Source organism: Actinoplanes sp. NPDC023801 (assembly GCF_040639655.1).
Taxonomy (GTDB): domain Bacteria; phylum Actinomycetota; class Actinomycetes; order Mycobacteriales; family Micromonosporaceae; genus Actinoplanes.
The window spans coordinates 1-57671 of sequence record NZ_JBFAAI010000019.1 but is presented as its reverse complement, the minus strand read 5'-3'; the positions used below and the strand labels follow the sequence as shown (position 1 = coordinate 57671).

Below are 57671 nucleotides of genomic sequence, written 5' to 3'. Positions count from 1 at the left end.
ACCTCGCCGAGGGTCAGGGTGCCGGACGCGACCCGGAGTCCGCCGATGACGGCCACCAGGACGTAGTTGAAGTTGGAGATGAACATCATCGCGGGCTGGATCAGGCCGGAGATGAACTGGGCCCGGAAGCTCGACGCGTACAACTTGTCGTTGTGCCCGGCGAAGGTGGATGCGGCCTCGTCCTGCCGGCCGAAGACCTTGACCAGCGTGTGGCCGGTGAACATCTCCTCGATGTGCCCGTTGAGGTGGCCGGTCGTCTTCCACTGCGCGACGAACTGCGGCTGGGACCGCTTGCCGATCACGGTCGTCAGCCAGATCGACACCGGCACCGTGATCAGGGCGATCAGGGCGAGCAGGGGCGAGATCCAGAACATCATCCCGAGTACGCCGACGATCGTCAGCAGCGCCGTGACGAGCTGTGCGAACGTCTGCTGAAGCGTCTGCGCGATGTTGTCGGTGTCGTTGGTCGCGCGGCTCAGTACTTCACCGCGCGGCTGCTTGTCGAAGTAGGCCAGTGGCAGCCGGGCCAGTTTGTCCTCCACCTGCTGGCGCAGGTCGTAGACGGCGGCCTGCACCGCTCGGGTGGTGAGCCGGCCCTGCAGTACGCCGAAGACCCACGCGAAGACGTAGATGATCGCCACCCACATCAGGACCTCGGCCAGCCGGTCGAAGTCGATGCCCCGGCCGGGTACGGCGTCGACGCCGGAGAGCAGGTCGGCCTGCGCGTTCTGCCCGGTGGCGCGCAACTGTTCGATGGCCTGCTCCCGGGTGACCCCGGCCGGCAGGTCCCGGCCGAGCATCTTGCCGATCACGCCTTCGAAGATCACGTCGGTGGCGTGCCCGAGCAGATAGGGGCCGAGCACCGACAGGAAGACGCCGACCACGCCGAATGCCAGCGCACCGGCGACGAACAGCCGTTGTGGCTTGAGCAGGCGGAGCAGGCGTTTGGTTGACCCTTTGAAGTCCTCGAGCTTCTCCGGCGGCCCACCGGCCATCATCATCCGGGCGGCCGGCGGCCCGGCGGGAATGGGCCCGCGGCGCTGAGGAGCGGGAGTGGTCATCTGGTGCTCGCCTCCTCCACGGTCAACTGCGAGAGAACGATCTCGCGGTACGTGGGGCTGGTGTCCATGAGTTCCTCGTGTGTGCCGGTGCCGACCACCTTGCCGTCGTCGAGCACGATGATTCGGTCGGCGTCGCGGATCGTGCTGACCCGCTGCGCCACGATGATCACGGTGGCGTCCGTCATGTGTTCGGTGAGCGCCGACCGCAGGGCCGCGTCGGTGGCGTAGTCGAGTGCCGAGAACGAGTCGTCGAACAGGTAGATCTCCGGCCGGTGCACGAGCGTACGGGCGATGGCGAGCCGTTGCCGCTGGCCGCCGGAGACGTTGGTGCCGCCCTGCGCGATCGGGGCGTCCAGCTGTCCTTCCATCGACTCGACGAACGGCCGGGCCTGGGCGATCTCGAGGGCCTGCCAGAGCTGGTCGTCGGTGGCGGCCGGATTGCCGTAGCGCAGGTTGGACGCGATGGTGCCGGTGAACAGGTAGGGCCGCTGCGGGACCAGGCCGATCACCGACGACAGCAGTGCCGGGTCGATCTCGCGTACGTCCACCCCGTCGACCAGGACCTGGCCCTCGGTGGCGTCGAACAGCCGGGGGACCAGGTTGAGCAGGGTGGTCTTGCCACTGCCGGTGCTGCCGATGATCGCGGTGACCTCGCCGGGGCGCGCGGTCAGCCGTACGCCGGAAAGCACTCCTGCCTCGGCTCCCGGATAGCGGAAGCCGACGTCGCGCAGCTCCAGATGGCCGTGCCGGGAAAGCGTGGTGATCGGCGCCGGAGGCGGCACCACGCTGGACTCGGTGTCGAGGATCTCCTCGATCCGCTCAGCGCAGACCTCGGCGCGCGGCACCATCATGAACATGAAGGTCGCCATCATGATGGAGAAGAGGATCTGCATCAGATAGCTGATGAACGCGGTCAGCTGGCCGATCTGCATGCCGCCCGAGTCGATGCGGTGGCCGCCGTACCAGAGGACCGCGACGCTGGAGATGTTCACGACCAGCAGCACGGTCGGGAACATCAGCGCCATGATCCGGCCGACCCGTAGCGACACGTCGGTCAGTTCGTCGTTGGCGACGCTGTACCGCTGCCGCTCGTGATCGTCGCGGACGAACGCGCGGATCACCCGGATGCCGGTGATCTGCTCCCGCATCACCTGGTTGATCCGGTCGAGGCGCTCCTGCATGGTCCGGAACAGCGGCCGCATCCGGGTGATGATCAAGCCGATGACGGTGATCAGCACCGGCACGATGACCAGCAGCAGGCCGGACAGCGGCACGTCCTCGCGCAGGGCCAGCACGACGCCGCCGACCAGCATGATCGGTGCCGACACCATCAGCGTGAAGGTGAGCAGCACCAGCATCTGGATCTGCTGGACGTCGTTGGTGGTCCGGGTGATCAGGGACGGCGCGCCGAACTGGCCGACCTCGCGGGCGGAGAAGCTCTGCACCCGGTCGAAGATGGAGGCGCGCAGGTCACGGCCGACGGCCATGGCGGTGCGGGCACCGAAGTACACGGCCACGACCTGCGCGGCGATCTGCAGCACCGTGATGCCGAGCATGGCGGCGCCGATCCGCATCACGTAACCGGTGTCGCCCTTGATGACGCCGTTGTCGATGATGTCGGCGTTGAGCGCGGGCAGGTAGAGCGTCGCGATGGTCTGCAGGAACTGGAAGAGGACCACCAGGGTGATCTCTCTGCGGTACGGCCGTAGATGGACCTTCAGCAATCTGATCAGCAAGACGGAGTCTCCTTGATGTGGATGCCGTCGAGCAGCAGGGCCGCAAGATCCGCACCACTGAACGAGTCGGGCTGCCCGTAAGGCCCGAAGGTGTTGGCGCCGCAGAACATCAGCAGCAGATGGGCGGCGCGGGCCGGTGTGACCCGGAGACTTGCGGCGTCGGGGGCGAAGACGTCAGCGAGCGCGGCGCCGATCTTCTCCCGGTTGGCGGTCATCCGGGCGACGGTTGCCGGATCCTGTTCGCCGACCATGATGAGCTTGCGGGCCGCGTGCATCAGGTGGGCGCGCTCGACGAATCGCTGGTGCACCAGTTCGGCGGCGGCGATCACCCGCTCGCGCAGCGGTGCGGAGCGGTCGATCGCGGCCAGTGCGTCGAGGTCGGCCTGCGGGTCGAGCGCCTTGATCACGGAGCAGGTCACCAGCTGGCTCTTGCTCTCGAAGACGCCGAAGATCGTGCCCTCGGCGACTCCGGCGGCGCTGGCGATCTGCCGGGTGCTCACCTCCAGACCGTGTTCGTGCAGCAGCGGGATGGTCGCCTCGATGAGGGCCGCCCGCCGTTCCTCCGGCGCCATCGCCGGGACGCGTCTGCGCCGGTTCTCCATGCCGGCCACTCTAATGAGCGAGTGCTCACTCAGACAAATGAAATACCGCGGTCGAACCGGGCACAGCTGACTGGCGTATGAAGGAAGCGTGAGCGAAAAGAAGCCGTACCGCCGGGTCATCCGACACATGACCACGGGATTTGCCGCAGTTCTGGTGTTCCTGGCCCTGATCGTCCCGGACCAGATCTTCCGCCTGCCCCCCGGTAACTCGGTCGTCACCGCGCTCCTGCGGATCCCCGTCGAGGCGCTCGTCGCCGGCGCGCTGCTGCTCCTGCTGCCCCGGCGAGGGCGGTTCGGCCGGGCCCGCCGGCCGATCGCGCTCGGCCTCGGTGTGCTGCTCGGGCTGCTCACCGTGATCAAGATGATCGACATCGGCTTCTTCGCCGTACTGGCCCGCCGATTCGACCCGGTGCTGGACTGGATCCTGGTCGACGACGCGTTCAACTTCATGGCCGACTCGATCGGGAAAGCCGCCACCATCGGTGTCGCCGCCGCCGTGGTGCTCGGTGCGATCGGCCTGGTCGTCCTGATGACCTGGGCGGTCCAGCGGCTCAGTGGCATCATGCTCGAGCACCGGGCCGGCTCGTGGCGGGGACTCGGCGCGGTCGCGGCGGCCTGGATCGCCCTGACGGCGATGAGTTTCCAGCTGATCGGCGGCATCCCGGTGGCCTCGCACACCGCCGCAGACCTGGCCGCGCACACCGCCCTTGCGCTGCCCAACGACCTCGCCGACCGGAAACGGTTCGCCGCCGAGGTGCGGGTCGACGCGTACCGGGACCGGCCGGCCGACCAGATGCTCACCGCTCTGCGGAACTCCGACGTCATCGTGTCGTTCATCGAGAGTTACGGCCGGGACGCGATCGAGGACCCGGCCCTCAACGGCCCGGTGCTGTCGAGCATCGCCGCCAACCAGGAGAAACTGGCCGCCAAGGGTTACTCGGCGCGCAGCGGCTGGCTGACCTCCTCCACAGCCGGTGGCGGCAGCTGGCTGGCCCACTCCACGTTGCTGTCCGGTCTCTGGATCGACAACGAGCAGCGTTACCGCAGTGTCGTCTCCTCCGACCGGCTGACCCTCACCAGGGCATTCAAGAACAGTGGCCATCGTACGGTCGGAGTCGAGCCCGGCATCACCTTCGCGTGGCCCGAGGGCGAGTTCTACGGGTACGACCACATCTACGACTCGCACACACTCGGCTACAACGGACCCCGGTTCAGCTGGTCGCCGATGCCGGACCAGTACGTGATGTCCGCCTTCCAGAAACTGGAGTACGGCGTCGCCGACCGCGGCCGGCTGCTCGCCGAGATCACCCTGACCTCCAGCCACACCCCGTGGGCCCCGGTGCCCAGCATGGTCGACTGGAACACGATCGGCGACGGCAGCCTCTACGGCCCGATGGTCGCCGGAGCCGAGGCGCCGACGACCGTGTGGAAGGACGAGAAGCGGATGCGCACCGAGTACGCCCGCTCGGTCGCCTACTCGATGGACAGCCTGCTCGGGCACATGGCGGAGTACGGCCGCGACGACCTGGTGATGGTGTTCCTCGGCGACCACCAGCCGGCCTCCGCCGTGGTCGGGCACGACGCCACCCGCGACGTGCCGATCACGATCGTCGCCAAGGACCCCAAGGTGCTCGACCGGATCGCCGGCTGGGGCTGGACCGACGGCCTCAAGCCCGACCCGGCCGCGCCGGTCTGGCGGATGGACTCCTTCCGGGACCGTTTCCTCGCGGCATACGGCCCGGAAGGCGACCCGCACTGATCACCCGGGGACGATGTCGATGACCTGCCCGGCCGGGAGCCGTGGGGTCTTCGGCGGTGCCGATTGCGCCGGGTCGAGCGTGCCCAGGCGTACCGCCAGGTAGGGGAAGCCCACGTCGCCGAGCATCCGGCGCAGCGTCTGCCGGGTGAACGGGATCTCCACCGGGCTGCTCAGCGGCAGCACGCTCACCGCCTGCTCGGTGGCGGCCAGCCACAGCCGGCTCAGCGCCTCCCCGGCACGCAGCCAGTCGTCCGCGCCGTCGCCCTCGCCGTAGAGCACCGCGTACACCGCGGCCTCGTCGTGCCCGTCCCCGGCGGCGAGTGTGCCTCTGGCCTGGAAGTCGCGTTCGGCGACCGTGGTGAGCGGCAACTCCTCGGGCAGCGCCGAGGCCGGGATGCCGGTGCCGTCGGGGCGTTCGCCACCCACCCAGGTGGCGGTCTCGGCCTTCATCCGGTCGTCGTGCGCCTCGGCGTTCTGGGCCCGGTCGACCGCCACCGCCAGCGCGATCACCTGGTCACGGCCGAGGACGTGCATCCGGGCGCCGCTCTCCTCGGTGACCTTCACCAGGTACCGCAGGGTGTCCTCGGGCACTCGCTCGTCGGTCACCGTCCGCCGGTCGGTACGCCGTACCTGCAGCATCTGGAAGTGCCGGGTCGCCTCCGGTCGTACCGGCTCCTGCTCGACCGGCCGGATCACGGCGAGCGGCTCACCCGCCGGCCGGTCCACCTCGTGCCGCCACCCCTCGGCCTCGAGGGCCACCTGGGCGTGGTGCAGGGCGGTTCCGCAGCTGAGCAGCAGCATCCGGCCTTCCGGATCCTGCTCGTGCAGCTGCCGCTCGGCCACGCCGAACAGTTCGAGGCGCCCGTCCCGGACCACCCAGCGCCACGGCTGCGTGTTGTGGATCGACGGGGCGAACCGGGCCGCATCCGCCGCCTGGACCAGTGCGCGCTTGACCTCGTCGGTGTCGTTCATGTCCCTATCGTGCGCCTTCCACCCGGCGGCGGGTACGGCCTTTGGGCCCTAGCGCCGTGTCCCGCGTGTCACCGGAACCCGGACCGTCTCGCTAGGCTGCTGCCGTGTTCGCCATCGACCTCACCGAGAATGCCCAGCTCCGCCCGCTCGAACCATGGCAGGCCGAGGAGTTCCTGGCCCACATGGACCGGGCCCGCGTGACCGTCGACCCGTGGATTCCGTGGGCCAGCGTCAGCACCGACCTGGCCAGTGCCACCGCCACGCTGCAGCGTTACGCCGACAACACGGCAAAGGACAAGCAGCGGCTCTACGGCATCTGGCTCGACGGCACACTTGTCGGCGGCACCATGTTCGTGGCCTTCGACGCAAATGCCGGCAACTGTGAGATCGGCGTCTGGCTGGAACCGGCCGCCACCGGCCGCGGCCTGGTCACCCGCGCCGCCCGGGTACTGATCGACTGGGCGTTCAACGTCCGCGGCCTGCACCGCGTCGAGTGGCACTGCAACCCGGACAACGTCAGCAGTTCCAACGTGGCCCGGCGGCTCGGCATGACGTGCGAGGGGCGGCTGCGCGAGTCGTACCCCTGGCGGGGTGTCCGCAACGACACCGAGATCTGGGCGGTCCTCGCCCCGGAATGGAAGTAGATTCACAGGCGATGTTCGCGGAACCGTCGCTGACCCATCGCCGTGAGGACGGGCTCGACGTCCCGTTGCTGCTCTGGCGCTTCCCCGAGCCGCTGCTGGCCGTCTCCAGCGCCGTGCTCGGCGGCGGCGTGGGCCCCCGTGAGTGGCTGATCAACGCGTCGGTCGCGATGTCGTACGCCCGTCCCGATCCCGACGCCCACCTGGCGTCGCTCGCCGCCGGTCTGGGCCTCACCGGCCCGGGCATCGGCCTGCTCACCGGCGTCGACGTCGCCGACGTGGTCGCCACCCGCGACGACGACGTGCAGGTCCACGCCACCGTGGGCCTCGGGGCACCGATCCAGGCCGCCTCCGCCGAGACCGGCTTCGATCATCGGCCGGACGGCACTGCGGCGGCCGCGACCGAATCCGTCGACCGGCCGGGGACGGTGAACATCGTCGTGTGGGTGCCGCAGCGGCTCTCCGGCGGCGCGCTGGTCAACGCGGTCGCCACCGCCACCGAGGCGAAGACGCAGGCCCTGGCCGAGCTGGGCCTGTCCGCCACCGGGACGGCAACCGACGCCGTCTGTGTGGTCTGCCCGCTCGACGGCCCACCGGCCGCCTACGGAGGGCCGCGATCCCGCTGGGGCGCGCCGCTCGCCCGTGCCGTGCACCGGGCCGTCCTCATCGGCGGCGCGGACAACCTGGCCACCGGCCGTTCCTGGTCCGACCGCGCGCTCGGCAGCCGGTCGGCGGGCTGATTCAACGGCTGGCTCGCACCGCTGTCTCAGCGTGCGCGAGACAGCGGTCAGAGCCAGCCGGATCTGGCCTTCAGGGGCGCTCGACGCCGGAATCGATCAGGATCCGCTGGCCCGCGCCCTCCCGCAGGAAGTCGACGAACGCCGCCGCGGCTTTCGGCTCGGCCGCCGCCGGCAGCACGATCACGGTGAGTCGCCCGCCACCGAACTCCTCCGCCGGGTCCGCGCCCTGCACCGCGTCGGTCACCGTCCGCATCGCGAAGAGATCATCGGTGGCGAAGACGTCCGCTGACTCGCCGCCGGTGATGCGCCGGGCCAGATTCCCCCCTTCCGCGTACGTCAGAACGACCTCGATGTTCGGGTGATGCGCCTCGAACCCCTGCTCCACCGTGCCGAGCACCTCGGTCAGCGACTCATCCGCCAGTACCCGGAGCTCGACCAGCCCGGCCCCTGGATCGTTCCCGGCGACAGGCCCCGTCCCGGTTCCCGGCTCCGTCCCGGGTCCGGGCCGGCTCTTCGTACCGCCCCGTGGCTCGTCGCCGGATCCGCTTCCCGCACCGGTGGCAGCCCCGGCGCCGGGCGACGGGGCGAGATCGCCCGGCGTTCCGTTTCCGGCCGGCGCCCGATCCCCGGCACACCCGCCCAGCACCAGAACGGCCGCCACGAGCGCCGCTGTCAGTCCCCTCATCGGTTCCTCCGCTCCGCCGTCTGCTTCCCGTCTCTTCGACTGCAGCCACCGCCCGGAGGTTCCCCTGCCGTGCCGTCCGACCGGGCCGGGCCGTTCCTGGACCGTCCCTGCGGCGCCGCCGGACCGGGGTGCGCCACTCCCTTCAGCTGTGGCGGATTGGTGACAAACAAGGTCCAAATGTGCGACCTTTGCGGTGTTGCGGGCCTCACAGATCCGCGGTCATGCTGGGGGCGTGCCGGAACGCATCGCCGAAGTCACCGCTCTGCTCGCCGAAGTTCTGGCGCCGCGTGCCCCGCTCACCGTGATCGTCGACGGGGGAGACCCCGGCGCCGCCGCGAAGTTCGCCTCCCGGCTGGCCGCCGCGTTCCCGCCCGCCGCACGGGCGTGGAGCGTCGACGCGGTCCTCGGCCTGATCGGTCCGGGCGGCGGCATGTTCGACTCGGCCCTCAACGTCCTCGAACCGGCCACCGACCGCATCCTGGTCTACCTGCGTGGCGGCCCGCGGCACCGGTTCGCCGAGGGCGACGGCGAGCGCCGCGCGCAGGTGGTGATCGACCACCGTGACCCGGACTGGCCGGTGATCCGCCATCTGCACCCGGACCTGGCCGACGTCGACCGGTGGTACCTCTCGGAGAGCCAGGCCTTCTTCGCCGCCCGCGCCGCCGACTGGGACGCCAAGTTCGGTGACGACATGCCGCGCTACGACGAGGCGGTCCGTCTGGCCGGCGTGCGCCCCGGCCACGTGGCGATCGACGTCGGCTGCGGCACCGGCCGGGCCCTGCCGGCCCTCGCCGCCGCTGTCGGCCCGGCCGGCCACGTCCTGGGCCTGGACTTCACGCCCGGCATGCTCGAGGCCGCTCGCCGGGCGGGCCGCGACGACCACGCCACCCTGATCCTCGCCGACGCCCGCAGACTGCCGGTGGCCGACGCCACGGCCGACGTGATCTTCGCGGCCGGCCTGGTCCACCACCTGCCCGACCCGATCGCCGGCCTCACCGAGCTGGCCCGGGTGACCCGCCCCGGCGGCACGCTGGCGATCTTCCACCCGACCGGTCGCGCCCAGCTCGCCGCCCGTCACGGCCGGTCCCTGCGCCCCGGCGAACCTTTGAGCAGGGAACGTCTGGGCCCCCTGCTCGCCGCGGCCGGCTGGCACCTGAACACCTACGAGGACGTCCCCACCCGTTTCCTGGCCCGGGCCACCCGCACCTGACCCGCCACCGGCCGGTGCGACGTGTGTGTCACCACGGTTCCGGCGGTCGCCGATCGCACCCCCGGCATGGAAGGCTGGCTGCCATGGGCATGGTCAAAGTCGTCGGGCTGGTTCTGCATCCCCGGCGGGACTGCGGCGCCGCTATCGAGGCGATCACCGGCTGGGCGACCGAGCGCGGGGTGACCGTTCTCGGACTGCCCGACGAGGTGAGCCGGATCAACGGTTGCACGGCGGAGGCGGTCGAGGCCGACGAGATGGTGGAACGGGCCGGGCTGCTGGTCAGCCTGGGCGGTGACGGCACGATGCTGCGCACGATGCGGCTGGCCGAGGGGCGGGAGACGCCGGTTCTCGGGGTGAACGTCGGCCGGCTCGGTTTCCTCGCCGAGGTCGACCTGCCGGTCCTTGACGAGGCGCTCTCCGCGATCGACGAGCACCGCTACACGGTGGAGGCGCGGACCGCGGTGCGCACGGTTCTGCCGGACGGCCGCGAGGTGTCGGCGTTCAACGACATCGCGCTGGTCCGGGTGCCGGGACACGGCATGGCGGCGGTCGGTATCCGGGTGGAGGGCCGCGGCTTCGTCAACTATTCGGCCGATGCGGTGATCGTCTCGACGCCGACCGGGTCGACGGCGTACAGCTTCTCCGCGGGTGGCCCGATCGTCTCGCCGAACGTGCAGGCCCTGATCGTGTCCTCGGCCGCCGCGCACTCGTCGTTCAACCGGTCGCTGGTGCTCGACACGTCCGAGCAGCTGGCGCTTGACGTGCTGCCGAGCAGCGGACAGCTGGCCATCGAGGTGGACGGCATCATCGAGGGCCACGCCGGACCGGGGGCGTCGCTGGAGATCCGGCCGGTGCCGGCCGCGGCGCAGGTGATCCGATTCGGACGGACGGGTTTCTACGAGCGGGCCCGGCGCAAGCTGCGGGTCGCGGGGAGCGCGCAGGCCGTCGCCCACGACCCGGCCGACGCGGTCGTCGTCGACAACTTCGAGCTGTCGCGCTACGAGGTGCTGCTCGCCGGCGAGGCGGCCGGTTCGCTGAGCTATCGCCGCGGGGACGGCCGGATCGAGCTCGTCAACACTGAGGTGGACCAGGCGTACTCCGGCCGTGGCCTGGCCGGCCGTCTGGCGTCCGCCGCGCTCGCCGATGCCCGGTCCCGGGGCCTCCCCGTCGTCGCCACCTGCCCGTTCGTGGCCGGTTACATCGAACGTCACCCCCAGAATTGAGGACAACGACACCATGGGCCAAGCCGTCATCCTCACTGTCGACGACGACCCGTCCGTCTCCCGCGCCATCGCGCGTGACCTGCGCCGCCGCTATGCCGAGGACTACCGGGTCGTCCGGGCCTCCTCGGGCGTGGAGGCGCTGGAGGTGCTGCGCGAGCTGAAACTCCGCGGCGGCCGGGTCGCGGTGATGCTCGCCGACTACCGGATGCCGCAGATGAACGGCATCGAGTTCCTGGAACAGGCGATGGACCTGTTCCCGCACGCCCGGCGGGCCCTGCTCACGGCGTACGCGGACACCGACGCCGCGATCCAGGCGATCAACGTGGTGGATGTCGACCACTACCTGCTCAAGCCGTGGGACCCGCCGGAGGAGAAGCTCTACCCGGTGCTGGACGCGCTGCTCGACGCCTGGCAGGCGACCGGCGACACGGAGCTGCCGGACATCCGGGTGGTCGGGCACCGGTGGAGCGAGCCGTCCTTCCAGATCCGTGACTTCCTGGCCCGCAACCTGGTGCCGTACCGCTACTTCGGCGCGGACGAGCCGGAGGGCCGCCGTCTGCTGGAGGTGGCCGCGGCCGGTCCGGAGGCGGTGCCACTGGTGGTGACGGCCGACGGGCGGGCGCTGTCACGGCCCAGCGTGCAGGAGGTCGCCGAGGTGGCCGGGCTGTCCACCAACCCGGGCCGCGACTTCTACGACCTGATCATCGTGGGTGGCGGCCCGGCGGGACTGGGCGCGGCCGTCTACGGCGGTTCGGAAGGACTCAAGACGCTGCTGATCGAACGTCAGGCGGTCGGCGGCCAGGCCGGGCAGAGCTCCCGCATCGAGAACTACCTCGGTTTCCCGGACGGCATCTCCGGCGCGCAGCTCACCGATCGGGCCCGCCGGCAGGCCGACAAGTTCGCGGCGGAGACGATCAGCACCCGCGAGGTGGTCGGGCTCCGGGCGGACGGTTCGGCCCGGACGCTGACGTTCGCCGACGGCGGTGAGGTGTCCGCGCACGCGGTGCTGCTCGCGACCGGGGTCTCGTACCGGCCGCTGCTGGCCGACGGGGTGGCCGAGCTCACCGGGTCCGGCGTGTTCTACGGGTCGGCCGCCACCGAAGGGCCGGCCTGCGCCGGCACCGACGTCTACATCGTCGGCGGCGCCAACTCGGCGGGGCAGGCGGCGCTCTTCTTCTCGCGGTACGCCCGGAACGTCACCCTGCTGGTCCGTGGCGATTCACTCGAGGCGTCCATGTCGTACTACCTGATCCAGCAGCTCGCCCAGGTCGACAACATCCAGGTTCGGACCCGCTGCGAGGTGATCGGCGCCCAGGGCGACGGTCACCTGCAGGCGATCACCATCTGTGACAGCAAGGCCGGCAGCAAGACGACGGTCGAGTGCGGTTACCTGTTCGTTTTCATCGGCGCCGAACCGCGCACCGACTGGCTCGGCGACACCCTGCTGCGCGACGGTAAGGGCTTCATCCGTACCGGTACGGATCTGCTGGTGAACGGGGAGCGCCCGCGGGGATGGGATCGGGACCGCGATCCGTTCTATCTGGAGAGCAGTGTCCCCGGTATCTTCGCGGCCGGCGACGTCCGAGCGAGCTCGGTGAAACGGGTGGCCTCGGCGGTCGGTGAGGGTGCGATGGCCGTCGCGCTGGTCCACCGCTACCTGGAGGCCCAATAATGACCGACATCGAGGAGATCCGCCTCGAACCGTGCGCGCCCGGCCAGCTCACCCCCGACGAGCTGCGCACCCTGTTCCTGTTCGAGAAACTCTCCGACGAGCAGCTGACCTGGCTCGCCGGGCACGGCTGCACCATGCGGGTCGCCTCCGGCGGCCTGGTGCTGCGCGAGGGCGACCCGGCCGTGTCTTTCTTCGTGCTGCTCAGCGGCACGATCGCGCTGAGCCGCCGGGTCGGTGAGGACGAGGTCGTCACCACGCGCACCGAGCAGCGCGGCGTCTACATGGGCGCGACCCAGGCGTACCTGCGCGACGACGGCGTACCCCGGAACTACGCCGCGTCGATGCGGGCGCTGTCCGACAGCGAGTTCTTCGTGCTGTCCGCCGACGACTTCGGCTCACTGATGCGCGAGTGGTTCCCGATGGCGATCCACCTGCTCGAAGGTCTGGCCCTGGGCATGGCGAACTCGCAGGCGGCGATCGGCGAGCGGCAGCGGCTGGCCGCGCTCGGCGCCCTGTCCGCCGGACTGATGCACGAACTCAACAACCCCGCCGCGGCCGCCGCCCGGGCCACCAGCGCCTTGCGCCAGCGGGTCGCCGCGATGCGCATGAAACTCGGCAAGCTGGCCGCCGGCAAGGTCGCCCCGGATCGGCTCGTCGCTCTGCTGGAGTTGCAGGAGGAGGTCATCGAGCGGGCCGCGAAGGCTCCGGCGCTGACCGCCATGCAGACCGCCGACCTGGAGGACGAGCTCGGCGACTGGATGGACGAGCGGAACATCACCAGCGGCTGGGACGTCGCGCCGGTCTTCGCGCAGGGCGGCATCGACACCGGCTGCCTGACCGACCTGGAGTCCCGGCTCGGCTCCCCGGAGCTGCTCGACCAGGCGATCCACTGGATCGGGTACGCCCTGGAGACCGAGCAGCTGATGAGCGACATCGAGGACGCCACCGGCCGGGTGTCATCGCTGGTGCACGCCGCCAAGCAGTATTCGCACGTGGACCGGGCCGCGCACCAGTGGGTCGACGTGCACGTCGGACTGGACAGCACCCTCGTGATGCTCGGCCACAAGATCGGCGACGGGGTGCGGGTGGTCAAGGAATTCGACCGGGACCTGCCCGAGATCCCGGCCCATCCGGCCGAACTCAACCAGGTGTGGACCAACCTGATCGACAACGCGGTCCAGGCCATGGAGAGCGCCGGGACACTCACCGTCCGTACGTTCCGCGAGGACGAACACCTCGTGGTGTCGGTCGGCGACACCGGTCCCGGCATCACGCCCGAGGTCCGCAAACGGATCTTCGAGCCGTTCTTCACCACCAAACCGGTCGGTCAGGGCACCGGCCTCGGCCTGGACATCTCGTACCGGATCGTGGTCAACGGCCATGGCGGCGACATCCGGGTCGAGTCGCAGCCGGGTGACACCCGTTTCCTGGTCCGGCTGCCGTTCACCGAACCGGCGTCAGCCTGAGATCAGGCCCCTGAGGTAGGCCGCCTGGCCGGCGTGCTGGATGTCGTCGTCCAGGATGCTGACCAGGCGGACACCGAGGGTCACCGGCGGGTCCCAGTCCCGGTCGACGATCCGGTCCAGGCCGGCGGGGGTCAGGGTCTCGATCAGCTCGATCGTACGATCGTGCACGGCCCCGTAGTAGCCGATCAGTGCCTCGTCGCTCTCCGGCGCCACGGCGGCGACCTGCGCCGCGGTGTGCCCGTAACCGGTGTCCGACGGATCGGTCTTGAGCCCGAACCGCGGTCCCCAGTCACCGGTCACATAGATCTGCTCGCCGCCGACGATGCCGGTGATGTGATGGTCCTGAACCCGGGTCAGGTGCCAGACCAGCCAGCCGATCGAGTTGGCGCCCGGCTTCGGCGTCCAGCGCAACTGCTCCGGGGCGAGGTCGCGGACCGCGTTCTCGATCGTCTCGGGCAGACGGCCGTACCCGTCCGCGAGGATGTCGTGCACGTCCATGCTCACTCTCCCGTCTCGCCGGTGGCCTCTTCCGGTGCGGCGCCGATGTCGCCGCTCGTGCCGGTGGGACCGGTGGTGCCGGTGTCATTCTCGTCCGGAGTGGGCGTCTCCGCCGGGGTCGTGGCCGTCGGCCCCTCGGACGTGGGAGCTGGCTCGGCCGGGGTGGTGGTGCCGGTGGCCGGTTCGGTGGGCGCCGGGGCGTCGGTGGTGGCGTCGGCCGTGGTGTCTGCCGACGGCACGACGGCCGGCTTCTTCTCGTCGCGATCGTCGCCTGCCTGGTCGAACACGATGGTGGGGCTGCCGCTGTCACGCCCGCTCGTCACATCCGCCGCCGATCGGCCGGCGAACAACTCCGCAGCGGTGAGCGTGCCCATCCCGAGCACGAAGAATGCGCCCGCAACCAGGGCCACCCGCTTCCAGTGGATCCTCCTCGCGGGCTGGTCGCCCTTCCGCAGCGCCTCCGGGTCCTCTCTCACCTGCGCCTCGGCCGGCTCGGTCCCGTCGGCCGCGGACGGCTTGGTCCCGGCGGCCTCGGCCGGCTCGGTCCCGTCGGCCGCGGACGGCTTGGTCCCAGCGGCCTCGACCGAAGGGGTGCCGACCGCTGCCGGGGCGATCACGAATGCCGACTGGAGCCGTTTGGCGCCCCGGTCGATCGACCGGTGATAGATCTCCGTCCCGATCGAGCTGATCACACTGGCCAGCGCGGCCCCGATGAGCGTGCCGGCCACCCCGAGGAACGAACCGAGCACGGCCGCGGAGACCGCCGCCAGAGTGCCGGCAATGGTTTTCGGAACGTCGATTCCGGACCAGAAACGGCCCTCAGCCTGTACGGACATGTACTCCTGATCCCCTGCGTCAGATTTGCGCGGATTAGTTGGCCTTTACCTCCACGCCCGTGGCTAAACCCGCCGCCTCGGCAGCGACCCGCCGGCGGGCCAGGCGCCGGGTCCGCAGAATGCCGGCCACACCGATCGCGGCCACCAGGAACTGCACCGACATCGCGACCCGGAAGTCATCGATGTGATAGTCGTTACTGCCGCCGGTGCGGGCGTCGAGGATCAGCCCGATCAACTCGATCGTCACGAGCGACGCCACGAACCCGCCCACGTTCACCACACCGGTAGCGGTGCCGAGACGGCTCGGCGGATTGAAACTGCGAGCGAAGTCGAAACCGATCATCGAACCCGGCCCGCCCAGACCCAGCGCGACCACCAGTGCCACCAGCAGCGGCAGCGGCGCCCGGCCCGGCCAGGCGATCACCACGGCCCAGGCCACCATGTTGATCGCCACGATGCCGAGCACCAGCCAGGACCGGCGCAGCGGGTGCCGCTGGGTCAACATGCCCAGCACCGGACCGGCCAGCATGCCGGTCACCACGAACACGGTCAGCAGCACACCGGCCGTCGACCGGCTCAGACCCTCACCGGCGACCAGGAACGGCACGCCCCACATCAGCGCGAACACCGTACCGGTGAACTGGGTGGTGAAATGCGCCCACAGGCCCAGCCGGGTCCCCGGGTGCCGCCACGAAGTGCCCAGGTCGATGCCGAGCTGCTGCCAGCTGATCGAACCGCCACTGCTGATCCGCCGCTCCGGGGTGTCCCGTAGCGTGGCGAGCACCACGATCGCCACGAACAGCCCGGCGCCGGCGGCCCCGACGAACGCGGTGCTCCAGCCGTACCCGGCCAGCACGGCAGCCAGCGGAACGGCCGACAGCACCTGCCCGAACTGGCCCATGATCCCGGTGAGCTGGGTGATGACCGGCACCCGTCGCGCCGGGAACCACTGCGGCACCAGACGCAGCACGCTGATGAACGTCATCGCGTCGCCGGCACCGACCAGCATCCGCGCCAGGATCGCCCCGCTCATCCCGTCGGTGAACGCCAGCAGCACCTGACCGGAGGCCATCACCACCGCCCCGGCCAGCACCAGCCGCAACGATCCGAACCGGTCCAGCAGCAGCCCCACCGGGATCTGCAACGCCGCGTAGACCAGCAGCTGCAGCACCGCGAAAACGGCCAGCGCGCTCGCACCGACCCCGAACCGCTCCTGCGCGTCGAGCCCGGCCACCCCGATCGAACTGCGATGCAGTACGGCAACCGTGTACGCGGCCAGGCCGGCGGCCCACACCGCCCAGGGACGCAGGGCCATGGGACGCCTCTCACCGATCCGGGTAACGTGCACTTCCACCCTCCGCCGTTACCCACACCCCCGGCAACGTGCGTCTCCTCACTGCCCGGACCCGCCACAATCCCGGCCAGAGCCCAGCGCTGTTTCAGCGGTTCGGATACAGCGCTGACTGCTGGCCGGGTGGAGACGGCCAGAGCCCAGCGCTGTTTCAGCGGTTCGGATACAGCGCTGACTGCTGGCGGGGTGGAGACGGCCAGAACCCAGCGCTGTTTCAGCGGTTCGGATACAGCGCTGGGTTCTGGCCGGGGTGAAGGGACTGGCGCTCCGGCGCGTCCTCAGCGAGTTCGACAAGGACCGGAGCGGGGATGGGCGAGGGGTTACCCGAGGTGGGTCTGGAGCCAGGCGAGGGTTTCGGTCAGGAACTCGGCCCGGGCGGCGCGGTGCAACAGCTCGTGGCCCTCGCCGGGGAAGAGCAGGTAACGGTGCGGGTGGGAGCGGGCCGCGAGCGCCTCGACGACCTGGGTGGCTTCGATCACCGGCACGTTGCTGTCGTTGGCGCCGTGCACGACCAGCAGCGGCGCCCGCAGCCGGTCGATCCGGTGGATCGGGGACAGGTCGCGCAGCAGTTCGGCGTCGTGGACCGGGTGGCCGTACTTGCTGACGGCGGCCGAGGCGATCCACGGCTCGGTGTGCTCGTAGAAGGTCGCGAAGTTGGACATACCGCAGATGTCGACGCCTACGTCGAACAGGTCGGGGAACGAGGTGAGCGCGGCAAGCGTGAGATAGCCGCCGTAGGAACGGCCCATCACCCCGACCCGTCCGGCGATCCCGCTGTCTCGCAGATGCCGCACGCAGGTCCGGACGTCTTCGATCGCGCCGTACCGCAGCCCTAGATTGTCGGCGTCGACGAACGAGCGCCCGAATCCGGAGGACCCGCGCACGTTGGCGGCGAACACGGCGATACCGCGGTCGGCGAGTGCCTGGAAGAGCGGCCCGTGCCCGGGTCGTTCCTGGGCTTCGGGGCCGCCGTGCAGCCAGATCACGGTCGGGTGCGGGCCGGGGGTGCGCGGGCTGAACAGCCAGCCGGTCAGGGTGAGACCGTCGTGCGCGGGGAAGACCCGCAGTTCGGGCCGGATCGCGTCGGGCGCGGCCGGTTCCGCCGACACCGCCTCGACCTTTCCGGACTCGCGGTGCCACACCCAGACGCCGTTGGGCTGTCCCGGTCCTTCGGCGCTGAGCCCGAGCGTCGAGCCGTCGAAGCTCCACGTCAGATCGCCGGCGACGGGGCCGGGCAGCGGGATCCGGCGGGGCACGCGATCTCCGTCGTGGTCCAGGTCGATCAGCGCGATCTCCGACTCTCCGCCCCGGACGTTCCACAACACCGCTGCGGTACGCCCGTCGGCCGTCACGATGAAGTCCTCGACCTCGGCGGCGTCGGTGGCCGAGACCGGTGAGCCGGCCGACGACACCGAGACCGGTGAGCCCGCCGACGAGGCCGAGCCAGGTGAGCCCGCCGACGAGGCGGAGTCGGGTGAGGTCGCCGACGGCGCCGACACGGGGGAGTGGGCCAGGGTTTCGACGGCGTCCCCGGCGATCCGCAGCAGGGCCGGGAACTCACCCTCCTGGCTGAGCGCGTACACGCATCCGCCGCCGGGGCTGAAGACCGCCCGCTCACCGCGGGTGACCGGCTTCTCCACGCCGTCGGCCAGGTCGCGCATCACGATGTCGCGGGCGCCGCGTGGCCCGTACCGCAGAAGCGCGAAGCGCCCGGCCGGGTCGACGTCGAGAAGCGAGACGAGATCGCCTTCGGTGACCACCGTGCGTACGCCGGTGACGACGTCGATCAGGACGGCGGAGGTCAGGTTCTCGGTGAGCGCGAGAACCGGCCGGCCGGGCAGCCATCGCATGTTGTCGGCGGTGTCGGAGCCGAAGCCGGCGACCTGGTGCAGGTCGGAGCCGTCCGGCCGGATCAGCCACACCTCGTTGCGGGGCGCCCCGCCAGGGGCGATCTGGCAGGCCAGCCACCCACCGCCGGACGACCATCGCACCGCCGAGACCGGTTCGGGTCCGGTGTCGACGCGGAAGGCCAGCACGCTCCCGACCGGTTGTACCCAGACGGCGGGCACGCCGCCGCGGTCGGAGACGTAGGCCATGTGCCGCCCGTCCGGCGAGAGCGCCGGAGACCAGTTTCCGGCGATCTCCGACTCGAGGCGCCGCCATCCGGCCGGCAGCACGGTCACGTCTACGCGCTGGAGCTGACCTTCCACCAGGAAATCCCCCTGTCTACAACTGCTGCAACCACATCTCCAGCAGCGCTAGCTGCCACAACTGGTTCGCCCCGAGCGTGGTGCGCGGGGTGTTCGGGTCGGCGAGGAGGGCCTCCACGTACTCCGGCCGGAACAGTGCCCGCTCCCGGGCGGCCGGCGTGTGGAGCACGTCACGGACCAGCTCCAGCATCGGTCCTTCCAGGTGCCGGATGCCGGGGACCGGGAAGTATCCCTTGGGCCGGTCGATGATCTCGTCGGGGACGAGACCGCGGGCCGCGTCTTTGAGGACCCCCTTGCCGTCACGGGCCAGTTTGAGTTCGGGCGGGCAGGCCGCCGCGATCTCCACCAGCTCGTGATCCAGGAACGGTACGCGGCCCTCCAGTCCGAACGCCATAGTCATGTTGTCCACCCGCTTGACCGGGTCGTCGACGAGCATCACCTGCGAGTCGAGACGCAGGGCCGCATCGACCGCGCTGGTGGCGCCGGGCCGGGCGAAGCTCGCCTCGACGAACTCGCGGCTGACGTCGGCGTCGACCAGCCACTGCGGGTTGAGTTGCCGGGTCAGGTCGCTGTGCGGCCGGTCGAAGAACTCCTTCGCGTACGCCTCGGCGGCCTTCTCGCGGGGGACACCGGCGAGCGGCGGGTACCAGCTGTAGCCGGCGAAGATCTCGTCCGCTCCCTGCCCAGATTGCACGACCTTGACATGCTTCGCAACATCTTCGCTGAGCAGGTTGAACGCGATGCAGTCGTGACTCACCATCGGCTCGCTCATCGCCGCGACGGTCCGCTGCACGGCCGGCAGGAACCGGTCCTGACCGATCCTGATCTGGTGGTGCTCGGTGCCGAACTGTTTGGCCACGATGTCGGAGTACGCGAACTCGTCCCCGCTCTCCCCGCCGCCCGACTCGAACCCGATGCTGAACGTGGTGAGACCCTGCTGCCCCTGCTCGGCCAGCAGCGCCACGATGAAACTCGAGTCCAGGCCGCCGGAGAGCAGCACCCCGACCGGGACGTCGGCGACCATCCGCCGTTCCACGGCCTGGCGCAGCTTGTCCCGTACCGCCTCGGTCCATTCCTTCCCGGTCGCCGCGACCGGCCGGGTGAACGTCGCCTCCCAGTACACCCGCTCGGACGACGTGCCGTCGGCGCGGATCACCCGTACCGTCGCCGGCGGCAGTTTCCGCACCCCGGCCAGGATGGTCCGCGGGGCCGGCACCACCGAGTGGAACGTCATGTAGTGGTGCAGCGCGACCTTGTCGATGCCGGTGTCCACACCGCCGGCCGCGAGCAGGGCCGGAAGCGTGGAGGCGAACCGGATCCGCCCCGGCGATTCGGCCAGGTACATCGGTTTGATCCCGAGCCGGTCCCGGGCCAGCGTGACGGTCCCGGTGTCGTGCTCGGCCACCGCGAAGGCGAACATGCCCAGGAACCGGGTGACGCAGTCCGCGCCCCACCGGTGGTAGGCCTTGAGGATCACCTCGGTGTCCGACGTCGAGAAGAACGTGTAGCCGTGCCCGGTGAGCTCCTCGCGCAGCTCCCGGTAGTTGTAGACACAGCCGTTGAACACCACGGTGAGGCCGAGCTGCTCGTCGGTCATCGGCTGCGCGCCGGCCTCCGACAAGTCGATGATCTTCAGTCGGCGGTGACCGAAGGCGATCCGGCCACCGTCCCACAGTCCATCACCGTCCGGACCCCGCGACGCGAGGCACGGCAGCATTCGCCGGATCGCCTCGGTGTCCGCCTTCCGGTCGCCGTAACAGATCTCGCCGGCGATCCCGCACATAACAAATCCTCCCTATTGACCCAGCAACCAGGTGTCCTTCGAGCCGCCGCCCCGTGACGAGTTGACGATCATGCTGCCGGCCGGTGCCACCCGGGTCAGTGCGGCCGGGGCGACCACCGACTCCCGGCCGGTGAAGACGAACGCGCGCAGGTCGACGTGCCGGGGGGCGAGGCGGTGCCCGTCGAAGACCGGATGGGTGGACAGGTTCACCACCTCCTGGGCAACCCATCGGTGCGGCGCGGCCCGGATCTGCCGGCGCAGCGCCGACAGCTCCTCGGCGGTGGCGTGCGGGCCGATCACGATCCGGTCGCCGCCGTAGCCGTCGACCGGCTTGCAGACCAGCTCGTCGAGGCGGCCCAGCACCTCGGTCCGCTGCTCGGCGATGCCGCACAGATAGGTGGGCACGTCCGCGAGCAGTGGCTTCTCGTTCAGGTAGTACTCGATGAGGCGGGGCACGTAGGCGTACACCGCCTTGTCGTCGGCGATGCCGTTGCCGAGCGCGTTCGCAAGCACCACACTGTCCGCGTGCAGCGCCGCCACCAGGCTCGGGCCGAGCGGCATGCCGTCCGCGCCGGGGGAGTGGACCAGGCTGTCCTCACCCATCCGCAGGTAGATGACGTCCACCCGGTGGCGGTGGCCGTTGCTCAGGCGCCACACCCGGCCCTCGTCGACGAACAGTTCGGTGCTGCGGACGACCGGCACGTCCATCGCCTCAGCGAGCATCCGGTGCTCGAACCACGCCGAATCGTCCGGTCCCTGGCTGAGCACCACAAGCGCCGGATCGTCACCGGCCGCCGGACCGGCCGCTTCCAGCAGGGCCCGCTTGAGCAGCTTCGGCGTCTCCTCGACCGAGATCAGCGAGGCCGGCCGGGGCAGTTCGGGCAGCACGCTCCAGGTGAGCCGGCGGTTCTGCATGGCGTAGGCGATCCCGGACGGCACCCGCAGGTTGTCCTCCAGGACACACCACTTCCCGGCGCCGTCACGGACCAGATCGACCCCGGCCACCTGGGTACGCACCGCGGGCCGCTCGATGAGTGCGCCACTCGCCCGCAGCTCCGGGGATCCGTTGATCACCCATTCCGGGACGATCCCGTCGGCCACCACCTGTCGCTCGCCGTAGATGTCACCGAGAAACGCGTTGAGCGCCCGCACCCGCTGGATCAGCCCGCTGCTCAGCCCGGCCCAGTCGTCGGCCGGGACGATCCGGGGTACCAGGTCGAACGGGAACAGCCTGGTCGCGGCCTCCCCGGCGACGCTGAACGTGATGCCGCGGGCCCGCTGCTCGTCGTCACGGTGGTCCTCGCGCTGCCGCAGACCGTTCGCGCCGAGCGAGGTCAGGACCGGCAGGATCCCCGCGTACGCCGGATCGACCCGCCCGCTCGGGAAGGCCTCGTCACCGTCGGCCACGTACGCCTCGATCAGCGCCGGCGCCGGAGCCCCGGCCGCGGTCGCCTCGGTGGCCCCGCCACGGGTGTCCGCCACCAGCATGTCGACCACGTCGGACAGGCGCCCGCGCCGGGCCAGCGCCCGCCGCTGCCGGGCAGCCGAACTGCCCCGGCTCAGCGCCCGCAGGGTCAGGTCGAACACCTGGTCCCAGTCGCCCAGCTCCTCCAGTTGCGGCCGCAGCTCGCCCACCAGGCGCTCGACGGCGACGGCGGCCGGCACCGGAACGGGCGAACGGGGCAGGTCGAGCAGGTCACCCTCCAGCCCCGAGCGGGCGGCCCGCCACATCGCCGCGCGGTGCAGCGGCGGCCGCAGCGAGGGCAGGGGCAGCCCGGCCCGGTATTCACGCTGCGCCCGCAGCACCAGGGCCCGGAAGATCCCGGCCAGCAGGACGACCGTCTCGACATCCGGGCTGGCGTCGGTGACCCGCAGCTCCACGGTCGGTACGTGCGCCGACGGCCGTACATCGAAGTAGACCATCTTCGGGTCGCTGATCGTGCCGGACGCGATCAGATCACTGACCAGGTCCTCGTGCTCCTGGGCCGAGTGCAGCCGGCCGCTGTCGCCGGCGGTCGGCCAGCGCATCCACACCAGAGAACGGACGCTCGCGTACCCGGAGTCCTCACCGAGCCAGTAGGGCGAGCTGGTGGAGAGCGCCAGCAGCACCGGCAGCACCGGGCTCACCCGCTGGGCGACCGAGACGGCCTCGTCGCGGTCGGGCACGCCGACATGCACCTGGGTGCCGCAGATCAGCTGCTCCCGGACGAGCATCTGGTACTCGTGCAGCATCCGCTGGTAGCGGGAGGTCGGGGTGACCGGCAGCGCGTCCAGGTCGACCAGCGGGACGGTGCCCGCCGCGACCAGGCCCAGCCCGAGCGCCTCGCCCACCTGGATCGCCTCCCGGCGCCGCTCCGCGACACCGGTGCGCAGCTCGTCGAGCGTTCCGCTCACCGGAGTGTTGGTCTCCACGACCGATCGGTGCAGCTCGGCGGAGAAATGTGCCGCATCCAGCCGGTCCAGGATCTCCGGAGCCCGCGGTACGAGCTCGCGCGTCCCGAGATCGACGACGTGCAGTTCCTCCTCCACGCCGAGGGTCAGGGCGGCCGGCCCGTGGGTGAGATGGTGTTCAGCCTGTAGTGACTCCGTCATGGACCGCCCCTTGCGTTCGTCATCAACCCGCCGTATCCGTCGGAGCTTTCCCATCGGATGTGGCGAATCCGTGACGTGCCCATTTCGTGCCACCGTCAAGCATGACGATCACGACACCGCGGCCCGGACGGTCAGACTGCTCCAGCTCACCGGTACTCTCGCCCGGTGGCGCCCGACACCCGGAGGTCTGGAATGAGCAGCGTCGTCGTAATCACCGGTTCCGCCGGCCTGATCGGCTCGGAGGCGGTCCGGCACTTCGCCGGCCTGGGCATGGACGTGGTCGGGGTCGACAACGACATGCGCGGCTACTTCTTCGGCGCCGACGGTTCCACCAAGTGGAACCTGCAGCGGCTCGTCAAGGAGGTCGGTGACCGCTACACGCACCACAACATCGACATCCGGGACCGCGAGGGTCTCGACAAGCTCTTCGCCGGGCTGGGCGCGAACATCGGCCTGGTGATTCACGCCGCCGCGCAGCCCAGCCACGACTGGGCGGCCCGCGAGCCGTTCACCGACTTCGACGTGAACGCGGTCGGCACCATCAACATGCTCGAGGCCACCCGCCGGCACGCCAAGGACGCCCCGTTCATCTTCACCTCGACCAACAAGGTGTACGGCGACACGCCGAACTCCCTGCCGCTGGTCGAGCTGGACACCCGGTGGGAACTGCCCGAGGACCACAAGTGGTACGGCGGCATCGACGAGACGATGTCGATCGACAGCAGCATGCACTCGGTCTTCGGCGCCTCCAAGGTGGCCGCCGACATCATGGTGCAGGAGTACGGCCGCTACTTCGACATGCCGACCGCGGTGTTCCGTGGCGGCACGCTGACCGGCCCGGGCCACTCGGCGGCCGAGCTGCACGGCTTCCTGGCGTACGTGATGCGCTGCGTCATGGAACAGCGGACCTACAAGATCTTCGGCTACAAGGGCAAGATGGTCCGCGACGCCATCCACTCGCACGACCTGATCACCGCGTTCGAGGCCTTCCACAAGGCTCCGCGGATCGCCGAGATCTACAACATGGGCGGCGGCCGGTTCTCCAACTGCTCGCACATCGAAGCATTCAAGATCGCGTCGGAGATCACCGGGCTCGAGGCCCGGACCGAGTACATCGACCAGAACCGGATGGGCGACCACCAGTGGTGGATCAGTGGCACCGGCCGGTTCGAGCAGCACTACCCGGAGTGGAAGCTGACCTACGACGTGCCGGCCATCCTGCGCGAGATCTACGAGGCCAACCAGGAAGTCTGGAAGGCCTGACCGCTCGCCGGACGATCAGCTCAGACCCACCAGCAAGCAACCCCCACTCCAGCCGGCCTTGAAGACCCGGCTGGCTCTCACCGCTGTCTCAGCGCTGCTGAGGCAGCGGTGGTGTGCGGCTGGAGGCTTGGGGCGTTGTGGCGGCTGTCGTACGGGGGTGGGAGTCGGTTGCGGGGTTGCTGTGTCTTCTCTGTAAGGGGCGTTTACGTAATCACCCGTTAACCAAAATTGGGTACATTGCCGAAATGTCCGACTTGACGCAGTTCATGCGCCGGGACTTGCCGGCGTCCATCGTCGTGTTCCTGATCGCCATCCCGCTGTCGCTCGGCATCGCCGCGGCCTCGGGTGCACCACTACTCGCAGGACTGGTCGCCGCAGTCGTCGGCGGCATCGTCGCGGGCGCCCTCGGCGGCGCCCCGTTACAGGTCAGCGGCCCCGCCGCAGGCCTCACCGTGATCGTCGCCGGCACCGTCGCCGATTTCGGCTTCGCCGGTACCGCCGCCGTCGTCGCCGTCGCCGGCCTGGTCCAGATCGTGCTCGGCGCCTCCCGCCTGGGCCGCGCCGCCCTGGCGCTGTCCCCGGCCGTCGTGCACGGCATGCTTGCCGGAATCGGGCTGGTCATCGCGCTCAGCCAGGTTCACGTGATGCTCGGCGGAGCCCCGCAGAGCTCGGCTTGGCGTAATCTGATCGACCTGCCCGGCCAGCTCGCCAGCCACCACGGCGCCGCAGCGGTTCTCGGGGTCCTGACCGTGGCGATCCTGCTGCTCTGGCCCCGCCTGGTCCGGATCTCACTCCTGCCGGCGGCCCTGGTGGCGGTGGTGTCGATGACCGCGCTGGCCGCCGGTACGGGCGCCGACGTGGACCGGGTCAGCCTGCCCGACGAACCGCTCACCGGTCTGATCCGCCCGGTCTGGCCGGACGCGCCGGCCCGCGAGATCGTCGTCGCGGTCCTGACCATCGCGATCGTCGCCAGCGTCGAATCGCTCCTGTCGGCTGTCGCGGTGGACCGCCTGCACGACGGGCCGCGGGCCAACCTGAACCGGGAGCTGGTCGCCCAGGGGGCCGCGAACACCGCCTCCGGCCTGCTCGGCGGGTTGCCCGTCACCGGTGTCATCGTGCGCAGTTCCACCAACGTCGCGGCCGGGGCCCGTACCCGCGCATCGGCGATCATGCACGGCCTGTGGATCGCGGCGTTCGTGCTGCTCTTCGCCGACCTGCTGGAGACGATCCCGATGGCGGTGCTGGCTGCCGTACTCATCGTGGTCGGGTTGCGGCTTGTCGACCTGGCTCAGATCCGGACCTACGCACGGCACCGGGAACTGCCGACCTACCTGGTCACCGCGCTCGGGGTGGTCTTCACCGACCTGCTGACGGGCGTGGCCCTCGGCATGATCACCGCGGCGGTGCTCATCCTGTGGCGGCTCACCCGCTCCGAGATCCGCCGCGTCGAACGTTCGCCCGGCGAATGGTCGGTCACCATCAACGGCACCCTGTCGTTCGTCGAGTCGGCCCGGCTCAGCCGGGAGCTCGGCGCCCTTCCGCCCGGAGCCGTCGTCGATGTCGAACTGCACCTCGACTACCTGGACCACGGGGCGTTCGAGACGATCCGGGACTGGCGCTCCGGTTACGAGCGGGCCGGTGGCACGGTCCGGATCCGCGAGGTGCACGACTCCTGGTTCCACCAGGCCACCTCGGGCCGGCTGGGCGGCGGGAAGCGTACGCCGCGGGTGCTCGGGTCCTGGTCGCGGTGGCAGAACATGGACCAGCAGCGGCGCGACGCGATGGCGGCCGGGATCGCCGAGTTCGAGCGCAGCGTCGCCCCGCTGGTCCGGCCGCACCTGGCCGATCTGGCGCGGGACGGGCAGCGCCCGCAGCAGCTCTTCATCACCTGCGCCGACTCCCGGGTGGTTCCCAACCTGATCACCGGCAGCGGTCCGGGCGACCTGTTCTGCGTCCGCAACATCGGCAACATCGTCCCTCGGTACGACTCGGGCGACACCTCGGTCGGCGCGGCGGTCGAGTACGCCGTGGACATCCTCGGCGTCACCACGATCACCGTGTGCGGCCATTCGGGCTGCGGAGCCGTGCGGGCGCTGATGAGCGACGCCGCCAGCTCCGGTTCGGCACTCGGCGACTGGCTGGGGCTTTCCGGCGTACCGTTCACCGACCGCTCCGACGAGGAACGCTGCTGTACCGACAACGTGGTGCAGCAGCTCGCCAACCTGCGCACCTACCCGGCGGTCCGCGCCGCCGAGGCCGCCGGTGGCCTGCGTGTCACCGGCATGTACTTCGACCTGGCCGAGGCCCGGATGTACGAGGTCGACCCGATCGTCGGCCAAGCCCACCCGGTGTCCGCCGTACCGCTGTCTCAGCGCCCTTGAGACGACGGTGTGCGCCAGCCAGTACAGCGTGGCTGTTGCTGCGCGGCGGTGATCAGCGTGGGATGAAGAGGAGGCGGTCGCGGAACAGTTCGAGTTTGGCCGGGGTGAGGCCGTCGCAGTAGACCACGAGTTCTTCGGGGGTGGTGAAACCGTTGTGGCGTTCGCGGGCCTCGACGATCCGGTCGGCAAGCGGGCGTTCGATGGTGAGGTACCGCTGCAGCCATTCGGCGGACACGTGGTTGACGTCGATCAGGCCGCCGTCGTCGTACTGGCGTCCGGGCAGGTCGGGGCGGCCGACCATCAGTTCGGAGGCGAGTGCCGGCTGGGTGGTCTGCAACTGGCGGGCCTCCTGGCGGCGGGCGGCCCGCCACTGTGCCGCGGCCAGCGCCGGGTCGACGCCGGTTCCGTGGTGCCAGGCCGGCGGCGGGTAGTGGGTCAGGCCCGGCGGGGGGCCGGTGTACCCGCTGCGGGCCGCGGCCTGCTGGAACCAGCGTTCCCTGACCCGGTTCTGCAGGACGGCCACGTGGATCGTGCCGACCAGCCACACCAGCAGGAAGATCAGCGTGCTCAGAGAGCTACCGGCGTCGTCGTCCGGGCCGGGGCTGTTGTCGGTCGCCGCGGCGAGCGCGATGGTGGTGACGATTGCGGCGGCGTAGAGGGCGGCGAGGACTTTCTGGAGGCGGGATCGCAATTTGACGCCGGCGATGAGGACCATCACCGGGGTGCCGTAGCCACAGGTGAACATCGGGATCAGGAACCACCACCCGGTCTGGGGCGGAAGCTCGCGCCGCCATCCGGCGGGGTATCGCGGATCGGGCTGCATGCTTCGACGGTATGCCCGGTGTTCAAGCCGGTGCGTCCGCCCATGGGGTGACCAGTCTGGGGCGGGAGATCTGTGGGGTGGCCGGGCCGGTGTGGACGATCTAGGGGGTGGCCGGGCCGGTGCGGAAGAAGGCGACGAGTTCAGCGTCCTGCTCCGGGGTCAGCGGCTCGCGCGGGATGTCGTACACCTTGCCGGTGGACAGGTGGAGGATGTAGGCGTCGTCCTGTACGAGGAACGAACGGAACTCCGACCACGCGGCTTCGACGGTCGTCTCGTCGGTGGAGGAGCGGAACGACTCGTTGGTGAGGCGCCAGGTCCGCGGGCTGAGCCACCCGTCCCGCACGGTGACCTCCCGTTTCCAGCGCCACCAGGCGACGGCGATGAGGAGGGCGGCCGCCACGAGCAGCGGGACGCCGATCAGCAGGCTGGTGGGGGTGGCCTCACCGCCGAGGATGACGATCACGGCGGCGAAGCCGAGAACGGCGGCGATCGTGGTGTACGGGGCGGCCGCGCGCTGGGCACCGGCGGCGAACCGGCGGCGGAAGTATTCCGGGGTCCGGGCGTGGGTGAACTCGATGTGCACCGATGGATCGTACGAGCGTGCCCGCGCCGGTCGTGGCGCGGGCACGCTCATCCCCGTGCGGCTCGGTGTGCCGGGTCCGGGCGTCGTGGCGTCCGGACCCGGCACAGCGGCCTCTAGTTGCGGATGATGGTGAACGTGCTGGTCGGGTTCTCGATGTCCCGATAGTTGTTGCTGAGCTGCAGGTTGTTGAAGGTCACCGAGCCGACCGCGGGGCCCTGGCCGGTTTCCGGCATCGGGTTGGCCCAGACCGCGTAGCCGGACTTGGCGTCGAACTGGTCACCGCTCCGCTGCGCGCCGGTGATCGACACGTTGGTGAAGACGGTGTCCGTGATCGGGTTCTGCGGCTGGCCGCCCACGTAGTTGGTCTGGAACATGATGCCCGAGTACGTGGGGTCGACGATGTCGACATTGTTCACCCGGATGCCCTGGAACACCTTGGACGCCGAGAAGACCCAGATCGCCGGGAACACCTGGCTGCCCCAGAAGTGGCCGCCGGCGCGGACGATCGAGATGTTCTCGAACACGGTCGGCGGTGTCTTGCCGAAACCGTTCATCGGGTACCCGAAGTCGAGCGAGCTGATGGTGATGCCCGAGTAGACCAGGGTGTCCGCGATGTAGATGTTCCTGAACGTGTTGGCGTACCCGCCGTAGACCGCGATGCCCGCGGCGCGCCAGGTCAGGGTGGTGGACAGGTTCGAGTAGACGTTGTTGATCTCGTCGGCCCCGCCGGCGTCGATGGCGGAGAACAGCGCGAAGCTGTCGTCACCGGTGGCCCGGGCGTCGTTGTTGTCGACCAGGTTGTCGGTGCTGCCGTTGGTCATGTTCACGCCGTCGGCGAACATGTTCCGGATCCGCGAGTTGGTGATCTTCATGCGGTCGGTGTTGGCGCCCCAGTACAGGCACACCGTGTGTTCGGCCCAGATGTTGTCGATCGTGATGTCGGCGACGTTGGCGAGGTCGAACACCTTGCCGGGGCCGTCGATGCGGATCGTGTAGTTGCCGAAGAACGCGAAGTTCGCGAACGTCGAGCCGTTGGCGGTGGCGTCGGCCCGGAAGCCGGCGTCCGTCTCGGACTGGGTGGACGGTGTGTGGAAGCGGGTGTACCAGGGGCCCGCGCCGATGACGTTGAGCTTCTTGCCGTACACCTGGAACTTGTTCGACGTCTGGTAGTCGCCGGCCGGCAGGTAGACACCGATCTTGGTGCTGTCCTGGCGGGCGGTGTCGAGCGCGTTCTGCACTGACTGCTGATCAAAACCGGCCGGTACGACGTATCGCGACGGGTCGGGGTTGGCCACCGGCGCGACCTGCTCGGTGTTGATGAAGTCGATCGCGATGTTGCCCGAGTTGGCCGCGTCCTTCTGAAGCTTGATCGTGCTGCCCGCCGGGAACGATCCGGTCAGCATGATGTTGGCTTCGTCGTAGATGTGGCGCGGGCCCGTGCCCGAGTTCTGCGGGTTCGTTTCATTACCGTAGAGCCAGGCAAAACGGGAGGTCAGCGGCAGGGTCTTGTTGAGGCTGCCGTTGACGTACACGTTGATCGAGCTGTTCGTGCCGTCCGGGATGGAGAACCGCGCGACCACCGTGTTGGTGGCGGCCCGGGTGGTCCACTGGACGTAGGAGCCGGTCTGGTTCAGCGTGACCGCCTTACGGCCGGACGCCTCACCGGCCAGGTCGCCGACGATCCGGTTCGGTCCGACGACCTGCGCGCCGCCACCGGTCTGCCCGTCCTCGGCCTCCAGCATGTCGTACGGCATGTTGGCGCCACGACCCACGAAGAACGGCTTCTCGCTGGTGTTGTTGGCCTGCTTGACCGGCAGTTCGTTGGTGTCGTTCGCGACCACCGTGCGGACCGTGTACTTGCCGTTGGCCGCGGTCCAGGTGCCCAGATTGATCGACGGCGACGAGGCACCGGCGGCGAGGGTGCCGGTCCACGACCCGGTGAACGTCCGGACGACGGTCGAGCCGTTCAGGATCGTCACGGTGACACCGTGCGCGCCGCTGCCGCTGGCCGCGGTGCCCTGGTTGCGCAGGGTCGCCGAGAAGGTGACCGTGTTGCCGGCGGCCGGGTTGCCCGGCGACCAGGAGACCGCCGACGCGACCAGGTCGGAGCTGCTCACCGGCGCGACGGCCAGGTTGTTCGGGCTGTTGTAGGAGTTGTTGGCGTCGTTGGTCTCGATGACCGTGTTCGCCTCGTCGACGACTGCGCGGAGCTGGTAGGTGCCCGCGTTCCGCGCGCCGATGTTCGCGCTCACCGAGACGGAGGCGCCGGCCGCGAGGGCGCCGACCGTGGCGGTGCCGACTCTGGTCGTACCCAGGTAGAGGTTGACGTTGGAAGCGGGGGAGGAGGCCGTGCCCGCGTTGCGGACGGTGGCGGACAGCGTGATCGCGTCGGTCTCGACCGGCGAGGCCGGGGAGGCCGTGAGGCCGGTGACCGTGAGGTCCGGGTTCGGCGCCGGGGAGCCGATGACCTGGAACTCGGCGACCTGGCCGCTCGGTGCGCCGGTGTTGGCGGTGAACGACAACCGGACGTCCGCGGCGGTGGCGGAGACCGGGATCGTCACCGTGTTGCCGCTGGCCGGATTGAAGCTGTACGTCGCGGAGCCGGCCAGGGTGGTGAAGGACGACGACGACTGCTCGCGGCCGAGGACCGAGAACGTCTGCTGGCGGGCACCCCACGCGGACGCCGGGTTCAGCTTGACGACCACCGACGAGACGGAGGCGTTGGAACCCAGCTTGACGGTCAGGTTCGCCGGGTACGCGCTGCCCTCCCAGTAGGTGGCGGTGTCGTTGTCGTTCGCGTTCGCGGCCACGAAGGTGTGGATCACCGAGGACGCCTCGATCGGCTTGCCGACCGCGATGTTGCCGCCCGGCTGCTGGGTGCCGGTCCGGGTGACCGTGTTCGAGGCGGCCGACTCGTTGCCGGCCGCGTCACGCGCCTTGACGTAGTACGAGACGGTCGCCGAGTCCGGCTGGCTGTCGGTGTACGCCAGACCGGTCACGGTCGTCTTGAGCGAGCCGTTGGCGTACACGTTGTAGCCGGTCACGCCCACGTTGTCGGTGGACGCGCCCCACGCCAGACGGATCTGCCCGCTCGCCGACGTGTAGGACAGGGTGCCCGGCGTGGTCGGCGCGCTCGTGTCCCCGGTCGCGCCGGTGCGGGTCACCGTGTTGCTGTTCGCCGACACGTTGCCGACCGCGTCCTTGGCCCGCACCCAGTACTGCACGGTCGCCGAGTCGGGCTGGTTGTCGGTGAACGTCAGCACGTTGCCGGCCACCGAGCTGCGCAGCTGGCCGTTGGCGTAGACGTCGTACCCGGTGACGCCCACGTTGTCGGTCGACGCGTTCCAGGTCAGGCGGACCTGCCCGCTTGCCGGCTGGGTGTACGCCAGGTTGCCGGGAGCGCCGGGTGCCTGGCTGTCCCCGCCGACCGGGCCGTAGACCTCGAGCTCGGACAGCTGACCGGCCGGCCAGGCCGTGTTGCCGGTGAGGTTGACCCGGACGAAGCGGGCGCTCGTGGCGGTGAAGTCGATGGTCACCGCGTTGCCCGACGACGGGTTGAAGCTGTATCCGGCGCTCGCCTTGAGAACGCTGAACGACGTGCCGTCGGTGCTGGCCTGGATCGACAGGGTCTGCGTGCGGGTGTTCCAGGCGGTGGCCGGCGGCAGCTTGAGGATCGCCTGGTTGACCTGGGTGGCGGTGCCGAGGTCGACCTGCAGCCACTGCGGGAACGCGTTGTTGTTGCTCTCCCAGTACGTGTTGGCGTTGCCGTCACCGGCGTTGCCGGCCGGGTAGACGTCGGTGAAGCTGCTGGCGCTGAACGTCTTGCCGGCGGCCAGGTTGGGTCCGGCGGCGAGAGCGGGCGGGGCGTGCACGATGGCGGCCACGACGGCGGCGGAGGCCACCGTGGCAAGTATTCTTCGGGACAGTCTGGACATGCGGGAGCGCACCTTTCTTCCATGAGAGGTGGGGGGATCGCCGGGCGGGCCGCTTCGGTGGGTTCGGCCCACCCGGACGTTGAGGTGCTACCGGAGGCGAAGCCACACGGCGGTGTCCGATGGGAGAAGGTCACCGTCGAGCGGGCTGCTGGCGAGCAGGATGTCCCGGTGCTCCGGCAGGGGGACCGGTGCTTCGGAGAGGTTGAGCACGCAGGCGAAGTCCGTCCCGCGGGTCCAGGCGAGCACGCCCTCGCCGCGGTCGAGCCAGGCGAACGCCTGATCCTTGAAGACGCGCAGGCCGATCGCCGAGCGGTACAGCTCGAGCATCGAGGTGGGATCACCGGTCTGCGCCTGGACGGTCCGGTCCTTCCACTCGGCGGGCTGGGGAAGCCACGGGGTGCCCGCGGTGAATCCGTAGGGTGGTTCGTCGCCGGACCACGGCAGCGGTACCCGGCAGCCGTCGCGAGTGTGACCGCGACGGGCGTACATCGGATCCTGAATTTGATTCGGTTCGATGTTCTCGTTCTCCCAGAGACCCAGTTCCTCGCCCTGGTAGATGTAGGCCGAACCGGGCAGCGAGAGGGTGAGCAGCGCGGCCGCCCGGGCCCGCCGGGTGCCGAGCTCCAGGTCGACCGGGGTGCCGTCGAGGTTGTTCTCGAAGCTGAACGTGGTGTCGGTGCGGCCGTACCGGGTGACGTGCCGGGTCACGTCGTGGTTCGAGAGGACCCAGGTGGGCGGTGCGCCGACCCGGGCGTGCGCGTCAAGGGTGCGTTGGATGCAGGAGCGCATCAGGTACGGGTCCCAGGCGCACCCGAGGAAGTCGAAGTTGAACGCCGCGTGCAGCTCGTCCGGACGCAGGTAGTTGGTGAACCGCTCGACGTCCGGCATCCACACCTCGCCGATCAGCGCCCGGTCCTCGTACTCCTCGGCGATCCGCCGCCAGGACCGGTAGACGTCGTGCACCGCGTCCAGGTCGTGGAACGGGTGCGGTTCGCCGTCCACCACCTCGGGCAGTGCGGTGTCCTTGAACAGCAGGGCCGCCGAGTCGATCCGGATGCCGTCCGCGCCGCGATCGAACCAGAACCGCAGAATGCTCTCGAATTCCCGCTGCACCTCGGGGTGTTCCCAGTTGAGGTCGGGTTGTTCCGGCGTGAACAGGTGCAGGTACCAGGTGTCTTCGCCGATCTTGGTCCACGCCGTTCCGCCGAATTCCCCAATCCAATTTGTGGGCATATTTTGGCTTTTACGAAACCAAAAGTAATCGCGTTCCGGCGCCGTTTCGCTTTCCAGGGCCGCCTTGAACCAGGGGTGCTCGCTGGAGATGTGGTTCGGGACGATGTCGATGATGATCCGGATGCCCGCCTCGTGCGCCTCCGCGATCAGCGCCTCCGCCTCACCGAGCGTGCCGAAGACCGGGTCGATGTCGCGGAAGTCGGACACGTCGTAACCGGCGTCGGCCATCGGCGACGGGTACCACGGGCTCATCCAGATCGCGTCGACGCCGAGATCTCTCAGGTGGCCGAGCCGGGCGCGGATGCCGGCGATGTCACCGACCCCGTCACCGTCGCCATCGGCGAAACTGCGCGGATAGACCTGATAGATCACCGCGTCACGCCACCACTGCATTGTCATCCCGCTATCCCTTGAGGCTGCCTGTGGTCAGGCCGGACATGATGTTGCGCTGGAAGATCAGGAAGATGATCACGGTCGGCACCGCGGCGATCACCGAAGCGGCGACCACCACGTTCTGCGGTGTGCCGGCAGCGAAGGCGTAGATGCCGACGCTGACCGTGCGGGTCTCCTGGCTCGGCATGACCAGCAGCGGCCAGAGGAAGTCCTTCCAGACCGCCGTCACCGCGAAGATCGACACCACGCCGAGGATCGGACGGGACATCGGCAGCAGGATCGACCAGAGGGTCCGCAGCGGCGACGCACCGTCCATGAAGGCGGCCGACATGATCTCTTCCGGGATCGAGTCGAAGAACCGCTTGAGCAGGAAGATGTTGAACGCGTTGGCGACCATCGGCAGCCAGATCGCGAACGGCGAGTCGAGCAGGCTGATGTCCAGGACCGGCAGGCTGATCACCGTCTGGTACTGCGGGACGATCAGCACCATGGCCGGGATCATCAGGGTCGCCAGCATCGCGCCCAGGATCACGTTGCCGAAGATCGGGCGGAGTTTGGAGAGGGCGTACGCCGCCGCGGTGTCCAGAACCAGCTGGAACACCACCGCGCCGGCCGCGTAGTAGATGGTGTTGAAGAGCAGCTTCGCCAGGTTCAGGTTGTTCCACGCGTCGATGTAGTTGGTGAACTCCGGATCCCGCGGGAACAGCGTGGGCGGGGTCTGCGCGAGCTCCTGGCCCGATTTGAGAGCGCCGGTGACCATCCAGTACAGCGGTCCGATGAAGATCAGCGTGAAGGCCGTGACGATGATGCCGAGCAGCGCCCAGTAGAGGAACCGGCCGCGCCCGCGCCGCAGCTGAGCGTGCGAGATGAGGGTTCGAGACATGGTTTCTAGTCCTGTTTCGTGCTCAGCCGCAGGTAGACGGCGGAGAAGGCGGCCAGCACCAGCAACATGATCACGCCGAGCGCGGCCGCGCCGTTGAGATCGTTCTGGAAGAACCCGTGCTGGTAGATCAGGTACGCGACCGAGGTGGCCGAGTCCTGCGTACCGGCGCCGTTGGCCAGGATCAGCGGCTCGATGAACAACTGCATGGTCGCGACGATCTGCATCATCGCCAGCAGCGCCAGGATGAGCCGGGTCTGCGGGATCGTCACGTGCCAGATCCGCTTGGCGAGGCCGGCCCCGTCCAGCTCGGCCGCCTCGTACAGGTCGCCGGGGATGTTCTGCAGTGCCGCCAGGTAGATCAGGACCGCGCCGCCCATGTTCATCCAGGTCGAGGCGATCACCATGGCCGGCATGGTCATCGTCGGTGACTGCATCCACTCCGACGTCGGAAGATTGAAGAACGCCAGGATCGCGTTGAACAGGCCCGCTTCACTCGGGTCGTACGCGTAGTACTTGAACAGGTACAGCGCCGACGCCGGCGGCAGCATGACCGGCAGGTAGACCAGGATGCGCAGGTAACCCTTGGCGTGGCGGAACTCGTTGAGCAGGATCGCGACGAAGAACGGCGCCACGAAACCGAGGATCAGCGCTAGCCCGGTGAAGTAGAAGGTGTTCTTCCAGGCGACCCAGAAGCTCGGATCCTCGATGATCCGGACGTAGTTGTCCCAGCCCACCCAGGTGGTCACCCCGCGGCGGGTGCGCTGGAAACTCATCACGATGCCGCGGATCATCGGGAACCACATGAACAGGCCGAAGCAGAGGATCGCCCCGATCAGAAACGCGTGCCCAGTCAGGTTGTCCTGGAGCTTGCGGCGCTTCTTCGTGATCCCCGGCGGGGCGGGGGCCACCGCCCCGGCCTGAGCCGGAGCGGTGGCGGTCGCGGTGGGCATCGTCAGGAACCCGCTGCCAGCAGCTGGTTGACCTTCTCCTCAGCGGTCTTCAGCAGCGTGTCCACGTTCGCGTTCGGGTCGGTCAGGACACCCGACATCGCCGAGTCGAGGATCGCGTAGATCGCCTGGGCGTCACGCGGCTCACCGACGATCGGCAGCTGCTTGTTCTCGAAGAGCGCGAAGTTCTCGACCGGCACGTTGGCGTTCGCCTTGCGCAGTTCGAACTCCTGCTTCTGCGCCTCGCTGCCGTTCGCGAACAGCAGCGGCTGAGGCAGGCCGACCGGGTAGTTCTGCGGCTTGGCCCGTACGTAGTCGAACTGGCCCTTGCCCGGGGTGAGCTTCTGGTAGGCGATCCACTTCAGACCGGCCTCGACCTGCTCCTTGCTGAGGTCCTTCTTGAAGAAGTAGCCCTCACCACCGCCGAGGGTGCCCTTCGCCAGGTCGGTCTGACCCGGCAGCGGAGCCACCGCCCAGTCCTCGAACTTGCCCTTGAACTGGCTGACGATCGCCTGGGTGGTGTCCGGCGCGCCGATGAACATGCCGACCTTGCCGGCGGCGGCGTTGGTCAGCAGGTCGCCCCACTGCAGGAGCTGGCGGCTGCCCATGGTGTTGTCGCCGTACCGCATGTCCTTGAGGTTCTGCAGGACCTGCTTGCCCTCGGCGGTGTTGAACGCGGCCTTCTTGCCGTCCTCGGAGAGGACCCGGCCGCCCTGCGAGTAGAGCAGCGAGGTGAAGTGCCAGCCACCGGTGTTGCCGGCGCTGTACTCGGCGTAACCGGCCACGCTCTTGTCGGCGGCGGTGATCTTCTTGGCCGCCTCCCGGACCTCGGGCCAGGTCTTCGGCGGGTTGTCGACGTCCAGGCCGGCCTTGGCGAACAGGGCCTTGTTGTAGACCAGGCCCATCGAGTAGTTCTTCACCGGGACGCCGTAGAGCTTCCCGCCGTCGGTGAACACCTCCTTGAGCGCCGGGTCGACGCTGTCCCAGGTGGAAACGGTGTTCTTGTTGACGTACTGGGTGATGTCCATCGCCTGACCCGAGTCCAGCACCTGCTGGAGGTCGGTCATGTATCCGTAGAAGACGTCGGTGGTGGTGCCACCCGCCAGACGCGCGGTGAAGTCCGGCGGATTGTTGCACTGCTGGCCGACGCTGATGCTCTTGATCACGATGTTCGGGTTCTGCTTCTGGAACTCGGTGACATCCGCGTTCCAGTTGTCGAGCAGTTCCTTCTGGGCGGCCACGGGCTGGCAGTCGACCGTGATGGTGACCTTGCCGGCCGCGTCGGTGCCGCCGTCGTCGCTCTTGGTGGAACACGCCGTCAGGCTGAGTCCCAGGCCGGCCACGAGCGCGAACGCCGCAACCTTCCGGTACTGCGGTACGGACATCTGTCCATCCCTTCGGGAACGGGTCTATCCATGGCCATCGGTGAGATGCGTTGTCGTCACTACGGCGAGTTCGGTGTGGACTGTCCCCCGCAGTGAGTGGAGTCACTGTAACGAGGCGCGCATGTTGCCGCAAGGTTTCGATCGGGCGCTGAAAAAACACGACTTTCTTGCGGCAGGCCTTTGCTTGCGGTCACTTCATCCGCTTCTGTACGCAAAAAAGCCGCCGACCAAGTGGTCGGCGGCTTGTTGGCCGTCAGTCGATTACTCCCGGCGCGGCCGTCAGCTGACTGCTTCAGGCTTGCTCGTCGGTCGATCAGTCCCGGCGCACGGGCCCTGTTGATCCTCGGACCACCAGCTCCGGCTCGAACAGCAGCTCGTCGGAGAACTCGCGGGCCTCGTCGATCTGGCTCACCAGCAGATCCACCGCGGCCTGCCCCATCATCTCGATCGGCTGCCGCACCGTCGTCAGCGGCGGGTCGGTGCAGGTCATGAACGCCGAATCGTCGAAGCCCACCACCGAGACGTCACCGGGCACCGCCCGGCCCAGCCGGCGCGCCGCCCGGATCGCACCGAGCGCCAGCACATCGCTGGCGCAGATGATGCCGGTCACCCCGCGCTCCACGAGCTTCGTCGCCGCGACCCGGGCGCCCTCCATCGAAAAACTCGACCGCTCCACCCACTTCTGGGCCTCCGTCGAGCCGGTGACCTGCAGCAGAGCGTTCAGCTTGCGGCGCGACGGGACGTGCCCCTCCGGCCCGAGGACCATGCCGATCCGCTCGTGCCCCAGCGATCGCAGATGCCCGTACGCCTGCTCGACGGCGACCGCGTCATCGGTCGACACCCGGGGGAAGCCCAGCTCGTCGACGCCGGCGTTGACCAGCACCACCGGCAGCCCGCGCTCGGTGAGCCGCCGGTAGTGCTCGTGCGACGCGTCGGTGAGCGCATAGGACCCGCCCGCGAAGATCACCCCGGACACCTGGTGGTCCAGCAGCATCTCGACATAGTCGGACTCCGGCACACCGCCTATCGTCCGCGCGCACAGCGCCGGGGTGAAACCGCGCTGGGCGAGCGAGCTGGTCACCACCTCGGCCAGCGCCGGGAAGATCGGGTTCTGCAGCTCGGGCAGCACCAGGCCGACGAGCCGGGCACGCTCACCGCGCAGTTTCGTCGGCCGTTCATAGCCCAGGACGTCGAGAGCGGTGAGCACCGACGTGCGGGTGGCCTCCGAGACGCCGCTGCGCCCGTTGAGCACCCGGCTGACGGTCGCCTCGCTGACTCCGGCCTTCTTCGCCACCTCGGCAAGTCGTTTGGTCACAGCGGAATCCTACGTCAGATTATTGCAAGAACAGAACCGCAGTCGGTCCGCGTTTTGCGTACCCTTGCGGATCGTCGATGCGCCTCGACGCTCTCCTCGAGCATATTTCACAGGCAGTGGCCGTCGGTCCGGCTATGAATCGGTTAAGACGTCGCTCAGCGCGACGCAACTCTTCCATCTGCTTGCGAGCGGTCCTCGGACCGATCCGCCTCCACCGGTCTGTTCCGCCGGGTTTCCTGGCGCTGGTTCGTTCGCTCATCTTTTCGCGGGGTCTGCTGCCGCCGGTCTTCTCGCAGCCGTCTGCTGGTTCGTCGTTTCTCGGGCGGGTGTCCTCCCGCCGGTTGCGGGACGATCGGTGCTCGATGTCGATTCGGCGGGCGCCCCGATCGTCAGTGGTTTGAACGAACGTTGTCGAAACGAGGGAGCACACCGATGCGCTACGTCATGATCCTGCTGGGCGAGGAGTCCAAGTGGTTCGATCCGGATCTGGCCCCCGGCCTGATGGAGGAGGTCGGCACCTGGTGGCAGAAGTGGTTCGACGCCGGGAAGATCGTTCAGGGTGGCGCCGAACTAGGACCGTCCAGCGGGGCGAAAACCATCGGCGCCGGCCAGGACGGCACACCGCAGGTCACCGACGGACCGTACGTCGAACTCAAAGAGGTGGTCGGCGGCTTCATCCTGCTCGACGTCGACGACCTGGACGAGGCCGTTGCGGTCGCGTCCGGCTGGCCGGGCATCGCCGCCATCGGCGACCGCGTCGAACTACGCCCGGAAATGATCCGCTAGATCTGAAGCAGTCGCGGGGATCAGGTCGTCAGCCGGGAGAGCCGGTCGTCTCGGGGAAGACTCCCTGCTCACCCGGCTTTCGCGGGTTCTGTCGCATCGGTAAGGCCGGTTGCTTTGGCGGGTTCGTGCGCCGCGGTGGGGCCGGTTGCTCTCGCCGGTTCGGTTGCATCGGTGGGGCCGGTTGTTTTCGTTGCGGGGCGCAACCGGATCCAGGCGAGGGCCATGCCGACCGGGACCAGGACGACCGCGGGCACCGCGTACCGCTGCTCGTACATGCTGGTCGCGACGCTCACGAGCATCAGACCGACACCGGCCGCGACGAACAGCACCGCGTCGGCGGCAGGCCGCCACGATCGTCCCCGCGGGCGCCAGAACGCGGCGGCCAGGGCCATCAGCACGCCGACGGCGTAGAGCGGGCCGGGCGTCGTGACGATCCGCCCGTACGCGTGAACTCGCTCCGTCGCGGCAGTCGCGGGCAGCGGGCCCACGGCCGGATGCTTACCGATCTCGCTCACCGGCACGTAGTAGAACGGCTGACACTGATAGCCCGGCCGCTCCGGCGGCAGCCATGTCCTCGCCAGGCACGCCGAGTCCTTCACCAGCGGCGGGCGGAACCAGAAATGCCAGCTCGCCTCCTCGGCGACCATGGCCAGATAGGCGCCCGGGCGCTGCTTGATCACCGTGGTGGCGAACTCGTTCAGGAACTCGTCGTTGCCGACGCCGCGGTACAGCCGGTACGCCGGGCTGTGGTCGCTCCAGATATAGCGGTCCGGGCGGTGCTCGAAGTTCGCCGGCGGGTTCGGATCACACAGTGTGCGCTGTTTGACGGTCAGTTCCAGTTGGGAGCAGTCCGCCACCGGCATGACGCGTGCGTACAGGAACCGGCCCTGGTTCTGCGTGAAGGCGTACACGCCGTGATGCCGTTCGTAGAAGACCTGATATCCACCGAGCAGCGCCGCCACGGGCAGCGCGAAGGCCACCACCTGCCGCCAGCCGGCCCGCCGCGCCAGCAGGTAGACGCCGGCCAGCGCGAGGATCGGCAGCCCGACCGAACGGGTCAGCGCGGCGAAGCCCAGCAGCACGCCACCCGCCGCGGCCGCCACCGGCCCGAGACGGTCCCGCCAGGCCAGGACGATGAAACCGGCCACGGTCAGCGCCACGTACGCCGTCTCGGCCAGGATGTAATGCTCCAGGGTGAGCTGCCGGGCGTCGACAGCGAGCGGGACCATGGCCAGCGCCGCGAGCCACGGCTTCGCACCCCGCCTGACCAGGAACGCGTAGCCGCCGACGATCAGGGCCGCCCCGATCACATGCTGAAACACCGCGATCAGCTGGTACGGGCCGCCGGCGAGCGGTTTGATCAGAAGCGAGTAGCCGGCCGGCCGGATGTCGTTCGGCACCATCGCGAGCGAGTCACGCACGTACAGCATGGTGTCGGGGAAGAAGAAGGCATACGGGTACGCGGCCGTGAACCAGGCACGCACTCCGATGGCGACGCCGAGAACCAGCAGCAGCGGCAGGTGGCGCCGGATCATCGTGGTCCGGTCGAGCTGGCGGTGGTCATGTGCTGGGGTCCCCCGTCCCATTGCTCCCGATCCTCATCGAGACCGGGCAATCCAACCGGGCACAGCGAACGCGAAGGCTCTCCGAAAGGGATCGCCGGATTAACTTCGGGTGAAGCGCCTGCGTGCGCCGTCGTGCCCGGCCGGGCCCGCGATGTGGCCGGCAGCCGCCGGTGTCATGGCCTGTCGGCCAGGTCGTCGAAGCGGCGGGCGTTGTTGTAACGGTCTGTCAGCAGGTCGTCGAGGTGGCGGGCGTTTGATGTCGTGGTCAGCCGGCCAGGTCGTTGAGGCGGCGGGTCAGGAGGTCGCGTTCGGCGGGGTTGGTGGCCAGCGCCAGTGCCCGCCGCGTCGCCTCGGCAGCCGCGGCCCGGCGGCCGAGTCGGCCCAGGAGCTCGGCGCGGGTCGCATGCCACAGGCGGTAGCCGGCCAACCGCTCCTCCAGTTCGTCCACCTCGGCGAGCGCCTCCGCCGGGCCGGCCGTGAAACTCGTGGCCACGGCGCGGCCCAGCAGCACCACCGGCGTCGGCCGGAACCCGGCCAGCAGGTCGTAGAGCTTGCGCACCGTCCCCCAGTCGGATCCCGCCCACGACGGGGCGACCGCATGCTGGGCGGCGATCGCGGCCTCCACCTGGAACGGCCCCGGCCGGTTCAGCGAGGCCACCCGCGCGAGACGCCGCAACGCCGAAGCGATCAGCGGCCGATCCCACGACGACCGGTCCTGATCGGCCAGCAGCACCATGCGCCCAGCACCGTCGAACCGTGCCGCGGCCCGCGACTCGTGCAACTCCAGCAGTGCGGCCAGGCCCGCGGCCTCCGGTTCGTACGGCATCAGCGCGGCCAGTTGCCGGCCCAGCTCCAACCCTTCCCGGGCCAGCTCACGACGCTCGGCAGTGTCACTGGACGAGGCCAGATAGCCCTCGTTGTAGATCAGGTAGATGACACTGGCCGCGGACCGCAGACGTGATCCGTACTCGTGCGGCGGAGGTGTCTCCACCCGTATGCCATGTTCCTTGAGGTGTCGCTTGGCCCGTACCAGGCGCTGCGCGGCAGTGGCCTTGGGCAGCAGAAACGCCGCGGCAACGGTCTCCGCGGACAGCCCCGCGACCACATGCAGGGTCAGCGCGATCCGCGAAGCCTCCGGAAGCGCCGGATGGCAGCACGCGAACACCAGCGCCAGCCGATCATCCCCGGACGGCGGCCAGGCAGGCCCCCAGGTCGGATCCCCCGCCGCGACAGCCTCCTTCTCGCGCCCGCTGGCATCCCGCCGAAGCCGATCGATCGCCTTGCGCCAGGCGGTCGTGACCAGCCAACCGGCCGGATTATCGGGTACGCCGTCCGCCTCCCACCGCCGCAACGCCTCCGCAACGGCGTCCTGGAGTGCCTCCTCGGCCACATCGAGATCACCGAGGCGCCGCCCGAGCACTCCCAGCATCCCGGCCGACTCGGCCCGCCAAACGCTCTCCAGAATCCCACCCACCCCTGCCACGCCTGCATTCTCCGCTGCCCGCTGCCCGCTGCCCGCCAGTCGCCGCCTGTCGAGTTGCCGCCGCCGTCCGCCGTGCCGGCCGCCGTCCGTTCTCGCCCGGCGCCCACGAACACTCACGTTGTCCACGCTGGCTGAGAGAGGGCTCAATCGGGCAAAACGCTTCGCAGTCGGTGGGCGGGATGGGATGTTTTGCGGAGACCGGCAGAGAGGGGTCGCTACCACCATGTCCGACTGGGATCAGAATGACGGCTGGTCGTCGACGGGTCAGCAGGACTGGTCGGCGGGTCAGGGCCAGGCCGACCGGTCGGCGCAGGACCGGCAGCGCGACTCGGTGCACCGGCTGGCCAACGTCAGCAACGACATGGCGGCTGCGACCGAGGCCGCGGTCCGTGCGGCCGAGACCGCCGTGCAGGTGATCCAGCGGCTGGAGGCGAGCAGCACCGAGATCGGCAAGGTGGTGCAGCTGATCGCGACGATCGCGAAGCAGACCAACCTGCTGGCGCTGAACGCGACGATCGAGGCGGCCCGGGCCGGTGAGTCGGGGCGCGGTTTCGCGGTGGTGGCCAGCGAGGTCAAGGACCTGGCGAACGAGACGGCGACGGCGACCAGCGAGATCGGCACACAGGTCGGCGGCATCCGTGCGGACACGCAGAACGCGGTTTCCGCGATCGAGGAGATGCAGGGACTGATCGAGGAACTGGACCGCTGTCAGAAGGTGATCAGCGGCATCGTCGTGGAGCAGCAGGCCGGCTGACGGGCCCGCCCCGGCGGTCGTGAACATGCCCGAATCAGTACCGCGGCGAGCGCCGCGACGGCGGCCGGGCCTGTGGACAGACGAGGATTGTGGATAACTTCGAGGGTGTCCGGCGGGTGGGGGACACTGGGCGGCATGGCTCGCAGATCCCCCAGACCCCGGACGGCCTCCGCGGTGTGCCCGTGCGGCCGCGGAGCGTATGACGCGTGTTGCGGCCCCCTGCACGACGGAAAGCCGGCAGCCGATCCGGAAGCGTTGATGCGTTCGCGTTTCAGTGCCTATGCGCTGGACAAAACTGCCTACGTGCTCCTGACCTGGCACCCGTCGACGCGGCCGCAAGCCGTGGAGAAGGATCCGGGGCTGCGCTGGACGCGTCTTGACCTGCTGGGCCACGACGGCGGTGGCGTCTTCGACGCTGAGGGCACGGTCGAGTTCCGGGCACACTACGTCGACGGCGGTCAGCCGGGTGTGATGGCCGAGAAGAGCCGGTTCGTACGGCACGACGGCCGATGGGTTTACTGGGGACCGCTGTGATCTTCTTGACGAGGAGGTGGGTTCACCATGTCGGCACAGCGGCCGCTTGAAGACGGCATAGTCAAGGACTTCAAGGTCAATCTCTCGTACGGGGCATATCTGCGCCTGGACGACGTCCTGGGTGCGCAACACCCGGTGAGCGTGCCGGAGCACCACGACGAGCTGCTGTTCATCGTTCAGCATCAGACATCCGAGCTGTGGCTGAAACTGATCATGCACGAGCTCCGGGCGGTTCAGGAGCACCTGGCGAAGGACCAGTTGCGTCCGGCGCTCAAGGGCTTGGCCCGCGTCAAGCACATCCAGCGCACCCTGACCGAGCAGTGGTCGGTGCTGGCCACCCTGACCCCCTCAGAATATGCGGAATTCCGTAGCTTCCTCGGCACGTCGTCGGGCTTCCAGTCGTTTCAGTACCGGGCGATCGAGTTCCTGCTCGGCAACAAGAACCGGAAGATGCTGCGGATCTTCGATGACCAGCCCGATGCCCGGGCACTGCTCGAGGACGCGCTGCTCGCACCGAGCGTCTACGACGAGTTCCTGCACTTCCTGGCGCGGCGCGGGCATCCGGTGCCGGCCGAGATCCTGCAGCGTGACGTCACCGAACCGTACGAATATCATGCCGATCTGGTCCCGGTCTTCCGCGAGATCTACGAGAACGCCGAACAGAACTGGGACGTCTACGAGGCCTGTGAGGAGCTCGTCGACCTGGAGGAGAACTTCCAGCTGTGGCGGTTCCGGCACCTCAAGACGGTGGAGCGGACGATCGGCTTCAAACGGGGCAGCGGCGGCTCCAGCGGGGTCGGCTTCCTCAAGGCGGCGCTCGATCTGACATTCTTCCCCGAGCTATACGCCGTCCGGACCGAGATCGGAGTGCCCCGTTGACCGATGACCTGTCCGCCCGCGCCGCAGCCCTCGACGCGGATGACCCGCTGGCGGCGTTCCGCGAGCAGTTCATCACCCCGCCGGCGGCCGAGTTGCTGTCGTACCTCGACGGGAACTCGCTCGGGCGGCCCTTGGAGGCGACCGCTCGGCTGGTCGACGAGTTCATCCGCGAGCAGTGGGGCGGCCGGCTGATCCGTGGCTGGGACGAGGGCTGGCTGGAGTGGCCGCTCACTCTCGGCGACCGGCTCGGTTCGATCGCTCTCGGCGCCGCTGCCGGGCAGACGGTGATCGCCGATTCGACCACCGTGCTGATCTACAAGCTGGCGCGTGCCGCGGTCGCTGCCCGGCCCGACAGGCGCACCGTGGTGCTGGACACCGACAACTTCCCCACGGATCGGTACGTTCTGGAGGGCATCGCCGCGGAGTGCGGGCTGCGCCTGGAGTGGATCGAGGTCGATCCGCTCACCGGTATCCGTGCCGAGCAGGTCGCCGACGTGGTCGACGCGGACACCGCCCTGGTGCTGTTCAGCCACGTCGCCTACCGGTCCGGGTGGCTCGCCGATGTCGCGCAGATCAACCGGGTCGCGCACGCGGCCGGGGCGCTGACGATGTGGGACCTGTGCCATTCGGCCGGTTCGGTGCCGATCGCCCTCGACGAGTGGGGCGTCGACCTCGCCGTCGGATGCACCTACAAGTACCTCAACGGGGGACCGGGTGCACCGGCCTTCGCCTACCTGCGGCGGGAGTTGCAGGACGAGTTGCGCCAGCCGATCCAGGGTTGGATGGGACACCGGGCGGTCTTCGAGATGGGCCACGGCTACGAGCCGGCGGCCGGTGTCCGCGCTCTGCTCAGCGGAACGCCGCCGATTCTCGCGATGGTGCCCCTGCACGCCAACCTCGACATGCTGGCCGCCGCCGGGATCGAAGCGGTGCGGGCCAAGTCGCTGCTGCTCACCGACTATGTGCTGGACATCGCGGACGAATGGCTCGCCCCGTACGGAGTCGACGTGGTGAGTCCGCGTGACCCGGCTCGGCGCGGTGGGCACGTGACGTTGCGGCGCGACGGCTTCAAGGACTTCCTGCAGCCGTTGTGGGACAGCGGGGTCATCCCCGACTACCGGCGCCCGGACGGCCTCCGGATCGGCCCGGCGCCCCTGAGCACCAGCTTCGGTGAGGTTTGTCAGGGGCTCGCGCTCCTGCGGGAGCTGTTGGAGAAGAACCCCCGGTGAGTACCGAATCGTCGTCTGCCGATCTGCCCTCGTCTGTCGCTCCGCCTCCGCCTCCTGCCGCTCCGCCCTCGTCTTCTGTCGCTCCCCCCTCGTCGTCTGTCCCTCCGGCCGGTGTGTGCGAGAACGCCACCGCGCCGGATGCCGCCGGCGACCCGGCCGCGGGTTGTTGCGGAGGTTCGGGCTCGGCCGCCGGATGCGGGCTGTCCGCGCTGCGCCGCAGCGCCGGCCCACGGCCGACCGTCACCGTCGCCGAGGAGACCGAGATCCCGCCGACGGGCAGTGGGACCGGCAGAGATGACCGGGTCGTATGGCTGCTCGCGGATTCGGTCTGGTGGGGTGGGCGGCTGCGGACGGGCGTCGCTCTCCGGGTCGCGCCCGACGGGGCGATCAAGCCCGTGCCGGCCGAGCTCGCACCGGGCGGCGACGACACCCGGCGGTTCCCGGGAACGCTCATGCCGGGTCTGGTCGATGCGCACGTGCATTCGGCGCTGGTCGACCTCGGTACGGTCCGGGCCGGTGGCATTGCCGAGGTGTGGGATCTCGGCGGTGTTCCGTCGACGGTCGCCGAACTCGCCGGGCGAGCACTGTCGGCGGACTCCGGGCTGCCACGCGTGCGCTATGCCGGCCCGTTCATGATCGCTCCGGGCGGATATCCGAGCGACCGGCCATGGGCACCCGCCGGCAGCTGGCGGGAGATCAGCACGGCGGCCGACGCGGGCGCGGCGGTCGCCGAGGCACGGGCGGTAGGCGCCGGGTTGATCAAGGTCACCGCGCATGCCGGTGGCCCGCAACTGTCACAGCCGGTACTGGAGGCCGTGGTCACTGCGGCGCATGCGGCGGACCTGCCGGTGGTCGTGCACGCGGAGGGGGCCGGGACGGTCGCTGCCGCGTACACGGCGGGGGCTGACGTCCTGGCGCATACGCCCTGGACCGAACCGGTCGACGACGCACTGCTGCGTGCCTGCGCGAAGCGGATGCGCTGGATCAGCACGCTTGACATCCACGGCTGGGGCGAGCCCGATCCGGCTCGGGAGACCGCCGTCGGGAACCTGCGGCGGTTCATCGAGTACGGCGGAAGCGTCCGCTACGGAACCGACCTGGGCAACGGGCCGTTGCCGCCCGGCGTCAACACCCGGGAGATCCGCCTGCTGCAGTCGGCCGGACTGACGCCTGACCAAGTCCTCACCGCCATGACCGAAAGCGACAGCGCAACGGTTTCCTGGCTTCCCGGTGGCCTGGACCTCGGCTCCGGGTCGTTTGCGGACGTGCTGGCCACCGCGCGGGTCCTGGACACCTCCCTCAGCCCCCGTCAGGCCTGAACCCACGCGTTCATCCTGCGAACGCCGCCGCCGCACCAGGACGTGGCGCGGTCCGGAAGCCGGTGTCCAGGTCCAGGCCGTAGGCCACCATGCGGCCCGTTCGCTCCGGACGCGCGGCGAACACAGTCGCCGGAGTCCAACAAGCCGGAGGCGGCAAGATGTGGTGACCTGGGGCCTCGAGCGGACCGGTAGGTCACCGCGCCGGCGGAGCGCGGACGTCGCGTGGTGATCAACGGCATGGCGCGGATCGGAGGTCACCACGTCGGCCGAGCGCCGGCGGCACGTGGTGACCTGGGGCCTCGAGTGGACCGCAGATCACCACGCGGGCGGCGCGTGCCAGGGTCAGAGGGCGACCGTGGTGCCGGTTGTGGCGCTGTGACGGGCCGCGTCGAGGATCTCCATGGCGCGGACCGAGTCCCACGGGTCGACCGGCAGCGGGCCCTCGCCGAGGACCGCGGCGGCCACCGCCGGGTAGAAGGTGTCCCATCGGCCGCGGCAGCTCTCGACCGGGGCACCGGTGGCGCCGCGGAACAGGTGACCCCAGCGGTGCTCCGGTTCGACGCCCCAGCGGTCGCCGAGTTTGGCCGGGGTCTTGCCCGCCTTCAGCAAAGTCTCCTGGTAGTCGAGTTCGGGCGAGATGTAGGTGCCGGCGGTGCCGGTGACGCGGAAGCGCGGGCCGGGACCGGCCTGCCGCCACGATCCCCACAGGTGGGACTCGACGCCGCCGGTGTGGTGCAGCGCGACGAAGAAGTCGTCGTCGAGGCCGCCGTCGGGGCCGTGCACCTCGGCGTACACCCGGTCGGCAGGGCCGTACAGCTGCAGTGCCTGGTCGATCAGGTGGGAGCCGAAGTCGAGGAGGGTACCGCCGCCCGCCGCGCCGGGGAGCCGCTCGGGCGCCCAGCGTTCCATCCGGGACTCGAAGCGGCGGACAGTGCCGAGCGAACCGTTCTCCACCAGCTTCTGGATGGTGAGCAGGTCGGAGTCCCACCGCCGGTTCTGGTAGACGGTGAGTGGCACACCGGCTTCCTCGGCGGTGGTGACGAGCTTGCGGGCGGTGTCGGCGTCGAGCGCGAACGGCTTGTCGACGACGACGGCGAGCCCGGCTTCGATGGCTTCGACGGCGAGCGCGGCGTGGGTGGCGGCCGGGGTCGAAATGGCCACCGCCTGCACTCCGTCGGCGGCCAGGGCGGCGATCGAGTCGTACGTGCCGACGCCCGGCAGCGCCTCGGCGACCTGTGCCCGGCGCTCCGGCGAGGTGGTCACCACGCCGACGAATTCGATGTTCTCCGCGGAGGCGATCAGCGGCGCGTGGAACACCCGGCCGCCGGTGCCGAAGCCGACCAGCCCGAACTTAACCCGTTCGATCATGCCCGGAAGTTTTACACATCGATTGCCGGCCTGTTGCTATCGATTTCCCCGGTGACCTGTGATGCGCAAGACATCACGGAGCGTACGGCTTGATTTTGCGTACGGATCGTGTGCGGATCGCGCACAACCGTCGCTTGATCTAGCGAAAGGGCAGGTGGCACTGCTGTCGGATGGATGACGGGTGCAGCCGATCGGGGCATCAGCGATGAACAATTGTGGGATGGAACCCGCGCAGAAGGACCGGACGCCCTTTTCCGACATCGACGCCCTCTCGGGTCAGATGTCGGAAATCGTGCTCGATGCCCTGACGGCAATGGGCCGGCATCCGGAGATCCAGCGGGTACGCCAGGTGGCCTTCGAGACGCTCCGGCCGTCCTCCGGGCAGCGGCTGCTCGACGCCGGCTCCGGCTGCGGCGAGGTGGCCCGGATGCTGGCCGCCCGAGTCGGTGCGACCGGCGAGGTGCTCGCCGTGGATCACTCGTCGGCGGTGACCGCGGCAGCGATCAGCCGGCACGACGGCAGCAACGCGCGCTACCTGACCGGGGATGTCGCCGCCCTCGACATGCCGGACGGGCACGTCGACGGGGTGTGGTGCGAGCGGGTCCTGCAGCATGTCGACGACGCCGACCGGACGATCGGTGAGCTGGTCCGGGTGACCCGCCCCGGCGGGCGGATCTGCCTGATCGACACCGACTGGGGTTCGCTCGCCTTCGACGGCATGCCGGCCGGGCTCGGCGCGGTGGTGCTGGCTCACGTGAGTGGCCATTTCACGCCGAAACAGTTCGACATGGGCCGCACCTTGCGCCGCCGGCTGGTCGCGGCCGGTCTGCGGGACGTGACCGCGAACCCGGTGACGTGTCTGTTCGTCAGCCCTGCCTCGGCCGCCGTGGTGCTGCCGATGGTCAACCCGCGGGTGCCGGCGGACGCCTGGGCGACTCCGCCCGGCCTGCGCGACGAGTGGCTGGCCTGTGTCGACGCGGCCGGGCAGAGCGGCACCTTCCTGGCGGTCCTCACCATCTGGGTGGTGGCCGGCACCAAGAACTGAGCAGCCGGCCGACAAGAACAGCACCGAACTGGGCAGCCGGCCGACAAGAACGGCACCTGGGACCGGCAGCCGGAGCTAGGAGACCGGCTGCATACGGTTGAGCAGCCGGTCCAGCGGCATGCTGGCGAAGCTGATCCGTACGTCGCTCGACGCGTACGGCAGCCAGAACCGCCCTTCGTGGACGAGCCCTCCGCAGGAGTAGAGGACGTTCGGCACGTACCCCTCCCGTTCGATCTCGTCCGGGTCGATGAGTCCCTGCGGAAGGTCGGCGATGACCCGCGACGGGTCCTCCAGGTCGAGCAGCATGGCGCCGATGGCGTACCGGCGCATCGGTCCGACGCCGTGGGTGAGCACCAGCCATCCCGCCTCGGTCTCGATCGGTGAGCCGCAGTTGCCGACCTGGATGAGGTCCCAGCCGCGGTGCGGGACGAGGATCGGGCCGACGTGCTGCCAGCGGTGCTGCTCGTCGCGGACGCTGAGGCCGAGGGTCTCGCCGTCGGAGCGGCACAGCGCGTACTTCCGGCCGTTGATGTAGCGCGGGAACACCCCCATGCCCTTGTTGCGGGCGGCCGGCCCGTGCAGGGTGGTGACCTCGAAGTGCCGCAGATCCCGCGTGAAGATGATCCGCCCGGCGATGTTGAAGCCGTCGTACGCGGTGTAGGTGGCCTGGTACGCCGTCCGCCCGTCCGGGTCGAGCACCTGCACGAATCGGGCGTCCTCCATGCCCTTGCTCTCGGTCGGCGTGGACGGCCACAGAACCCGCTGGTGCAGCGGGATGGTCGCGGGGAAGGTGACCGCGTAGTCGGCGCCCACGATCCGCCGGATGGCCTCCAGCGCCGTCGGGGTGGTGGGCCGGGCCAGCAGCTCGTTCGGCAGGTGCCCGAGGATCTCCTCGAACTCGTGGTCGTCGTAGCGTTCCGGCAGCGCCGACAGCACGTACGACGATGCCTCGTTGTCGATGTCGTCCTCGATGAGTGCCGCGCACAGCTGGTGCCGCATGTGTTTGGCGCCGACCCGCTGACCGATCATGAGGGGGCCCTCCCGATCCTCGATCCGGATCGCGGCGCCGGGGCCGAGGATGGCGCTGCAGAACCCGATCGACGAGATGTGGCCCTCGCCGATCTGGCGCAGGCTGATCGCGACCCTGAGTTCGCCGGGGAGCAGTTCGCCCTGGTCCGGGTGGGGGACCATGGACGGGTTGCAGAGCGCGGCGGCCTCGACCGAGAACTCGTGGCTGACGTACGCGCCGATCAAGGTCCGTGCGGCCGGGGAGAGTTCGATCTCGTTGGGCACGCGGTGCTGGACCACCTGGTAGTGGTGCTGGAAGACGGCGAGGATGTCGTGGTGGCGTCCGGCGAAACGGCTGAGCACGTCGTCGAGGAGCGCGTTGATGTCGCTCTCGTCGAGCTGCAGGATCCGCTCGATCAGGCTTGACGTCCGGTTGTGGACGGTGTTCGCGTCCTCACCGGGAACGAACAGTTTGATCACGACGCGCCGGCCGTCCGGCGCCATGGTGATGTTGTGACGAGTGATGTCGGTGGTGCTCACCGTTGCTGTCACGCTAGGCCGCCTGAGGGTCGGGTCGCGCTCCGGCTCACCAGCGTACGGGCATGCTGCAGCGTGGAGACGAGCGCGAGGGTGGATTCGGCTCCTTGGTTCAGATTAGGACCATCAGCCGTCAACCCGTCATAACATCCGCCAGTCTCAGCGTCGTACATCACCGTTCCGGTGTCGTTGTCTCCGAGGAACCAGGCGATCGCCTGAAAGAGTGTGGCGTCCCAATGCTCGTCGCCGGTGACCGCGGCGGCCGTGGCGCAGGCGTCCGCGGTGGCGGCCGCCTCGATCGGCTGCTGGTCGAAGCGGTGCCGGGCGGCGGCCGGTGTGCCGGGGCGCCAGCCGCCGACCGGGACGGTCGACAGGTGGCCGTCGTTCTCCTGCACGCCGCACAGCCAGGTCAACATGCGCAGCCCGTCGACGAGCAGGCCCTCGTCGCCGAGGAGGTCCCCGGCGGCGATGACGACCTCGGCCAGCGACGGGTTGGCGTAGGTGAGTTCCGGTTCGGGCCACACCCAGTCCGGGTCGGAGCCGGGCAGGCCGATCACGGTGGCCGCGTCGCCGAGCAGTTCGGCGGTGGCCGGGTCGTACGGCTCGGCGCGCAGCACCTCGGCGGCACCGAGCCCGGCGAACGCCATCGCCCGCGGCCACGTCGATCGGCACCGCAGACCCTGCCGGAACGCCTCCATGGCCTCCCGGCGGATCCAGGCGGACGGCCCGCGGGCCGCGGCCGTGCCGAGTCCCCACATGGCCCGGCCCCACCAGTCACCGAGCGACGGCTCGTCGCTCCAGCGGCGGTCGTACCCCATCCGGTTGCGGAAGGCGCCGTCCGGTCCCTGTGCGTGGGTGAGGAAGCCCAGGTAGCGCTCCGCGTGCCGGATCAGTTCAGGCCAGGGGCGGGGTTCGCGGGCGGCGACGAGCAGGCCGCGGGACACGTCGTCCACGCAGTACCCGTGCTCGCGCCGGGCGATGGCGTTGCGGGCGTGCTCGAGCAGCCCGGTGTCGTCGGAGAGCCGGAACACGTGGTCCCAGCGGGGGTCGGGTGCGTCGCGCAACTGGAGGGGCGGCGGGATCAGCCGCAGTGACAGCGCCATGCCTATGCGGAGATCGTCGCGGCCGCGAGCGGCCGGCGGTCGGAGATCAGGCGGGCAGCGAGGGCCTGGTACCGCGCGGCCACGGCGGGCCAGCGCAGGGTGGGGCCGCCGGACAGCCCGGCGAGGCGGCGGGGCAGGCCGGGCTCGGCGAGGACGTGCCGGACGGCGATGGCCATCGCTTCCGGATCCTGATGCGGTACGAGCAGTCCCGGTCCGTCCGCGAGCAGCTCCACCGCGTGCGGGAACTCGGTGGCGACCACCGGGACACCGGCGCCGACCGCCTCGATCAGCACCCCGGAGGTGACCTGCTCGGTGGAGTCGTACGGCAGCACGACCGCGTCCGCCGACCGGATCAGCCGGGACAGCTCGGCCGGCTCGAGGTAGATGTCGGACCACCGCACGCAGTCGTCGACGCCCAGTTCGGCGGCGAGCTCCTTGAGCGAGTCCCGGTAGACGTCACCCTGCTGCTCGAGCACCTTGGGGTGAGTGCGCCCGGCGACGGTGTAGACCGGCCGCGGTGTCAGGTCGCCGAGGAGGGCGAGGGCCCGCAGCGCCCACTCGATGCCCTTGCCCGGTCCGAGCAGCCCCCAGGTGAGCAGCTGCGGCCGGTCGTTGTCCTCGCGTGGTGTCCCGGTGTGGCTGCCGGCCCCGTGCGGGATCACCGTGATCTTGCGCGGGCTGACGTCATAGTAGGTGGTGAGCCGCTGCCGGGCGGTGTCGGTCATGGTCACCACGGCGTCGGCGGCCACGGCGATCTGTTCCAGGACGGCGCGCTGCAGCGGATCGGGATTGGTGAGCACGGTGTGCAGCACCACGATGGAGGGGATCCGCAGCGCGCGGAGGACCGGCAGCACCTCGGCCCCGGCGTCACCCGGGTAGATGCCGTACTCGTGCTGCAGGATCGCGACGTCGAAACGGTTCAGCGCGGTGGCGGCGGCGACCCAGCCGCCGGCCCGGTCGGTGTGCCAGGTGTGCACGGCCCGCGGCGCGGCCCGGTCGAGCGCGATCCCCCCACTGGTGTCGTCGCCGGCGAGCAGCCGGACCACCCCGGATCCGGGGCTGCCGCCGGTGAGATGCGTGGCGAGTGCCGCATTGAAAGTCGCCAAACCGCATTGAGTGGGGGGATAAGTGCTCAAAAACCCGTATGTCGCGGGCATGACTGCGCCTTTCTCTCCTCGGCCGGCTGCATACCCGCAGCACGGACTCAGCGCGCGCGGGCACGGTGCCGTACACCGCGGGTGAGCGGCGCAAACACGGTCAGGAAAAGACCTCGTTTAACGCGCAATTCACATTGCGACGTTAACAAGATCTAGGTAATCAACTTGTGATTTTTCGGTAAATCGCCAGGTACTCGTCGACCATGCGGTCGGCCGAGAAGCGTTCCCGGGCGCGCGCCGAACAGGCGGCCCGATCGATCTCACCGATCCGTTCCACCGCGGCCACGGCCTCGTCGACGTTCTCCACCAGGAACCCGGTGACGCCCTCGTCGACGACCTCCGGCATGGAGCCCTTCCGGTATGCGATGACGGGCGTTCCGCAGGCCATCGACTCCACGACGGAGAGGCCGAACGGTTCGGCGAACCGGATCGGATGCAGCAGGGCGGCTCCCGAGCCGAGGATCGTGTCGCGTTCCTCGGGCCCGACCGAACCGAGGTAGACGACCCGGTCGGCGTCGAGCAGGGGTTCGACGCGCTCGGCGAAATACTCGCGGTCCTGCACGATTCCGCAGATCACCAGCCGCCGGCCGGCCCGCCGGGCGATCTCGATCGCGATGTCGGTGCCCTTGTCCGGGTGGATACGCCCGAACAGGATCAGATCCTCCCCGCCGCCGGGGTGGAACGGCAGCCCGGCCAGATCGACACCGTGATACACAGTTGCCAGGTAGTCGAGATCCGGCGACCGGTCACTGTCCGAGATCGAGACGAAATGCGACCGGGCCCGCCGGTACGCCGGAAGAATGTTGACTCCGGAGAAGCCGTGCACGGTGGTCAGCATCGGGGTGCGGCAGTGTTCCGAGAAGGCCAGCGGCAGCCAGTCCAGATGATTGTGGATCACATCGAACTCCGCGGACCGTGCCAGCGCATGACTGACGTGGATGGCCTCCCACACCCGGCCGTCGAACTCGTCGCTCTCCTCGTACCCGGTCGGGACCACGCCGTCCAGCGTTGCCTTGGTGACCGAGTCGAGGGTCGCGAACAGGGTGACGTCGACCCCGCGGGCGGTCAGCCCCTCGGCGAGCAGGCTGGTGATCAGCTCCCACGGGCCATAGTGCAGCGGTGGTGTGCGCCACGCGATGGGGCCCAGCAGTGCGATCTTCATGACAAACCCGAATTTCGACCCATAAACACACGGTCAGTATGCATCGCCGGTAGCGGGCGGGTAATCGTGTTAGAGAAGACGGATGACGTGGTGGAAGAAATCGGTCGTCTACCAGATCTATCCGCGTAGCTTCGCGGACTCCGACGGCGACGGCATGGGCGACCTGCGTGGCATCATCAACCACCTCGACCACCTCGCTGAGTTGGGCGTCGACGTGCTCTGGTTGTCCCCGATCTATCCGTCGCCGCAGGACGACAACGGGTACGACATCAGCGATTACCAGGACATCGAGCCGCTCTTCGGTGATCTCGCGACCTTCGACCAGCTGCTTGCCGGCGCGCACGCCCGCAACATGAAGGTCATCATGGACCTCGTGGTGAACCACAGCTCCGACGAGCATCAGTGGTTCGTGGAGAGCCGGTCGGCCAGGGACCACCCGAAACGAGACTGGTACTGGTGGCGACCGGCCCGGCCGGGCATGGAACCGGGAACACCGGGTGCGGAGCCGACCAACTGGGGCTCCGTCTTCGGCGGCCCGGCCTGGGAGTTCGACGAGAAGACCGGCGAGTATTACCTGCACCTGTTCTCGAAGAAGCAGCCGGACCTGAACTGGGAGAATCCCGAGGTCCGTCAGGCCGTCTACACGATGATGCGCTGGTGGCTGGACCGGGGCGTGGACGGCTTCCGGATGGACGTCATCAACATGATCTCCAAGGTGGTCGGGCCGGACGGCGGCCTGCCGGACGGCCGGCTCAACGCCGGCAACGCGTACGCCGACGGCTCCGAGGGCTTCATCGGTGGGCCCCGCCTGCACGAGTTCCTCCAGGAGATGCACCGGGAGGTCTTCGCCGGCCGGGAGGGACTGCTGACCGTCGGCGAGATGCCCGGCGTCACCGTGGACGAGGCCGTGCTGCACACCGACCCCGAGCGGCACGAGGTCGACATGGTGTTCCAGTTCGACCACGTCTGGGTGGACCGTGGGCCGGACCCGTGGCGGCTCGTGCCGCTCCAGCTGACCGCGTTGAAGGCGATCCTCGGGCGGTGGCAGGCCGGGCTCGCCGCGAAGGGCTGGAACAGCCTCTACTGGAACAACCACGACCAGCCGCGCGTGGTCTCCCGGTACGGCGACGACAGCCCCGCCCATCGGGTCGCGTCGGCGAAGATGCTCGGCACGGTTCTGCACCTGCACCGGGGCACGCCCTACGTGTACCAGGGCGAGGAACTCGGCATGACGAACTACCCGTTCGGTGACATCGGGGAGTTCCGCGACATCGAGGCGCTCGGGCAGTACCGGCAGGCGGTGGAGCTCGAAGGACGTACGCCGGAAGAGGTGTTGCGGGTCTTGCGGGCCCGGGGCCGGGACAACGCCCGCACGCCGATGCAGTGGGACGACTCGCCGGGTGGCGGCTTCTCCACCGGGACGCCGTGGCTGCCGGTGAACCCCAACCATCTCCAGATCAACGCGAAGGCTCAGCGGGCTGATCCGGACTCGGTCTTCCACTGGTACCGACGCCTCATCGAGCTGCGGAAGACCGAACCCGCGGTGGTCGACGGCGACTTCACCATGCTCCTGCCGAACGACGAGCGTCTGTACGCCTTCACCCGTCGCCTCGGCGGCACGGAGCTGCTGGTCATCGGCAACTTCTCCGGGGTGGGCGCCCACGCCGGGATCGACGGCTGGGACGGTGCCGAGTTGCTGCTCGACAATCTGGACAGCCCGCCCGAGGGCCTGCGTCTGGCCCCCTGGCAGGCGGTCGTCTATCGCCGGTCGGTCTGAGACCGGTTCATCATCACGCCGAGCGCGGCAAGCGTGATCCGCCGCCCGGCCAGCCGGCTGGCACCCATCATGATCCGGTTGCGGGTGCCGGTGATCAGGCTGGGCGGCGGATTGCGCCGGTCGAGGGCCTTGACGGCCAGATCGACCACGGTGCCGGGGTGCATCCGCGTGGTGCCGCCGTCAGCGCCCTGACCGGCCACGTCGAAGAACTCGGTCTCGGTGGCGCCCGGGCACAGCGCCATCACGCGCAACCCGGTGCCGCGGGACTCGGCCCAGAGCGCCTCGGTGAAGCTGAGCACGTACGCCTTGGTCGCGGCGTACACCGCGAGCGTCGGGCTCGGCGCGAAGCTCGCGATACTGGCGACGTTGACCAGCACGCCGCCACCGTGCGCGCGCAGCGGCTCGATGAACGCCCGGGAGATCTCGGTCAGCGCGGTGACGTTCAGCGTGATCTCGTCGGTGATGCGTTGCGGGTCGGCCTCGTGGAACAGGCCGTGCGTGCCGAACCCGGCGTTGTTGATCAGGCTGGTCACGCCGATGCCGCGCTCGGCCACCGCCGCGGCGAGTTTGGTGCCCGCTCCCGGCTGGGCCAGGTCCATGCCGATCGTCGTGACGTTCACGCCCGTCAGCTCGGCGGCCAGGCTCTCCAGCCGGTCGGTGCGCCGGGCCACGAGCACCAGGTCGGAGCCGCGAGCGGCGAGACGGCGGGCGAAGAGCGCGCCGAGACCGGCGCTCGCTCCGGTGATCAGGGTGGTCTGGTTGCGATAGTCGACGGCCATGGGTGGCACGCTATGTCCATCTGGCACTCGGTGTCAATCAGGCATGGCATGTACGCTGACGGGCATGTCGCTCTGGTCCCGGACCCGCAACGCCGTCTACGGCGAGATCACCCGGACCGCGATGGAGCTCTTCCTGACCCGCGGTTTCGACGCCACCACCATCGACGACATCGCGGCCGCGGCCGGCATCTCGCGGCGCTCGTTCTTCCGCTACTTCGGCACCAAGGAGGACGTCGTCCTCGGCGACCTCGCCGCCCGGGGCGAGCTGATCCGGCAGGCCCTCGAGGTGCGGCCCGCGGATGAGGACCCGTGGACGGCACTGTGCGCGGCGCTGCACAGCGTGAAAGACGCCGCCTACGAGACGAACGAGGAGATGCTCGCCGTCTTCAAGATGATCCATCAGACACCCTCGCTGCGTGCCCGCAGCATCGAGAAACACCTGCAGTGGCAGGCGATGCTCACCCCCGAGATCCGGCGCCGGCTGGGTGCCGACCCGGACGACCCTCTGGACGTACGCGCGGAGGCGCTCGTCGCCTCGGTGCTGACCTGTCTCGACGTGGCCGGGGAGGCGTGGGGGCGGGCCGGCGGGCGGGTGCCGCTGGAGGACCTGTTCGACGCCGCGGCCGCCGCGGTCCACGGCCGCCCCTGACCAGCCGGACCGAACCGCTGTCTCAGCCTCCCTGCGTCCAGCCCGCCAAGAACTGGCTGGCCGCTACCGCTGACTCGAAAATAGGTGAGTAAGTGGGCAGGCGGCAGCGCCCGGCGTAGCGCAGCGGAGCCGGGTGAGGTCGGGTTGTTCAGGCGGCGGTGGGCAGGTTGGTGTCGGGGGCGGATTGGAGGGTGACTTTCTGGCCGGTGAGGTGTTCGAGCTGGCGGATCAGGTCGCGTTGTCGGCGGCCTTTGTCGAGGCGGTACTGGTGGTAGTCGGCGCCGAGGTCGTGGTAGCGGGCGCCGGGGTCGGACAGCAGGTGCCAGATGATGGTCAGGACCGAGTTGCCGACCGCGACG

The 57671-nt window shown here is 69.5% G+C and carries 45 protein-coding genes and 1 pseudogene (1 of these 46 running past the window's edge); 18 read left to right on the top strand and 28 right to left on the bottom strand.

Annotated elements, in window-relative coordinates; all coding sequences use genetic code 11:
- The 3 genes in view from AB0G04_RS29335 to AB0G04_RS29325 are tightly spaced (at most 56 nt apart) and all read right to left on the bottom strand, a layout consistent with a single transcriptional unit that may run on beyond the window.
- Positions 1-1001, bottom strand: partial view of an ABC transporter ATP-binding protein gene (locus tag AB0G04_RS29335; protein WP_360989134.1) — the 5' portion only. It extends 913 nt beyond the left edge of the window; 1001 of the gene's 1914 nt are visible here — the first part of the coding sequence; its start codon is at positions 999-1001; its stop codon lies beyond the left edge, outside the window.
- 56 nt (positions 1002-1057) lie between these two features.
- On the bottom strand, positions 1058-2797 hold the full coding sequence (locus AB0G04_RS29330) for an ABC transporter ATP-binding protein (protein WP_360988940.1): 1740 nt from the start codon (positions 2795-2797) through the stop codon (positions 1058-1060).
- Positions 2791-3399 (bottom strand): TetR/AcrR family transcriptional regulator, encoded by a 609-nt coding sequence (locus AB0G04_RS29325; protein ID WP_360988937.1) that lies wholly within the window; start codon positions 3397-3399, stop codon positions 2791-2793. Before AB0G04_RS29325 ends, AB0G04_RS29330 begins: the two co-directional genes overlap by 7 nt.
- Before the next feature lie 127 nt (positions 3400-3526).
- Between AB0G04_RS29325 and AB0G04_RS29320 the strand changes: the two genes are divergently transcribed.
- A complete protein-coding gene (locus AB0G04_RS29320) occupies positions 3527-5158 on the top strand; it encodes a sulfatase (protein ID WP_360988934.1) in 1632 nt (543 codons plus the stop codon).
- Here the strand turns inward: AB0G04_RS29320 and AB0G04_RS29315 are convergent, their stop codons facing one another.
- Complete coding sequence (locus AB0G04_RS29315) at positions 5159-6130, bottom strand: nitroreductase (protein ID WP_360988931.1); 972 nt, start codon at positions 6128-6130, stop codon at positions 5159-5161.
- 104 nt (positions 6131-6234) lie between these two features.
- On the opposite strand from AB0G04_RS29315, the gene AB0G04_RS29310 reads away from it, so the two are divergent.
- Together AB0G04_RS29310 and AB0G04_RS29305 are read left to right on the top strand one after the other, a co-directional pair.
- On the top strand, positions 6235-6774 hold the full coding sequence (locus AB0G04_RS29310) for a GNAT family protein (RefSeq protein ID WP_360988928.1): 540 nt from the start codon (positions 6235-6237) through the stop codon (positions 6772-6774).
- Between the two features lie 11 nt (positions 6775-6785).
- Positions 6786-7511: an adenosylcobinamide amidohydrolase gene (locus AB0G04_RS29305; protein WP_360988925.1), complete on the top strand. Its 726-nt coding sequence runs from the start codon at positions 6786-6788 to the stop codon at positions 7509-7511.
- Positions 7512-7581: 70 nt separating this feature from the next.
- Here the strand turns inward: AB0G04_RS29305 and AB0G04_RS29300 are convergent, their stop codons facing one another.
- Complete coding sequence (locus tag AB0G04_RS29300) at positions 7582-8196, bottom strand: substrate-binding domain-containing protein (protein WP_360988922.1); 615 nt, start codon at positions 8194-8196, stop codon at positions 7582-7584.
- Positions 8197-8428: 232 nt separating this feature from the next.
- Between AB0G04_RS29300 and AB0G04_RS29295 the strand changes: the two genes are divergently transcribed.
- The 4 genes from AB0G04_RS29295 (at position 8429) to AB0G04_RS29280 (ending at position 13767) form a co-directional block, all read left to right on the top strand.
- Positions 8429-9406 (top strand): methyltransferase domain-containing protein, encoded by a 978-nt coding sequence (locus AB0G04_RS29295; RefSeq protein ID WP_360988919.1) that lies wholly within the window; start codon positions 8429-8431, stop codon positions 9404-9406.
- A gap of 83 nt (positions 9407-9489) precedes the next feature.
- Positions 9490-10629 (top strand): NAD(+)/NADH kinase, encoded by a 1140-nt coding sequence (locus AB0G04_RS29290; protein ID WP_360988916.1) that lies wholly within the window; start codon positions 9490-9492, stop codon positions 10627-10629.
- A gap of 13 nt (positions 10630-10642) precedes the next feature.
- Entirely contained in the window at positions 10643-12301 is a 1659-nt protein-coding gene (locus tag AB0G04_RS29285; protein WP_360988914.1) for an FAD-dependent oxidoreductase, read from the top strand.
- Positions 12301-13767: an ATP-binding protein gene (locus AB0G04_RS29280; protein WP_360988912.1), complete on the top strand. Its 1467-nt coding sequence runs from the start codon at positions 12301-12303 to the stop codon at positions 13765-13767. Before AB0G04_RS29285 ends, AB0G04_RS29280 begins: the two co-directional genes overlap by 1 nt.
- On the opposite strand, the gene AB0G04_RS29275 is transcribed toward AB0G04_RS29280, so the two are convergent.
- From AB0G04_RS29275 to AB0G04_RS29250, 6 genes are all read right to left on the bottom strand, one after another.
- Positions 13759-14265 carry a DinB family protein gene (locus AB0G04_RS29275; protein ID WP_360988909.1) on the bottom strand — a complete coding sequence of 169 codons (507 nt, stop codon included), beginning with the start codon at positions 14263-14265 and terminating at the stop codon, positions 13759-13761. The genes AB0G04_RS29280 and AB0G04_RS29275 overlap by 9 nt on opposite strands.
- Before the next feature lie 2 nt (positions 14266-14267).
- Positions 14268-15101, bottom strand: a complete 834-nt coding sequence (locus AB0G04_RS29270) for a hypothetical protein (RefSeq protein ID WP_360988906.1) — start codon at positions 15099-15101, stop codon at positions 14268-14270.
- A 34-nt stretch (positions 15102-15135) separates the two neighbouring features.
- Positions 15136-16416 (bottom strand): MFS transporter, encoded by a 1281-nt coding sequence (locus tag AB0G04_RS29265; protein WP_360988904.1) that lies wholly within the window; start codon positions 16414-16416, stop codon positions 15136-15138.
- A gap of 356 nt (positions 16417-16772) precedes the next feature.
- A complete protein-coding gene (locus AB0G04_RS29260; RefSeq protein ID WP_360988901.1) occupies positions 16773-18662 on the bottom strand; it encodes a prolyl oligopeptidase family serine peptidase in 1890 nt (629 codons plus the stop codon).
- A gap of 16 nt (positions 18663-18678) precedes the next feature.
- Positions 18679-20445: an N-acetylglutaminylglutamine amidotransferase gene (locus AB0G04_RS29255; protein ID WP_360988898.1), complete on the bottom strand. Its 1767-nt coding sequence runs from the start codon at positions 20443-20445 to the stop codon at positions 18679-18681.
- 12 nt (positions 20446-20457) lie between these two features.
- Positions 20458-23037, bottom strand: a complete 2580-nt coding sequence (locus tag AB0G04_RS29250) for a carboxylate--amine ligase/circularly permuted type 2 ATP-grasp protein (RefSeq protein ID WP_360988896.1) — start codon at positions 23035-23037, stop codon at positions 20458-20460.
- Positions 23038-23229: 192 nt separating this feature from the next.
- Here AB0G04_RS29250 and AB0G04_RS29245 point away from each other — a divergent pair, with 192 nt between their 5' ends.
- Together AB0G04_RS29245 and AB0G04_RS29240 are read left to right on the top strand one after the other, a co-directional pair.
- Entirely contained in the window at positions 23230-24300 is a 1071-nt protein-coding gene (locus AB0G04_RS29245; protein WP_360988893.1) for an NAD-dependent epimerase/dehydratase family protein, read from the top strand.
- 245 nt (positions 24301-24545) lie between these two features.
- Positions 24546-26681: a bifunctional SulP family inorganic anion transporter/carbonic anhydrase gene (locus AB0G04_RS29240; protein WP_360988891.1), complete on the top strand. Its 2136-nt coding sequence runs from the start codon at positions 24546-24548 to the stop codon at positions 26679-26681.
- Positions 26682-26733: 52 nt separating this feature from the next.
- Here the strand turns inward: AB0G04_RS29240 and AB0G04_RS29235 are convergent, their stop codons facing one another.
- The 8 genes from AB0G04_RS29235 to AB0G04_RS29200 all read right to left on the bottom strand — a co-directional run bounded on the left by AB0G04_RS29235 (position 26734) and on the right by AB0G04_RS29200 (position 38178).
- Positions 26734-27504: a helix-hairpin-helix domain-containing protein gene (locus tag AB0G04_RS29235; protein WP_360988888.1), complete on the bottom strand. Its 771-nt coding sequence runs from the start codon at positions 27502-27504 to the stop codon at positions 26734-26736.
- A 100-nt stretch (positions 27505-27604) separates the two neighbouring features.
- Positions 27605-28087 (bottom strand): YcxB family protein, encoded by a 483-nt coding sequence (locus AB0G04_RS29230; RefSeq protein ID WP_360988885.1) that lies wholly within the window; start codon positions 28085-28087, stop codon positions 27605-27607.
- A gap of 113 nt (positions 28088-28200) precedes the next feature.
- Positions 28201-32022: a discoidin domain-containing protein gene (locus tag AB0G04_RS29225; protein ID WP_360988882.1), complete on the bottom strand. Its 3822-nt coding sequence runs from the start codon at positions 32020-32022 to the stop codon at positions 28201-28203.
- Between the two features lie 87 nt (positions 32023-32109).
- On the bottom strand, positions 32110-33654 hold the full coding sequence (locus tag AB0G04_RS29220; protein WP_360988879.1) for an alpha-amylase family glycosyl hydrolase: 1545 nt from the start codon (positions 33652-33654) through the stop codon (positions 32110-32112).
- 4 nt (positions 33655-33658) lie between these two features.
- Positions 33659-34531 (bottom strand): carbohydrate ABC transporter permease, encoded by an 873-nt coding sequence (locus tag AB0G04_RS29215; protein ID WP_360988876.1) that lies wholly within the window; start codon positions 34529-34531, stop codon positions 33659-33661.
- 5 nt (positions 34532-34536) lie between these two features.
- On the bottom strand, positions 34537-35481 hold the full coding sequence (locus AB0G04_RS29210) for a sugar ABC transporter permease (RefSeq protein WP_360988873.1): 945 nt from the start codon (positions 35479-35481) through the stop codon (positions 34537-34539).
- A 2-nt stretch (positions 35482-35483) separates the two neighbouring features.
- Positions 35484-36863, bottom strand: a complete 1380-nt coding sequence (locus AB0G04_RS29205) for a sugar ABC transporter substrate-binding protein (protein ID WP_360988870.1) — start codon at positions 36861-36863, stop codon at positions 35484-35486.
- Between the two features lie 313 nt (positions 36864-37176).
- The gene (locus AB0G04_RS29200; protein WP_360988868.1) at positions 37177-38178 is read right to left on the bottom strand and encodes a LacI family DNA-binding transcriptional regulator; all 1002 of its coding nucleotides are present in this window, start codon (positions 38176-38178) and stop codon (positions 37177-37179) included.
- Positions 38179-38610: 432 nt separating this feature from the next.
- On the opposite strand from AB0G04_RS29200, the gene AB0G04_RS29195 reads away from it, so the two are divergent.
- Positions 38611-38964, top strand: coding sequence for a YciI family protein (locus AB0G04_RS29195; protein ID WP_360988865.1), 354 nt, complete (start codon positions 38611-38613; stop codon positions 38962-38964).
- Between the two features lie 68 nt (positions 38965-39032).
- Here AB0G04_RS29195 and AB0G04_RS29190 read toward each other — a convergent pair whose 3' ends face one another.
- Positions 39033-40550, bottom strand: a complete 1518-nt coding sequence (locus AB0G04_RS29190) for a phospholipid carrier-dependent glycosyltransferase (RefSeq protein WP_360988862.1) — start codon at positions 40548-40550, stop codon at positions 39033-39035.
- Positions 40551-40794: 244 nt separating this feature from the next.
- Entirely contained in the window at positions 40795-42012 is a 1218-nt protein-coding gene (locus tag AB0G04_RS29185; RefSeq protein ID WP_360988859.1) for a DUF6596 domain-containing protein, read from the bottom strand.
- A 223-nt stretch (positions 42013-42235) separates the two neighbouring features.
- On the opposite strand from AB0G04_RS29185, the gene AB0G04_RS29180 reads away from it, so the two are divergent.
- The 5 genes from AB0G04_RS29180 to AB0G04_RS29160 all read left to right on the top strand — a co-directional run bounded on the left by AB0G04_RS29180 (position 42236) and on the right by AB0G04_RS29160 (position 46727).
- A complete protein-coding gene (locus AB0G04_RS29180; RefSeq protein ID WP_360988856.1) occupies positions 42236-42766 on the top strand; it encodes a methyl-accepting chemotaxis protein in 531 nt (176 codons plus the stop codon).
- Between the two features lie 135 nt (positions 42767-42901).
- Complete coding sequence (locus AB0G04_RS29175; RefSeq protein ID WP_360988853.1) at positions 42902-43300, top strand: YchJ family metal-binding protein; 399 nt, start codon at positions 42902-42904, stop codon at positions 43298-43300.
- A gap of 27 nt (positions 43301-43327) precedes the next feature.
- A complete protein-coding gene (gene kynA / locus AB0G04_RS29170; protein ID WP_360988850.1) occupies positions 43328-44179 on the top strand; it encodes a tryptophan 2,3-dioxygenase in 852 nt (283 codons plus the stop codon).
- Positions 44176-45408: a kynureninase gene (kynU, locus tag AB0G04_RS29165; protein ID WP_360988847.1), complete on the top strand. Its 1233-nt coding sequence runs from the start codon at positions 44176-44178 to the stop codon at positions 45406-45408. The genes kynA and kynU overlap by 4 nt, the downstream gene beginning before the upstream one ends.
- A gap of 113 nt (positions 45409-45521) precedes the next feature.
- On the top strand, positions 45522-46727 hold the full coding sequence (locus AB0G04_RS29160) for an amidohydrolase (RefSeq protein ID WP_360988844.1): 1206 nt from the start codon (positions 45522-45524) through the stop codon (positions 46725-46727).
- Positions 46728-47069: 342 nt separating this feature from the next.
- Here the strand turns inward: AB0G04_RS29160 and AB0G04_RS29155 are convergent, their stop codons facing one another.
- Positions 47070-48095: a Gfo/Idh/MocA family oxidoreductase gene (locus AB0G04_RS29155; RefSeq protein WP_360988841.1), complete on the bottom strand. Its 1026-nt coding sequence runs from the start codon at positions 48093-48095 to the stop codon at positions 47070-47072.
- Between the two features lie 220 nt (positions 48096-48315).
- Between AB0G04_RS29155 and AB0G04_RS29150 the strand changes: the two genes are divergently transcribed.
- Positions 48316-49140, top strand: a complete 825-nt coding sequence (locus tag AB0G04_RS29150) for a methyltransferase domain-containing protein (protein ID WP_360988838.1) — start codon at positions 48316-48318, stop codon at positions 49138-49140.
- Positions 49141-49215: 75 nt separating this feature from the next.
- Here AB0G04_RS29150 and AB0G04_RS29145 read toward each other — a convergent pair whose 3' ends face one another.
- The 4 genes from AB0G04_RS29145 to AB0G04_RS29130 all read right to left on the bottom strand — a co-directional run bounded on the left by AB0G04_RS29145 (position 49216) and on the right by AB0G04_RS29130 (position 54107).
- Positions 49216-50688 (bottom strand): glycoside hydrolase family 130 protein, encoded by a 1473-nt coding sequence (locus AB0G04_RS29145; protein ID WP_360988836.1) that lies wholly within the window; start codon positions 50686-50688, stop codon positions 49216-49218.
- A gap of 8 nt (positions 50689-50696) precedes the next feature.
- A complete protein-coding gene (locus AB0G04_RS29140) occupies positions 50697-51788 on the bottom strand; it encodes a glycosyltransferase (RefSeq protein ID WP_360988833.1) in 1092 nt (363 codons plus the stop codon).
- 2 nt (positions 51789-51790) lie between these two features.
- Complete coding sequence (locus AB0G04_RS29135) at positions 51791-52945, bottom strand: glycosyltransferase (RefSeq protein ID WP_360988831.1); 1155 nt, start codon at positions 52943-52945, stop codon at positions 51791-51793.
- Positions 52946-53105: 160 nt separating this feature from the next.
- The gene (locus AB0G04_RS29130) at positions 53106-54107 is read right to left on the bottom strand and encodes a glycosyltransferase family 4 protein (RefSeq protein WP_360988828.1); all 1002 of its coding nucleotides are present in this window, start codon (positions 54105-54107) and stop codon (positions 53106-53108) included.
- A gap of 82 nt (positions 54108-54189) precedes the next feature.
- Here AB0G04_RS29130 and AB0G04_RS29125 point away from each other — a divergent pair, with 82 nt between their 5' ends.
- Positions 54190-55884, top strand: coding sequence for an alpha-glucosidase (locus tag AB0G04_RS29125; protein WP_360988825.1), 1695 nt, complete (start codon positions 54190-54192; stop codon positions 55882-55884).
- Here the strand turns inward: AB0G04_RS29125 and AB0G04_RS29120 are convergent.
- Positions 55866-56663 carry an SDR family oxidoreductase gene (locus AB0G04_RS29120; RefSeq protein WP_360988823.1) on the bottom strand — a complete coding sequence of 266 codons (798 nt, stop codon included), beginning with the start codon at positions 56661-56663 and terminating at the stop codon, positions 55866-55868. The two genes, AB0G04_RS29125 and AB0G04_RS29120, sit on opposite strands and share 19 nt — an antisense overlap.
- A gap of 64 nt (positions 56664-56727) precedes the next feature.
- On the opposite strand from AB0G04_RS29120, the gene AB0G04_RS29115 reads away from it, so the two are divergent.
- On the top strand, positions 56728-57312 hold the full coding sequence (locus AB0G04_RS29115) for a TetR family transcriptional regulator (protein ID WP_360988820.1): 585 nt from the start codon (positions 56728-56730) through the stop codon (positions 57310-57312).
- A 148-nt stretch (positions 57313-57460) separates the two neighbouring features.
- Here the strand turns inward: AB0G04_RS29115 and AB0G04_RS29110 are convergent.
- Positions 57461-57671 (bottom strand): annotated as a pseudogene (locus tag AB0G04_RS29110) (hypothetical protein); the annotation flags it as partial.

Bases quoted from the DNA above. Each gene is read 5' to 3' on its own strand.
- AB0G04_RS29190 (WP_360988862.1), bottom strand. From the start codon at position 40,550: ATGGGACGGGGGACCCCAGCACATGACCACCGCCAGCTCGACCGGACC.
- AB0G04_RS29325 (WP_360988937.1), bottom strand. From the start codon at position 3,399: ATGGAGAACCGGCGCAGACGCGTCCCGGCGATGGCGCCGGAGGAACGG.
- AB0G04_RS29280 (WP_360988912.1), top strand. From the start codon at position 12,301: ATGACCGACATCGAGGAGATCCGCCTCGAACCGTGCGCGCCCGGCCAG.
- AB0G04_RS29215 (WP_360988876.1), bottom strand. From the start codon at position 34,531: ATGTCTCGAACCCTCATCTCGCACGCTCAGCTGCGGCGCGGGCGCGGC.
- AB0G04_RS29250 (WP_360988896.1), bottom strand. From the start codon at position 23,037: ATGACGGAGTCACTACAGGCTGAACACCATCTCACCCACGGGCCGGCC.
- AB0G04_RS29245 (WP_360988893.1), top strand. From the start codon at position 23,230: ATGAGCAGCGTCGTCGTAATCACCGGTTCCGCCGGCCTGATCGGCTCG.
- AB0G04_RS29155 (WP_360988841.1), bottom strand. From the start codon at position 48,095: ATGATCGAACGGGTTAAGTTCGGGCTGGTCGGCTTCGGCACCGGCGGC.
- AB0G04_RS29125 (WP_360988825.1), top strand. From the start codon at position 54,190: ATGACGTGGTGGAAGAAATCGGTCGTCTACCAGATCTATCCGCGTAGC.
- AB0G04_RS29270 (WP_360988906.1), bottom strand. From the start codon at position 15,101: ATGTCCGTACAGGCTGAGGGCCGTTTCTGGTCCGGAATCGACGTTCCG.
- AB0G04_RS29225 (WP_360988882.1), bottom strand. From the start codon at position 32,022: ATGTCCAGACTGTCCCGAAGAATACTTGCCACGGTGGCCTCCGCCGCC.
- AB0G04_RS29175 (WP_360988853.1), top strand. From the start codon at position 42,902: ATGGCTCGCAGATCCCCCAGACCCCGGACGGCCTCCGCGGTGTGCCCG.
- AB0G04_RS29140 (WP_360988833.1), bottom strand. From the start codon at position 51,788: ATGGCGCTGTCACTGCGGCTGATCCCGCCGCCCCTCCAGTTGCGCGAC.
- AB0G04_RS29285 (WP_360988914.1), top strand. From the start codon at position 10,643: ATGGGCCAAGCCGTCATCCTCACTGTCGACGACGACCCGTCCGTCTCC.
- AB0G04_RS29210 (WP_360988873.1), bottom strand. From the start codon at position 35,481: ATGCCCACCGCGACCGCCACCGCTCCGGCTCAGGCCGGGGCGGTGGCC.
- AB0G04_RS29255 (WP_360988898.1), bottom strand. From the start codon at position 20,445: ATGTGCGGGATCGCCGGCGAGATCTGTTACGGCGACCGGAAGGCGGAC.
- AB0G04_RS29290 (WP_360988916.1), top strand. From the start codon at position 9,490: ATGGGCATGGTCAAAGTCGTCGGGCTGGTTCTGCATCCCCGGCGGGAC.
- AB0G04_RS29115 (WP_360988820.1), top strand. From the start codon at position 56,728: ATGTCGCTCTGGTCCCGGACCCGCAACGCCGTCTACGGCGAGATCACC.
- AB0G04_RS29300 (WP_360988922.1), bottom strand. From the start codon at position 8,196: ATGAGGGGACTGACAGCGGCGCTCGTGGCGGCCGTTCTGGTGCTGGGC.
- AB0G04_RS29320 (WP_360988934.1), top strand. From the start codon at position 3,527: ATGACCACGGGATTTGCCGCAGTTCTGGTGTTCCTGGCCCTGATCGTC.
- kynA (WP_360988850.1), top strand. From the start codon at position 43,328: ATGTCGGCACAGCGGCCGCTTGAAGACGGCATAGTCAAGGACTTCAAG.
- AB0G04_RS29195 (WP_360988865.1), top strand. From the start codon at position 38,611: ATGCGCTACGTCATGATCCTGCTGGGCGAGGAGTCCAAGTGGTTCGAT.
- AB0G04_RS29235 (WP_360988888.1), bottom strand. From the start codon at position 27,504: ATGCAGCCCGATCCGCGATACCCCGCCGGATGGCGGCGCGAGCTTCCG.
- AB0G04_RS29265 (WP_360988904.1), bottom strand. From the start codon at position 16,416: ATGGCCCTGCGTCCCTGGGCGGTGTGGGCCGCCGGCCTGGCCGCGTAC.
- AB0G04_RS29305 (WP_360988925.1), top strand. From the start codon at position 6,786: ATGTTCGCGGAACCGTCGCTGACCCATCGCCGTGAGGACGGGCTCGAC.
- AB0G04_RS29240 (WP_360988891.1), top strand. From the start codon at position 24,546: ATGTCCGACTTGACGCAGTTCATGCGCCGGGACTTGCCGGCGTCCATC.
- AB0G04_RS29120 (WP_360988823.1), bottom strand. From the start codon at position 56,663: ATGGCCGTCGACTATCGCAACCAGACCACCCTGATCACCGGAGCGAGC.
- AB0G04_RS29220 (WP_360988879.1), bottom strand. From the start codon at position 33,654: ATGACAATGCAGTGGTGGCGTGACGCGGTGATCTATCAGGTCTATCCG.
- AB0G04_RS29130 (WP_360988828.1), bottom strand. From the start codon at position 54,107: ATGAAGATCGCACTGCTGGGCCCCATCGCGTGGCGCACACCACCGCTG.
- AB0G04_RS29275 (WP_360988909.1), bottom strand. From the start codon at position 14,265: ATGGACGTGCACGACATCCTCGCGGACGGGTACGGCCGTCTGCCCGAG.
- AB0G04_RS29205 (WP_360988870.1), bottom strand. From the start codon at position 36,863: ATGTCCGTACCGCAGTACCGGAAGGTTGCGGCGTTCGCGCTCGTGGCC.
- AB0G04_RS29150 (WP_360988838.1), top strand. From the start codon at position 48,316: ATGGAACCCGCGCAGAAGGACCGGACGCCCTTTTCCGACATCGACGCC.
- AB0G04_RS29180 (WP_360988856.1), top strand. From the start codon at position 42,236: ATGTCCGACTGGGATCAGAATGACGGCTGGTCGTCGACGGGTCAGCAG.
- AB0G04_RS29135 (WP_360988831.1), bottom strand. From the start codon at position 52,945: ATGCCCGCGACATACGGGTTTTTGAGCACTTATCCCCCCACTCAATGC.
- AB0G04_RS29315 (WP_360988931.1), bottom strand. From the start codon at position 6,130: ATGAACGACACCGACGAGGTCAAGCGCGCACTGGTCCAGGCGGCGGAT.